Annotated in this window: 33 protein-coding genes, 3 tRNA genes, 3 rRNA genes and 14 pseudogenes (1 of these 53 running past the window's edge); 20 read left to right on the top strand and 33 right to left on the bottom strand. The window is 53.9% G+C overall.

Going from position 1 to position 57,671, the window contains the following annotated elements:
- Window positions 1-402, bottom strand: a pseudogene (locus KQP84_RS03910) (zinc-binding alcohol dehydrogenase family protein) (it extends 626 nt beyond the left edge of the window).
- Between the two features lie 135 nt (window positions 403-537).
- Here KQP84_RS03910 and KQP84_RS03905 point away from each other — a divergent pair.
- Window positions 538-1,439 (top strand): annotated as a pseudogene (locus KQP84_RS03905) (GntR family transcriptional regulator).
- Between the two features lie 183 nt (window positions 1,440-1,622).
- Window positions 1,623-2,975, top strand: a complete 1,353-nt coding sequence (locus KQP84_RS03900; protein WP_215845298.1) for an MFS transporter — start codon at window positions 1,623-1,625, stop codon at window positions 2,973-2,975.
- Between the two features lie 19 nt (window positions 2,976-2,994).
- Here the strand turns inward: KQP84_RS03900 and KQP84_RS25940 are convergent.
- The 4 genes and pseudogenes from KQP84_RS25940 to KQP84_RS03880 form a co-directional block, all read right to left on the bottom strand.
- A pseudogene (locus tag KQP84_RS25940) lies at window positions 2,995-4,385 on the bottom strand (hypothetical protein).
- Window positions 4,378-5,297 (bottom strand): annotated as a pseudogene (locus tag KQP84_RS03890) (alpha/beta fold hydrolase). Before KQP84_RS03890 ends, KQP84_RS25940 begins: the two co-directional pseudogenes overlap by 8 nt.
- 62 nt (window positions 5,298-5,359) lie before the next feature.
- The gene (locus KQP84_RS03885) at window positions 5,360-6,274 is read right to left on the bottom strand and encodes a LysR family transcriptional regulator (protein ID WP_215845297.1); all 915 of its coding nucleotides are present in this window, start codon (window positions 6,272-6,274) and stop codon (window positions 5,360-5,362) included.
- Window positions 6,275-6,276: 2 nt separating this feature from the next.
- Complete coding sequence (locus tag KQP84_RS03880) at window positions 6,277-7,341, bottom strand: dipeptidase (protein WP_215845296.1); 1,065 nt, start codon at window positions 7,339-7,341, stop codon at window positions 6,277-6,279.
- Between the two features lie 186 nt (window positions 7,342-7,527).
- Here KQP84_RS03880 and KQP84_RS03875 point away from each other — a divergent pair, with 186 nt between their 5' ends.
- From KQP84_RS03875 to KQP84_RS03850, 6 genes and pseudogenes are all read left to right on the top strand, one after another.
- Window positions 7,528-9,123, top strand: coding sequence for an ABC transporter substrate-binding protein (locus KQP84_RS03875; RefSeq protein WP_215845295.1), 1,596 nt, complete (start codon window positions 7,528-7,530; stop codon window positions 9,121-9,123).
- A 40-nt stretch (window positions 9,124-9,163) separates the two neighbouring features.
- Window positions 9,164-10,132, top strand: a complete 969-nt coding sequence (locus tag KQP84_RS03870) for an ABC transporter permease (protein ID WP_370661494.1) — start codon at window positions 9,164-9,166, stop codon at window positions 10,130-10,132.
- 19 nt (window positions 10,133-10,151) lie between these two features.
- Window positions 10,152-11,027: an ABC transporter permease gene (locus KQP84_RS03865; protein WP_215848201.1), complete on the top strand. Its 876-nt coding sequence runs from the start codon at window positions 10,152-10,154 to the stop codon at window positions 11,025-11,027.
- Entirely contained in the window at window positions 11,028-11,855 is an 828-nt protein-coding gene (locus KQP84_RS03860) for an ABC transporter ATP-binding protein (RefSeq protein ID WP_215845293.1), read from the top strand.
- A 10-nt stretch (window positions 11,856-11,865) separates the two neighbouring features.
- Window positions 11,866-12,606: an ABC transporter ATP-binding protein gene (locus tag KQP84_RS03855; protein ID WP_215845292.1), complete on the top strand. Its 741-nt coding sequence runs from the start codon at window positions 11,866-11,868 to the stop codon at window positions 12,604-12,606.
- Window positions 12,603-14,128, top strand: a pseudogene (locus KQP84_RS03850) (serine hydrolase domain-containing protein). The gene KQP84_RS03855 and the pseudogene KQP84_RS03850 overlap by 4 nt, the downstream one beginning before the upstream one ends.
- 281 nt (window positions 14,129-14,409) lie before the next feature.
- Here the strand turns inward: KQP84_RS03850 and KQP84_RS03845 are convergent.
- From KQP84_RS03845 to mntP, 11 genes and pseudogenes are all read right to left on the bottom strand, one after another.
- Window positions 14,410-15,246, bottom strand: a complete 837-nt coding sequence (locus tag KQP84_RS03845; protein WP_215845291.1) for a fumarylacetoacetate hydrolase family protein — start codon at window positions 15,244-15,246, stop codon at window positions 14,410-14,412.
- Window positions 15,247-15,404: 158 nt separating this feature from the next.
- Entirely contained in the window at window positions 15,405-16,226 is an 822-nt protein-coding gene (locus tag KQP84_RS03840) for a M55 family metallopeptidase (RefSeq protein ID WP_215845290.1), read from the bottom strand.
- Window positions 16,223-17,283 (bottom strand): annotated as a pseudogene (locus tag KQP84_RS03835) (P1 family peptidase). Before KQP84_RS03835 ends, KQP84_RS03840 begins: the two are co-directional and overlap by 4 nt.
- 2 nt (window positions 17,284-17,285) lie before the next feature.
- Complete coding sequence (locus KQP84_RS03830; protein ID WP_215845289.1) at window positions 17,286-18,167, bottom strand: ABC transporter permease subunit; 882 nt, start codon at window positions 18,165-18,167, stop codon at window positions 17,286-17,288.
- A gap of 9 nt (window positions 18,168-18,176) precedes the next feature.
- Window positions 18,177-19,097, bottom strand: coding sequence for an ABC transporter permease (locus KQP84_RS03825; RefSeq protein ID WP_215845288.1), 921 nt, complete (start codon window positions 19,095-19,097; stop codon window positions 18,177-18,179).
- A gap of 271 nt (window positions 19,098-19,368) precedes the next feature.
- Entirely contained in the window at window positions 19,369-20,910 is a 1,542-nt protein-coding gene (locus KQP84_RS03820) for a glutathione ABC transporter substrate-binding protein (RefSeq protein WP_215845287.1), read from the bottom strand.
- Window positions 20,911-20,932: 22 nt separating this feature from the next.
- Window positions 20,933-22,801: pseudogene (locus KQP84_RS03815) on the bottom strand (ABC transporter ATP-binding protein).
- Between the two features lie 15 nt (window positions 22,802-22,816).
- Window positions 22,817-23,782: an N-acetyl-D-Glu racemase DgcA gene (gene dgcA / locus KQP84_RS03810; protein WP_215845286.1), complete on the bottom strand. Its 966-nt coding sequence runs from the start codon at window positions 23,780-23,782 to the stop codon at window positions 22,817-22,819.
- Between the two features lies 1 nt (window position 23,783).
- Complete coding sequence (gene dgcN / locus KQP84_RS03805; RefSeq protein ID WP_215845285.1) at window positions 23,784-24,791, bottom strand: N-acetyltransferase DgcN; 1,008 nt, start codon at window positions 24,789-24,791, stop codon at window positions 23,784-23,786.
- A 250-nt stretch (window positions 24,792-25,041) separates the two neighbouring features.
- Window positions 25,042-25,119: a stress response protein AzuC gene (gene azuC / locus KQP84_RS26140; protein WP_215848200.1), complete on the bottom strand. Its 78-nt coding sequence runs from the start codon at window positions 25,117-25,119 to the stop codon at window positions 25,042-25,044.
- Window positions 25,120-25,244: 125 nt separating this feature from the next.
- Window positions 25,245-25,816: pseudogene (mntP, locus tag KQP84_RS03795) on the bottom strand (manganese efflux pump MntP).
- Window positions 25,817-26,134: 318 nt separating this feature from the next.
- Between mntP and KQP84_RS03790 the strand changes: the two are divergent.
- The 3 genes and pseudogenes from KQP84_RS03790 (at window position 26,135) to KQP84_RS03780 (ending at window position 31,053) form a co-directional block, all read left to right on the top strand.
- Window positions 26,135-26,377: a DUF1158 domain-containing protein gene (locus tag KQP84_RS03790; protein WP_215845284.1), complete on the top strand. Its 243-nt coding sequence runs from the start codon at window positions 26,135-26,137 to the stop codon at window positions 26,375-26,377.
- 547 nt (window positions 26,378-26,924) lie between these two features.
- Window positions 26,925-28,535: a malate dehydrogenase (quinone) gene (gene mqo, locus KQP84_RS03785; RefSeq protein ID WP_215845283.1), complete on the top strand. Its 1,611-nt coding sequence runs from the start codon at window positions 26,925-26,927 to the stop codon at window positions 28,533-28,535.
- A 134-nt stretch (window positions 28,536-28,669) separates the two neighbouring features.
- Window positions 28,670-31,053 (top strand): annotated as a pseudogene (locus KQP84_RS03780) (phosphoketolase family protein).
- On the opposite strand, the gene KQP84_RS03775 reads toward KQP84_RS03780, so the two are convergent.
- Window positions 31,050-31,634 (bottom strand): LysE family translocator, encoded by a 585-nt coding sequence (locus tag KQP84_RS03775; RefSeq protein ID WP_215845282.1) that lies wholly within the window; start codon window positions 31,632-31,634, stop codon window positions 31,050-31,052. The pseudogene KQP84_RS03780 and the gene KQP84_RS03775 sit on opposite strands and share 4 nt — an antisense overlap.
- Window positions 31,635-31,768: 134 nt before the next feature.
- Here KQP84_RS03775 and KQP84_RS03770 point away from each other — a divergent pair, with 134 nt between their 5' ends.
- Window positions 31,769-33,256, top strand: a complete 1,488-nt coding sequence (locus KQP84_RS03770) for an aminotransferase-like domain-containing protein (protein WP_215845281.1) — start codon at window positions 31,769-31,771, stop codon at window positions 33,254-33,256.
- Here KQP84_RS03770 and KQP84_RS03765 read toward each other — a convergent pair.
- Complete coding sequence (locus KQP84_RS03765) at window positions 33,223-33,846, bottom strand: glutathione S-transferase family protein (protein ID WP_215845280.1); 624 nt, start codon at window positions 33,844-33,846, stop codon at window positions 33,223-33,225. The two genes, KQP84_RS03770 and KQP84_RS03765, sit on opposite strands and share 34 nt — an antisense overlap.
- Window positions 33,847-33,956: 110 nt before the next feature.
- On the opposite strand from KQP84_RS03765, the gene KQP84_RS03760 reads away from it, so the two are divergent.
- Window positions 33,957-34,805, top strand: coding sequence for a PhzF family phenazine biosynthesis protein (locus KQP84_RS03760; RefSeq protein WP_215845279.1), 849 nt, complete (start codon window positions 33,957-33,959; stop codon window positions 34,803-34,805).
- Between the two features lie 48 nt (window positions 34,806-34,853).
- On the opposite strand, the pseudogene KQP84_RS03755 reads toward KQP84_RS03760, so the two are convergent.
- A pseudogene (locus KQP84_RS03755) lies at window positions 34,854-35,611 on the bottom strand (SDR family NAD(P)-dependent oxidoreductase).
- 115 nt (window positions 35,612-35,726) lie between these two features.
- Here KQP84_RS03755 and KQP84_RS03750 point away from each other — a divergent pair.
- The 3 genes and pseudogenes from KQP84_RS03750 to KQP84_RS03740 all read left to right on the top strand — a co-directional run bounded on the left by KQP84_RS03750 (window position 35,727) and on the right by KQP84_RS03740 (window position 39,291).
- Window positions 35,727-36,626, top strand: a complete 900-nt coding sequence (locus tag KQP84_RS03750) for a LysR family transcriptional regulator (RefSeq protein WP_215845278.1) — start codon at window positions 35,727-35,729, stop codon at window positions 36,624-36,626.
- Between the two features lie 44 nt (window positions 36,627-36,670).
- Window positions 36,671-37,684 (top strand): inner membrane protein YhjD, encoded by a 1,014-nt coding sequence (gene yhjD, locus KQP84_RS03745; RefSeq protein WP_215845277.1) that lies wholly within the window; start codon window positions 36,671-36,673, stop codon window positions 37,682-37,684.
- A 277-nt stretch (window positions 37,685-37,961) separates the two neighbouring features.
- A pseudogene (locus KQP84_RS03740) lies at window positions 37,962-39,291 on the top strand (MFS transporter).
- 378 nt (window positions 39,292-39,669) lie between these two features.
- Here the strand turns inward: KQP84_RS03740 and ilvC are convergent.
- Complete coding sequence (ilvC, locus tag KQP84_RS03735; protein WP_215845276.1) at window positions 39,670-41,145, bottom strand: ketol-acid reductoisomerase; 1,476 nt, start codon at window positions 41,143-41,145, stop codon at window positions 39,670-39,672.
- Between the two features lie 163 nt (window positions 41,146-41,308).
- Here ilvC and ilvY point away from each other — a divergent pair.
- Window positions 41,309-42,188 (top strand): annotated as a pseudogene (gene ilvY / locus KQP84_RS03730) (HTH-type transcriptional activator IlvY).
- Here the strand turns inward: ilvY and ilvA are convergent.
- From ilvA to ilvL, 6 genes and pseudogenes are all read right to left on the bottom strand, one after another.
- Complete coding sequence (gene ilvA / locus KQP84_RS03725; protein ID WP_215848199.1) at window positions 42,189-43,748, bottom strand: threonine ammonia-lyase, biosynthetic; 1,560 nt, start codon at window positions 43,746-43,748, stop codon at window positions 42,189-42,191. It lies immediately after the preceding pseudogene.
- Window positions 43,749-45,599 (bottom strand): dihydroxy-acid dehydratase, encoded by a 1,851-nt coding sequence (ilvD, locus tag KQP84_RS03720; RefSeq protein ID WP_215845275.1) that lies wholly within the window; start codon window positions 45,597-45,599, stop codon window positions 43,749-43,751.
- A gap of 62 nt (window positions 45,600-45,661) precedes the next feature.
- Window positions 45,662-46,590 (bottom strand): annotated as a pseudogene (locus KQP84_RS03715) (branched-chain amino acid transaminase).
- 19 nt (window positions 46,591-46,609) lie between these two features.
- Window positions 46,610-46,867 carry an acetolactate synthase 2 small subunit gene (gene ilvM / locus KQP84_RS03710; RefSeq protein ID WP_215845274.1) on the bottom strand — a complete coding sequence of 86 codons (258 nt, stop codon included), beginning with the start codon at window positions 46,865-46,867 and terminating at the stop codon, window positions 46,610-46,612.
- A complete protein-coding gene (ilvG, locus tag KQP84_RS03705; RefSeq protein ID WP_215845273.1) occupies window positions 46,864-48,510 on the bottom strand; it encodes an acetolactate synthase 2 catalytic subunit in 1,647 nt (548 codons plus the stop codon). Before ilvG ends, ilvM begins: the two co-directional genes overlap by 4 nt.
- Before the next feature lie 148 nt (window positions 48,511-48,658).
- Window positions 48,659-48,757, bottom strand: coding sequence for an ilv operon leader peptide (gene ilvL, locus KQP84_RS03700; RefSeq protein ID WP_082097622.1), 99 nt, complete (start codon window positions 48,755-48,757; stop codon window positions 48,659-48,661).
- 297 nt (window positions 48,758-49,054) lie between these two features.
- Here ilvL and KQP84_RS03695 point away from each other — a divergent pair.
- Together KQP84_RS03695 and KQP84_RS26135 are read left to right on the top strand one after the other, a co-directional pair.
- Window positions 49,055-50,193 (top strand): annotated as a pseudogene (locus KQP84_RS03695) (YifB family Mg chelatase-like AAA ATPase); the annotation flags it as partial.
- 66 nt (window positions 50,194-50,259) lie between these two features.
- On the top strand, window positions 50,260-50,607 hold the full coding sequence (locus tag KQP84_RS26135; protein ID WP_370661493.1) for a magnesium chelatase subunit ChlI family protein: 348 nt from the start codon (window positions 50,260-50,262) through the stop codon (window positions 50,605-50,607).
- A 22-nt stretch (window positions 50,608-50,629) separates the two neighbouring features.
- On the opposite strand, the gene KQP84_RS03690 is transcribed toward KQP84_RS26135, so the two are convergent.
- Complete coding sequence (locus KQP84_RS03690) at window positions 50,630-50,968, bottom strand: MaoP family protein (protein ID WP_215845272.1); 339 nt, start codon at window positions 50,966-50,968, stop codon at window positions 50,630-50,632.
- Between the two features lie 121 nt (window positions 50,969-51,089).
- On the opposite strand from KQP84_RS03690, the gene hdfR reads away from it, so the two are divergent.
- Window positions 51,090-51,914, top strand: coding sequence for an HTH-type transcriptional regulator HdfR (gene hdfR / locus KQP84_RS03685; RefSeq protein ID WP_215845271.1), 825 nt, complete (start codon window positions 51,090-51,092; stop codon window positions 51,912-51,914).
- 124 nt (window positions 51,915-52,038) lie between these two features.
- Here the strand turns inward: hdfR and KQP84_RS03680 are convergent.
- The 6 genes from KQP84_RS03680 to KQP84_RS03655 all read right to left on the bottom strand — a co-directional run bounded on the left by KQP84_RS03680 (window position 52,039) and on the right by KQP84_RS03655 (window position 57,335).
- Window positions 52,039-52,114: transfer RNA gene (locus KQP84_RS03680), tRNA-Trp, on the bottom strand.
- An 8-nt stretch (window positions 52,115-52,122) separates the two neighbouring features.
- Window positions 52,123-52,199 (bottom strand) — tRNA-Asp (locus tag KQP84_RS03675).
- A 98-nt stretch (window positions 52,200-52,297) separates the two neighbouring features.
- Window positions 52,298-52,413, bottom strand: a 5S ribosomal RNA gene (rrf, locus tag KQP84_RS03670).
- A gap of 97 nt (window positions 52,414-52,510) precedes the next feature.
- Window positions 52,511-55,414 (bottom strand): 23S ribosomal RNA (locus tag KQP84_RS03665).
- Between the two features lie 214 nt (window positions 55,415-55,628).
- Window positions 55,629-55,703 (bottom strand) — tRNA-Glu (locus tag KQP84_RS03660).
- A gap of 91 nt (window positions 55,704-55,794) precedes the next feature.
- A 16S ribosomal RNA gene (locus KQP84_RS03655) occupies window positions 55,795-57,335 on the bottom strand.
- Together the 16S, 23S and 5S rRNA genes with 3 tRNA genes alongside form the textbook arrangement of a ribosomal RNA operon.
- Window positions 57,336-57,671 lie beyond the last annotated feature (336 nt).

Raw genomic sequence — 57,671 nt, 5'->3', positions numbered from 1 at the left:
CACGGCCAGCAGATTGCTAACCGGCACGTTCAGGTATTCACAAAAACCGCCATCCTGATGAACACCAATCACAGAGATTTTTTCGCAGCAGTTAGTTTTGCCGCTCTGACAAGCATCGCATTGCTGGCAGGAAATATAGGGGATCAGCGCTACGCGTTGGCCCCGTTCAAACCCGCGAGCATCGCTGCCCAACTCCACGACTTCGGCACACAATTCGTGGCCTAACACGCGTGGATAGCTGAAGAAAGGTTGATTGCCTGCCCAGGCATGAATGTCGGTTCCGCAAATACCGGCGGTGAGAATTTTAATTAGCGCTTCGCCCGCCGCTGGCGTCGGCTTGTCACGCGTAGTCCAAACCATTTTGCGCGGTTCAGCGATAACCAGCGTTTTCATTGTCGTCATGATGATTCTCCCGTTGTCTTGCAGGCATTTATGGCGAATCTCAGCGCAACCGCGGATTTAAACAGTGGGAACTGTGAAGCACGACGATTTTTTTGGCTTTGAATGGTTTTTAATGCATAAAAACCCGGAGGCGTCATGAGTCGAAGTCAAAACCTGCGTCAAAACGTGATCAACCAGATGTTGGAAAGCATTGCGCAGCACCACATTCGCTCACCATTGCCGCCGCAGGCTGCGCTGGCGGAAATGTTTAACATCAGTCGCACCACGGTGCGTCACACGTTGCATTATCTGCATCAGCGTGGCGTGCTGGAGAAAGTGGAAGAAACCTACGTTATCGTGCGCGATCCTACTCAAGAAGATGGCTTCAGCGCCCTGACGCCGCCAATTGAACAGCAGGCCAGTCAGTTTGAGCAGGCGTTTTTCAATATGATTAACCAGCGTCAGTTAACGCCTGGCGATGCGTTTAGCGAGTTGCAGTTGGCCCAGCAGGTGAAAGTCAGTCCGGTGGTGGTGCGCGAATTCCTGCTGCGCTTTATGCGTTACGACTTGTTGGAACCGGTTAAGCGTGGCCAATGGCGAATGAAGAAATTCACGCAGGATTATGCTGAGAAGCTGTTCGAACTGCGAGAAATGCTGGAAACCCATGCACTGAGCCGCTTCCTCAATTTACCTGCCGACGATGAACGCTGGATTCAGGCGCGCGATCTGCTGAACCGTCATCGATCAATGCGCGACACCATCGCCAGTAATTATCGTCATTTCGCTGCGCTGGATAAGCAGATGCATTCCCTAATTTTATCCGCTGCCAATAATCCTTTTTTAATCAATCGCTGGAAATTATTTCAGTTATTTTTCATTCGCATTATCAATGGGATGAGAGTGATTTAAAGCAGCGTAATATTGTGGCGCTGGAAGAGCATATGGCGATTCTCACCGCGCTGATTGGCCGACAAGATGTCGATGCGCTGTGCGCATTACACAATCATCTAACGACAGCCAAGACCTCAATGGTGCGATCCATTCGTCAGTACAATTAAGAACCGATTAAAAACCGATTAAAAACCACAAAGCATTAGCTCCCGCACGAATCAGAAACATCTTTGCAACATCGTTGACCCTTTGCTTCTAGTCTCAACTGCAACGTCATGGCGGCCCCTTTTACCGTCACGCGAACACTGACTTTCACCATAACGATAAGTACCCAGTTCCGGGAGGTTGCAATGGACAATACATCGGTTACCGGTCGCGATACCTCGCCCGGCAAGCCCTCGCCAGGTCAGGATTACATCCCGATGCGTAGCGATGTGGTGCGCTCACCGCGCATTCGCAAAATTCAAATTACGGCAATGCTGCTGTTGCTGTTCGCCGCCATCATTAACTATCTCGATCGCAGCTCGCTTTCTGTCGCCAACATGACCATCCGTGAGGAAATGGGCTTGAGCGCCACCGAAATTGGGCTGCTGCTGTCAGCGTTCTCGCTGGCTTACGGTTTGGCACAGCTGCCGTGTGGCGCGTTGCTGGATCGCAAAGGTCCCCGCATCATGTTGGGGTTAGGCATGTTCTTCTGGTCGCTGTTCCAGGCGGCATCAGGACTGGTAAACAACTTCACTCAATTTATTTTGGTGCGTATCGGCCTGGGAATCGGTGAAGCGCCGATGAACCCGTGCGGCGTCAAAGTGATCAACGATTGGTTCAATATCAAAGATCGCGGCATGCCGATGGGCATGTTCAACGCTGCCTCGATGATTGGCCTTTCCGTTGCGCCACCCATTCTGGCAGCAATGATGCTGGTGCTCGGCTGGCGCGGCATGTTTGTCACCATTGGGATTCTGGGCATTTTCCTCGCCATCGGCTGGTATATGATTTATCGCGATCGTGACAACAGCAAGCTGAGTGCAGAAGAGATTAATTATCTGCAAGCGGGCAGCGTGGCGTCGCGTAAAGAACCGATCAGTTTCAAATCCTGGCGTGGTTTGTTCAAGCAACGCACCATGTGGGGCATGATGATTGGCTTCAGCGGCATCAACTACACCGCATGGTTGTATATTGCCTGGCTGCCGGGTTACCTGCAATCCACTTACAACCTTGATCTGAAAAGCACTGGCCTGCTGGCAGCGATTCCGTTCTTGTTTGGTGCGGCAGGCATGTTGCTGAACGGCTATGTGGTTGATGCGCTGGTACGTCGCGGTTACGACGCCGTGAAAACCCGTAAAGTCTGCATTGTGAGCGGCATGGTGTTGTCTGCAGCGTTTACCGCGATTGTGACGCGGGCCACCGATACCACCAGCGCAGTGACGCTGATTGGCATGGCGCTGTTCTGCATCCACTTTGCGGGTACCTCATGCTGGGGCCTGATTCACGCTAACGTGACGGCGCGTATGACCGCATCTGTGGGCAGCATCCAGAACTTCGCCAGTTTTATCTTCGCCTCGTTCGCGCCGGTTATTACCGGTTGGGTACTCGACACCACCAAATCCTTCAGCCTGGCGCTGATGATTTGTGCCTGCGTCACCTTAGTTGGCGCGCTGGCTTATTTGGTGCTGGTACGTAAACCCATTACCGACAACGATTAATCCCCCGCGAAGGCGCTGATCAGTTCAGCGCCTTCAGCGTTACGCCATGCCGTACGCCGTAACGCTGAATCCCTGAAATCACCTTTTCAACACTCAGCGGCGGCGGCGGCGGAAGCAGCGCTGCGCGCTCACGCAAAGCAGAATCGAAGCGTGCCAGCGTGGCAAAATCACGTGGGAAACGCTCCGTATCTACCCCAACAAAAGCGCCTTCATCGCGGGCAAAATTTAATAACTCCTGCCAGCGCGAAATCTCGGCCAACCCAATACTCTCGGTGCCATGTGAAAACAGCATCATGTCGATGTTGCGGAATGGCGGCTGTTTCTCCAGGAATTTTTGCAGCGCGGCCGCTGAAGGCGAGGTACAGAACACCAACCAGAAGGGAATCGCGTGCTGGTGCATGCTGCACCACGGATCCATCAGTAAGAAGCTGTCCACCGTCAGGCGCGTCGGCAAAATTCCGGCGGCCAGATACCAGTCTCGATAGATTTCAGCCACGACAAAACTCAGCGCTTCCGGGTCTTCGTAACGAATTTCCATCAGCTTGAGACCTTGTGATGTCGCCAGATTTTTCAGCGGCGGAATCAGATAACCGTCCAGCCCCCATTCCGCTTCCGGCACATGGTCGGTGGTGCGAGGCGCATCCCATTTTTCGCGATCAATACCGTAACGCGCCAGATACTCAGCCACGCGCGGCCCGCCCTCCAGATACTCTTTTTCGGTTGCTCCCCCAATGCACCAAACTGGAAAAAGGAGCGATCGCTGGTGCGTGTCACCGGCCATTGACGCGTGCAATGATTGATAAACAGTGTTGAGCCGGCGGGCAAACTGCCCATTAAAAATTCGTTAAACGCCAACGGCAACGCGCGCAGCTTCAGTCGGTAATAGCTCATCTGATCGAGCATCAACCGATCCTGATTTGGATCCTGCATGTGGTGCACCGCCAGTTGCGGCCAGGCAGCAAGCAGAGCCGCAGCCACGTGTTTGCCCTGCTCAAAACCGGCCTGCGCATCATCGGGATCGTTGTTGTGTGCTCGCACCGGACAAAGAAAGGTTTGTGGCAACCACGGCACGCCCATTGCCGCCGCGAGATGAATCATTGCGCCATTTGATGAGCCGATAAACGCCGCCGGATAGGATTGCTGCGGATATTCGCTTACCATCCATTCGGCAATACCTTCAATATCCAGTTCGCCAGCCTGGGTCACGCTGATCCCTTCCGCCATGCCGCCAACGGCGTATCCCCATTCTCGCAGCCGCGTCGGCAGTTTATTCAATGACGGCAACAGGCGATCCAGCGTTGGCGACTGGCTGGGGCTGGCAAACGGGCGATCGTGTAGCGCATTGGCTAACGCCACTAACATGGCAGCAGAGGAATCGAAACGGGCGATGCCTTTTGGCGGTTTACTCATGATGATTCTCCTGCTGAATGCGCGCCAGGAACGGACGAATTGCGCGACAGAAACTCCACGGATAAACAAAATGTAGCGTATGGGTGCCGCCGCGCAGCGTAAGGGTTTCACCGTTGGCCAGCAGTGCACCCAGCTCTTCAACCCAGCGTGCGGGCGAGACCGTATCACGCGAGCCGCGCAGTAACAGCGTGGGTGCCGTAATGTAGGTGAGCCTTCGTTCGATATGGTCGCGCATCATGGCGCGCAGGGTGCCAAAGGCGCGCCACAGTCCCGCTTTGGCGTAGTCAACACGCGACAGCTGACTGGGAGAGCGATGTGATTCCAGTCGCCCGTTGTGCCAGTCGCGCCAAATTTGACGGGGCAGGCTTCGGGCGTGACGATCAACCGTTGGGCCTTGCAGCACCAAACCTGCCACGGCTTCAGGATGATTAACCGCTAACGCCGCCAAAATTTGGCAGCCAAACGAGTTACCGATCCAAATCGCGCGCTGGAAATTGTTGTGCTGTAGCCAGAGCCAAAGCGCTTCGGCTAACTCATCCACCGACAAGATGGGCGCTTTCGCCGGTAACGCGCTGGCGCCAAAGCCGGGCAAATCTGGCACTAAAACGTGGTAATCGCGGCTTAATGCTAAAGCCAGATCTTCCATCGACCTGCCCGACAACACCAGACCGTGAATCAGCACCACCGGCAAGCCGTGGGTTTCATTGGGTGTGACCCGCGTAAACATGCGCCAGTCACCAATTTGCTGATAATAACCGGCCAACCCGGCGTGATGGCTACGCGTTGAGACTGGCGGAGTTTGCTTCAGCTGTTGCCATTTTTTGATGCCCCACCACGCGGCGGCGGCCCTAAACCTACACCGGCGACCAGCGCCGCACGCTGCCGCCGTTTACTCTGGATAGTTCGCCCCATCTGCTGCTCCTGTTCAGACGTAGACTTTCAGTGTAGGACGGGATTCAGCGGCAGGCGGTTTATCAGATTAATGGGGCCATAAATTGTATTTCACACTGGCGGGCAATTTCCCACAGCTTGCTGCGGATCACCTGTTTCAGGTGCAGCGTAGATTGTGATTGTGGCTGGTCGCGACGGCTAATCAGCATCACTTCAAACGGCAGCGGTTGTGCGATGGGCAGCAGCTTGAGTTTGTCGGCGTAGCGGCAAGCCGTAAACAGATCAACCACACCTACACCGCCGCCCGCCAGCACCATATCGGCAATGACTGAATAGGTTTTGATCGACAACGATAGTGCCGAATGCAGCTGCTTATCACGCAGGGCGCGATGCAAAACGCGCCCAAGCGGATCCTGATTCTGCATCATCAACAGATTGTTAGCGCACAGCCATTCCAGCGTAACCGGAGCCTGCTGCGGCGAGTCGGCTGGCAACAAGGCTACCATGGATGATTGAAACAGCGGCTCGGCCAGTAAATCAGCATCGACCTGTTGACCAAACACCAGCGCGAAATCGAGTTGATTATCAAGCAGACTGCGACACAGCGTGCCGAAGTGTTCGGTCACTAGCTCAACGTTTACCGCCACCGCCTGTTGTTGATAGGCCACCAGCGCGGGTGCCAATACCATTTGACCAAATGCGTGCGCCGCGCCCACGCGCACCGTTTGCCCTTCGCCACGTCGCAGCTGCTCAGCGAGCAGATTGATCGCCTGCAAGCGATGATAAAGCTCATCAATTTCCGGTAACAGGCGACGCCCTTCAGCAGTGACCACCATGCCCTGCGCACGCCGCTCAAACAGCGTAAAACCGAGCTGCTGTTCGGCGTGATTAAGTACCCGACTCACATTGGGCTGTGACACATTCAGCAGGCGCGCTGCACCGCTGATGGTGCCGGTCTGCACAATCGCCTGAAAGACTTCAATATGCCGCAGCCGCATCGTTATTCGCCCCAGGTCGCTTCGAGCACGCGCAGCCAGTTGCCATGACAAATTTTATTCAGCAAGGCGTGGCTGTACCCGCGCTTCGCCAGCGCCTCGACCAGCAGCGGGAAGCCCGCCACATCTTTCAGCTCATCCGGCATGGTTGCGCCATCCAGATCTGAACCAAAACCCACGCCATCTTCACCGACTTTTTCCAGCAGATATTCAACGTGGCGCACGATCTCATCCACGCCGGTTGCCGCATGACGATCGCCATCGGCACGCAAAAATGGCACAGCAAAGTTAACGCCGACAAAGCCTTTGGTTTCGGCGATTGCCGCAAGTTGGCGATCGGTGAGATTACGCGACTGCGCACTTAACACATGCGCATTGGAATGACTGGCGACCAACGGTGCATCGCTGATTTCAGCGGTATGCCAGAACCCTTTCTCATCCATGTGCGACAGGTCAACAAGGATACGGCGACGATTACAGTCGCGCACCAGCTGTTTACCTGCGGGTGTTAAGCCCTCGCCAAGATCTGGCGACGAGGGATAACGGAACGGCACACCATAACCAAATTGGTTGGTGCGGCTCCAGAGTGGGCCAAGCGTGCGCAAACCGCTGGCGTAGAGCATATCCAGCAGATCACCGTTGGTATCCAGCGCTTCCGCACCTTCAACGTGCATCACCACCGCCAGAACCTGTTGCGCCATACATTCACGAATCTCTCGCACGCTATGGCAGATTTTGATCTTACCGGCTGAAGCCGCCTCAATTCGTAGCAGCAACGCCAGCATAGAAAAAGTGGCATCGCGTGCCGCTGAGACAATTTCCTGAGGAAAATCCAAAGCATCTGGCTCGCTTCTTGCAATAGACGGATGCGTTGGCACCCACGTGGCGAAAATGCCGCCCGCCATATTGCCTTGGCGGATGCGCGGAAAATCCATTTGGCCTGAATCGGTGCCCTGCAAAAAAGCGCGGACCGGATCCGGCTGATGGTGCTCCCACAGCTTGTTTAACACGTCGTTGTGCCCATCAAACACCGGGATGGCAAGCCGTGCAGCGGTAATTTTGTCAGACATATTTATCCATTCCGTTAACGAGAGAGCGCGCACAGCGCAGGCAAACTGACCGCGCGAACGCACCAAAAAGAGGCAAAGGGTTTTCGGCTATAGGCGTTATTAATCCGCTTGCCGCAGAAAGATGTCAAGACAAAAAAAGCACAAATATAAAATAATTCTATTAATAATCAGTTAGTTGGAGATAGCATGGTCACCAGAAGACGTTTTCTCGCAGGATGCAGCGCCGTTCCGTTCGTTTCCTATCTCAGCCTTAATTCCGCCTTTGCCGCTACGCCGCCCAGCATGCTGGTGATGGCGATGCAGCTCGATAATATAACCAGCCTCGATCCGCATGAAAGTTTCGAAGTGACCGGCGGTCAAATCTGCGGCAACCTCTATCAACGTCTGGTGATGGCTGACCCGGTTCAGGCCGATAAAGTGATAGGTCAACTGGCAAAAAGCTGGGACGTCAGCAGTGATAATAGCGTGTTCACTTTTCATCTCGACCCGGCGGCAAAGTTCGCTGACGGAACCGCTTTGACCGCTGAAGATGCGGCTTTCTCACTCCAACGCATCGTCAAGCTGGATAAAAGCCCGGCGTTTATCATCAACCAGTTCGGCTTTACTAAAGAGAACGTTGACCAGATGATCACGGCGACCGATGCGCAGACATTGCAGATGAAGCTTGGTGGCCCAGCATCGGAATCGTTCCTGTTGTATTGCCTGTCCGCAACGGTGGGCAGCATTGTGTCGAAGAAAGCCTGTTTAGCGAATCAGCAAGGCAACGATTTCGGTAACGCCTGGCTGAAACAGCACAGCGCGGGATCGGGCGCTTTTACGCTGCGCGGCTGGAAAGCCAGTGAAAGCGTGATTCTGGAACTGAACCCGGCTTACGCCAGCCAGAGCAAAATCAAACGTGTGATCCTCAAACACATCGCCGATCCCGCTGCGCAGGCGCTGATGCTGAAAAAAGGCGACGTGGATGCAGCGTATGATTTGACCACCGAACAGCTCAAGCCGCTGGTGAATGACACCAGCGTGTCGCTGGTGAAACAGCCGCTCTCCGCCATCATGCTGATGTCTTGCAATACCACCAACGAACTGCTGAAAAAGCCGCAGGTGTGGCAAGCGATCAAGTGGGCGCTGGATTACGACAGCATCCAGAAAAACATTCTGACGCTGACGTATAACGTGCATCAAAGCTTCTTGCCGAGCGGCTTCCCGGCGGCGCTGGATGACACACCGTTCCATAAAGACGTCAGTAAAGCCAAAGCGCTGTTGGCAGAAGCGGGTTATCCAGACGGTTTCGACATCACGCTCGACCACTATTCAATGCAGCCTTACCCAGATATCGCTCAGGCGGTTCAGACTCAGTTAGGCGCGATTGGTATCAAGGTGTCGCTGATCTCTTCAGAAAACCGTCAGGTGCTAACCAAAATGCGCGCCCGCCAACATCAGCTTGCGCTGACATCATGGGGCGCAGATTACTTTGATCCCAACTCCAACACCGAAGCGTTCTGCGTCAATACCGACAACAGCACCAATGCGCGCAACCGCACGCTGGCGTGGCGTTGCGGCTGGTCCGACGATGAATTCAACACGCTCACCGAGCAGGCACTGCATGAAAGTGACCCAGCGAAACGCATTGCGCTCTACCAAAAAATTCAGCAAATGGGCCGGGAAAAAAGCCCGTTCATTTATATGATGCAGCAGATTCAAACCGTGGCCTGCAATAAAAACATCTCTGATGTGCATCTCACGGTGCTGGAACAGTGGTCCTATGCGCAGGTGAAAAAAGCCTGATGGGGGCGTTGAAAAAACCTTCAGCACCTTGGGCAGTTTAGTGCTGACGCTGTTTGGCTTATCCGTGTTGACCTTTTTCATTGGCCGCGTCATGCCCACCGATCCGGTGCTGGCGGCGGTGGGTGATAACGCGCCGCAATCGGTGGTTGAGCGCGTGCGGATGGAAATGGGGCTGGATCAGCCCCTCTACATCCAGTTTGGTCACTACCTGAATCAACTGCTGCACGGAGATTTAGGCAAATCCATTCTCACCTCTAACGCTGTTACCAGCGATATTGCGCGCTTCTTTCCGGCGACGATGGAGCTGGCAACGGCGGCGATCGTGATTGCCGCGCTGGTTGGCATTCCCCTTGGGGTCTGGGCCGCAGTACGCCAGCGTTCGTGGATAGATCAAACCATTCGCGTGATATGCCTTGCTGGCCATTCGCTGCCGGTGTTTGTGCTGGCGCTGCTCAGCCTGCTGGTGTTCTACGCGGTGTTGGGTATCGCGCCTGGCCCGGGACGCCAGGACATTATTTGGCAGGACATGGTGCCGCAGGTCACGGGATTTTTAACCATCGATTCCCTGCTGGCGGGCGAATATGACGCCTTTTGGGATGCGCTGGCGCACATGGCGCAGCCGGTGTTGATCCTGGCATATTTCAGCATGGCGTATATCACCCGCATGACGCGTACCTTCATGCTCAACGCATTAGGCGGCGAATTTGTGATCACTGCCCGCGCCAAAGGATTGTCGTCCCGTCGGGTGATTTGGCGACACGCCTTTCCCACCGTGGCGGTGCAGTTGGTCACGGTGCTGGCGCTTACCTACGCCGGATTACTGGAAGGCGCGGTGGTGACGGAAAACGTCTTCGCCTGGCCTGGTCTCGGCCAATATCTCACTACCTCGCTGATGAACGCTGATATGAATCCAGTGGTCGGTGCCACGCTGCTGGTCGGCGCGGTTTACGTGTTGCTAAATCAGCTAGCTGACCTTCTCTATCGACTTTGGGATCCCCGCGTAAAATGACTTTTTCTCACGAGCCTGGCTGCTCGACGACACGCCCAGCAACCGCCGACAAGCAGTTTGGGGCCGCCGCTACCGCTTGTGGCTCAACCTGCGCAGCAATCCGCTGGCCGTGGCAGGATTGATTGTCATTATGCTTATGCTGCTGCTGGCGCTGTTTGCGCCTCTGCTGAGTGGTTTCGCTCCCAGCGCACAGCATCTGGAGAATCGCCTGGCCGCGCCCTCTTTTACACACTGGCTCGGTACCGATGAACTCGGGCGCGATGTCTGGACGCGCATTATTTATGGCGGCAGAACCACGTTGGGCATGGTGATCGCGGTGGTGCTGCTTACCGCTCCGCTCGGCCTGCTGATTGGATGCATTGCGGGTTATTGCGGCGGCTTTATTGATAAAGCGTTGATGCGCATCACCGACATTTTTCTCGCCTTTCCGCGTTTGATTCTGGCGCTGGCGTTTGTTGCTGCGTTGAAACCGGGCATTGAAAGTGCGGTGCTGGCGATTGCCTTAACTTCGTGGCCGCCTTACGCACGTCTGGCGCGTGCCGAAACGCTGCAATATCGCCACAGCGATTTTATCGCCGCCAACCGCCTGACGGGTGCAACACCGCTGCGCATTATCCTGCGTCACATCATGCCGCTGTGCGTGCCCAGCCTGATTGTGCGCATCACGTTAGACATGAGCTCCATCATCATCACGGCTGCCAGCCTGGGCTTTCTCGGCATGGGCGCGCAACCGCCATCACCCGAATGGGGCACGATGATCGCGACTGCACGCCGCTTCCTGTTCAGCGAATGGTGGGTACCGCTGATGCCGTGTATCGCCATCTTCCTGACATCGCTGGCGTTTAACTTTTTAGGCGACGGTTTACGCGACGTCCTCGATCCCAAGGAGCGCTAAATGCTGGTGGAAATTGAAAACCTGCGCATCGCCTTTCGCAGTCGCAGCGAAACCGTTGAGGCGGTGCGCGGCGTCAGCCTCAGCGTCGGCAAAGAGAAGTTTGCCATCGTCGGTGAAAGCGGTTCCGGCAAGTCGCTTACCGCACGCAGCCTGATGCAGCTGTTGCCCGGCAATGCAGACGTTAGCGCGGATGTGTTGCGCTTTGACGGCATCGATCTGCGCCAGGCGAGTGAGAAAGTGCTGCGCCAGATTCGCGGCAAGCGTGTCGGTTTTATCCTGCAAGATCCGAAATATTCGCTTAATCCCGTGATGACCATCGGTCAGCAGGTGGCAGAAGCCTGGCGTGAGCACAAAGGCGGCAGCAAAAAAGCCGCCATGCAGGCAGCCATTGGTTTGCTGGAGCAGGTCAAAATTCGTGACGCTGAAGCAGTCGCACAGCGGTATGCGCATGAAGTTTCTGGCGGCATGGGCCAGCGCGTCATGATTGCCATGATGCTGGCACCCGATCCTGAATTGCTGATTGCCGATGAACCCACCAGCGCGCTGGATGCCACGGTGCAGGCGGAGATCCTCAAGCTGATTGACGATCTGGTTTCTGCGCGCGGCATGGGATTGATCCTGATCAGCCACGATCTGCCTTTGGTGTCGCACTTCTGCGATCGCGTGTCAGTGATGTACGCCGGCAAGATTGTTGAACAGCTAAAGGCGGGCGAACTGCATCAGGCGCAGCATCCTTATACGCAAGGTTTGCTGGCCTGCCTGCCGTCGCTGCGCCATCCGCGCGCGCGTTTACCGGTATTGCAGCGCGATGCCGCGTGGCGCGATTAAGGGAATTAAGATGATTGAGATTGATGATCTGCGCATCGCTTTTGGTGCGCACGAGGTGGTGAAAGGCGTGAGTTTTCGTGTGGCCAATGGCGAAAGTTTTGGGCTGGTGGGCGAAAGCGGTTCCGGCAAATCCACCCTTTTGCGGGCGTTAGCCGGGCTGAATCACGATTGGCACGGTACGATGCGGTTTGGTGAAATGGCATTGAGCGCAAAACGCGGACGCCATTTCTACCAGCAGGTGCAGATGGTGTTTCAGGATCCCTATGGTTCGCTGCATCCGCGCCAAACCATCGACCGTATCCTGCACGAGCCGCTGCTGGTGCATCGGCTGGATCGCGCTGAACAGCGCATCAGCCAGGCGCTGAGTGAAGTTGGTTTAGCGGCGGCGGTGCGTTTTCGTTTTCCGCATCAGCTTTCTGGCGGTCAGCGCCAGCGCGTGGCGATTGCCCGTGCGCTGATTGCTGAACCTGAAGTCCTGCTGCTGGATGAGCCGACGTCAGCGCTCGATGTTTCGGTGCAGGCGGAAATCCTGAATTTGCTCAGTGATCTACGCAGCGAACGCAAACTCACCTACATTATGGTGACGCACAATCTGGCAGTGGTGGCGCATCTCTGTCAGCGCATTGGCGTGATGCAAAACGGTGAGATGGTGGAGCAGCTGAGCGCGGACGATTTGCGCGCCAGGCGCATTCAGCATCCGCATACTGCGCAGCTTTTTGATCTCAGCATGACGCTTGAGGAACCTGCATGACAGTTAACTGGCAACACGCGGCAGACGTCGCGGAACAGATCACCCAAAGCTGGCAACAGCCGGGCGCACCGGGCGGCGCAATCGTGCTGTTCGACGCCCATCAGATCCACTCAGCGCACAGCGCGGGCCTGGCCGATTTAGCCCAGCAAACGCCGTTCAGCCCCGACAGCGTGGTGCGCTTTGCTTCAATTACCAAACACATTTTCGCAGCACTGGTTACTGGGCCGGGCCGTCACTATTTATCGCTCGACGATAAGCTGGTGCAGCATTTACCCCAGCTGCGCGGCGCGAACGGTCAGATTACTGTGGGCCAGGCACTCGATATGAGCAGCGGTTTACCCGACGTGCGTGAAACGTTATCGCTGCTGGGTTTGTCGGTTTACAACGCGACTTCAGCCGCAGATCTGCTGCACTTTGTAGCGGAAGAAGGCGAGTTAAATTATTCGCCGGGCAGCGAAATTTCTTATACCAATACCGGTTATCGCCTGGTTGAAGAGGCGTTGAAAGCCAAAGGGTGCGCTTTCGCGACCTGCTTCAGCAGTATCTCTGCGAACCACTGGAGATTGATCTCACCGCCGCCGAAACCTGGTTTGATATCGTACCGGGTTTGGTGCCAGGTTACTGGCATGATGGTGAGCGCTGGTTGCTTTCCAGCGCTGGCCTGCATCTTTCGGCATCAGGTTGTATCACCGGTAGCCTGCGTCATTTGACGCGCTGGTTGCAAACCTTGCTGGCAGACAGCGGACCAGGCGCGGGCGTGTTGCAGCGACTCAGTGCGCCACGCACCTTGGCAGATGGCCGCACCAGCGGCTACGGCTTGGGGTTAACCAGCAGCATGATCGGCAGCCAGACGCTGTTTGGTCACGGCGGTTCGCACGCGGGTTATAAAAGTTATTTTCTGCTGCACCCGGAATTGAAAATTGGCGTGGCGTTGGTTGCCAATCGTGAGGACATTACAACCTCTGAAAGCGCGATGCGGGTGATGGCGGCGCTGATTAATCGTTCCCTGCCAGAAAAAGGTCATGACTTAACGCCCGGGCTGTATGTGGCAGAAAATCCGGCTGAAGCCGATTGGCTGGAAATCGCTGGCGTGACCGCGACCTGGCTGGGCGCAGGCGAAACGCTGTGGCGCGGCGATGCGCATGGCGATGCCGTGTCGCTTTCCAGCACTTTCCCGCTGCGTTTACGTCATGAAGGGCAGGCAATTGTCGGTGAAATTGGTCACGCGGCACGCCACTTTGTACCGGTAGAACCGGATGAAGCATCAATTACGGCACTACAAGGCCGCTGGTTTGCGCCAGAACAGCGCGCGGAACTGACTGTGGAAGGCGAGGTGTTGATGATGGGAATCGGGCCCGCCGCAATCCCCGCCACGCTGCAATCGCTGGGGCAGGATCGGGTTCTCGCCACCGGTAAGGATGGTCCGTGGCAGAAGCGCTTTGTGATACAGCGTCAGGGCGAGCGTATTCGACTCCAACTCAGCCGCAGCCGCGTGGTCTATTTTCAGCGCTCACCAACCTGAGCCGCAGCAGCGTCCTCTTTTTAGCCTCAGCGCTCACCAAGGCGAGCTTTAGACTCAGCGCGCTCACCGAGGCGAGCCAAAATAATTCGTGCTGCAGGAAGGCGGCAAACGTGTTAATCCCCGGGAGCTTACATAAGTAAGTGACCGGGGTTAACCCGTGCAGCCAACGCACCTACAGCGCGAAGTATGAAGGCGCTACGTGAGAGCAAGTAAGTGACCGGGGTTAACCCATGCAGCCAACGCACCTACAGCGCGAAGTATGAAGGCGCTAAACGCTATCGCTACGCGATTGCATTAACTAAACGACCAATTTTTTCAATATGTACTTCGATGACATCTCCGCTAAACATAAACAGCGGCGGCGTGCGTTTCTTACCGACACCGCCCGGTGAACCGGTGATGATCACATCGCCAGGTGATAGCGGGCTGAATGCCGAGATATATTCAATAATCTTCGCCACCGGATGCACCATGCTGCTGGTGTTGTCGTTCTGCACTTCCCGATCATTCAGGAAGGTTTTGATTGCCAACTGCTGCGGATCGGGGATTTCATCGGCGGTGGTCATCCACGGCCCGAATCCTCCGGTTTGCGGCCAGTTTTTCCCAGCGGTGAACCAGGTAAACTGCATATCGCGTACTGTCGCATCCATAAAGCAGCTGTAACCGGCGACCACATCTAACGCCTCTGCGGCTTTTACCTGATGCGCAGCTTTACCGATAATCACCGCCAGCTCACCTTCATAATCAAACTCTTGTGTAGTAGCTGGCTTCTGCAAGGATGAATCGTGGCCGGTCAGCGAATCGGCGAAACGAACAAATAAAGTCGGCGCGTCGAGGGTTTCGGCGAACTCTTTACGCTTATCGGCGTAGTTCATGCCTACGCAGAAGACTTTACCCGGGTTTTCAATCACCGGCAGGAAGCGCAGTGCAGAGAACGGATGATCAGCGGGCATGGCACGAAACGCATCGAGATCGGCCAGCGATGAGCGGGTCAGAAAGCTTTTAAGATCGGGACATTCTGCGCCAAAACGCAGGCCGAGATCGATAACGCCATTTTCCAGCACAATACCAAAACTTTTTCTTTCCAGGTCAGGAAGGTAAAAACTGCAAAGCTGCATTACTGCCTCATTTGTTATATACCCATCACTCTTCAATTCGAATGATTTTGGGTATCGCGTGTTGTGAACGCTGTTTTAAAAACGTGTGCTTAATCAATGCCGTGCAGGGTAACAAAAGCGACGCTAAAAATCGTACAGAGTTCTGCTCATCGGATGACCTAATTTTGCGTCGTCGCCAGATAAGAGAATGCGCTTAACAGGCTGATAATTGTCGCCATGCGGTCAGCCTGATAACCCACCGTCACCGCATCAATCCGCTCCACATCCGGTATCAGGCTGAACAAATCGGCTAATACCGGTTTGCTGGCCTGCAAACGCAGCTGATAAGGTGCGGTGAGCAACGTCGTCGATTTCAGGTCCGCCCGTTTAACGGCATGTTCTGCGGCTTCACGAATTGCGGTTCGGGCCATTTCAGGGCTGAGCGATTCAGCGCTGGTTTGTGAAATGGCACGCTTCACCTGGACATACTCCACTGACGGATAATATTCGCCAATCCACTTTTTCAGGCAATCGTCGCCGCTTACCAGCCACAGTGGCGTGCCCTGCTCCGCGCCCGCTGCGGCATAGATGTCGCTTTCACCCATCACCTGGCCGTTGATCTGAATACGCCAAAATGCGCGCCCGTTAATGGTATGCGCCAGCACGCCAAACTCACCCGCCGCGCTGTGATAGCCGATAAACATCATGCCGTCGAAAGCTTGCTGCTCCAGCCCTTCCACCATTGATAAGCCGCGCGGTTTACCCTGCACCAGCCGGGCGCGCGGATCGATATTTTCAGCACGCAGATTGGTCATTTGCGCGTGGCTGTCGGCCACCACCACTTCCGTTGCACCACCAGCAAACGCGCCATCAATGGCGGCATTCACCTCTTGTTCCATCAGGCCACGTGCCAACTGATATTCTGCATGACCTGGAGAGCACTGCTCCGGGCGCATGACGCCAGCGATGCCTTCAATATCGGCAGAGATAAAGATTTTCATTGGTCAGATTCTCCTTGTGCAGCCAGTCGATCCAGCACCTCACGCAAAGCCGGACGATGATGATCGCGAAAACCGGTTACTGCCTCGGCGCTGAGTAACGCATCCAGCACCGCGTGCTCGGTGGCATCTGCGGCGGCGGCCAACAGCGGCTCCAGCGCAGCGTCATCGGGTGGTTGCGGCGTTGCTTGAGTGGAAAACGCGACGGCGATGTCACCGGAACCGTGGCCCCAATAACTGCCAAGTCGGCCCAAACCCGCACCGGCGCGTTTCGCGACGCGCTTAAGCTGACGAGCATCGAGCGGCGCATCGGTTGCCATGATGATGATGATCGAACCGGCATCGCGCTGCGGCGTCAGTTCCGGCAGCAGCGGCGCAATCATCTCGCCCAAGCGAACGCCATCCAGCGTTAACGCGGTTAATGCGCCGAAGTTTGCCAGCACCAAAACACCGAGCGTGGCGTTCAACGTGGGAATGAGCCGCGAGGCGCTGCCGATCCCCCTTTCAGGCTGAAACAGCTCATGCCACGCCCAGCACCCACGCTGCCACACGCAAAATCTGCATCGGCATTGCTAAGCGCAGAGCGCGCCATCTCTTCCGTGATCGCCAGCGCCTGAATATCATTTAGCCAGCCATCATTGCACTCCAGCGCCAGCGGGTTCACGGTGGGTAAACTGCGGCCTAATTCCGGATTAGCAAGAATCGCCTCACGCACCAGCGTGGTATACAGCGTACCCATCGCCAGCGTGTTGCTTAGCAAAATCGGGGTTTGCAGCACGCCCAACTCACTGAGCTGCACTAAGCCAACCGGCTTGGCGAAACCGTTAAATACCGCCGCCGCACAGGGCAGCGGCTGGGTAAAAAGATTATCGCCGGGCGGCACAATTGCCGTGACACCGGTCTGCACTTCGCCTGCTGCTATTGTGTGATGCCCGACGCGTACGCCCGGAACATCGGTGATACGATCAGTTGCACCACATTCGCTGCGCGGTTGACCGAGTTGACGTTCGCTGCGCCAGCGCTGCAACAGCAGGTCACGCTGCATCTGTTGAAAATCCATGATTAGCTCTTCAGTTTTGGATCCAGGGTGTCACGCAGGGCATCGCCCAGCAGGTTAAACGCCAGCACGGTGATAAATATCGCCAGCCCCGGAAAGACGCTGACATGCCACAAGCCCGCCATCATCATGCTGCGGCTCATGGCCAGAATATTGCCCCATTCAGGCACGTCTGGCTCCGGGCCAAGGCCAATGAAACTCAGGCCCGCTGCGGTGAGAATACTGGTACCAATACGCATGGTGAAGTAGACGATTACGCTGGAAAGCGTGCCGGGCAAAATGTGGCGTAGCAGGATAATCCGATCTGGCGCACCGGCGCAGCGCACGGCTTCTACATAGGCCGCCTGTTTCAGCGTCAACGTGGAGGCACGCACGATGCGGGCGAAGACCGGCACACTGAACACCGCTACGGCAATGATCACGTTATTCAAGCCGGGACCAAGAATCGCTACCACCGCAATCGCCAATAGCATGCCGGGAAAAGCGAACAATACGTCAGAAGCGCGCATGATCAGCATATCGACCCAACGTCCGTAATAACCCGCCAGCAGGCCAAGGAAAATCCCCACCAGCATGCCGAGCGTGACAGACACCACGCCGACGTACAGCGAAATGCGCGCACCATAAATAATACGACTTAATACGTCGCGGCCCAGATCATCGGTGCCCATCCAGTGTGTGACAGACGGCGGCGAAGAGAGCGCCATCCAGTCCGGCTCCATGGGATTCCACGGGGCTAGCCAGGGGGCAAAGATCGCCACCAATACCAGCAGCAGCACAAAGCTGCCCGACACCAGCGCCAGCGGATTACGCACTAAAGCGTGCAAAAAATCGCGCCACGGCGAGCGGATAGTGTCAGGCACAACAGCAGAAAGCGTTTCGCTCATCTCTGACTCCTATTTCAAACGGATGGCGGGATTAACCACCGCGTAGAGCAGATCGACCAGCAGGTTGATCGCAATAAATTCAAACACAAACAGCATCACCAGCGCCTGGATCACCGGCTGATCTTGCGATTTGATCGACTCGATCAACAGCCAGCCTAAACCCGGCCAGTTGAAGACACTTTCCACCACAATTGATCCACCCAGCAGAAAACCAAACTGCAGACCCAGCATGGTGATCACCGGGATCAGTGCGTTACGCATCACATGTTTCCAGGTGACCAGCCGCTGGCGCAACCCTTTGGCGCGCGCGGTGCGCACGTAATCTTCCTGCGCCACTTCGAGAAAGGCTGAGCGGGTAAAGCGTGCCATGACCGCCGCTACTGAGGAACCCAACGTGATAGCGGGCAGGATAATATCGGCGGGCTTATTGAAGCCGCTAACGGAGAACAGGCCAAACGGCATGGCAACAAACTGTATCAGCAGCAGGCCAAGCCAAAAGGTAGGCATTGAGATGCCGCCAACCGCCACGCTCATTAAAGTCCAGTCTTGCCATTTTCCGCGACGCAGCGCGGCGATCACCCCCAAAATGAGGCCCAGCACGACTGACCAGGCAAAACCGGCCAGCGCCAACCACATAGTTGGCATAAATCCTTGTTTGATCACCTCTAATACCGGTTGCTGGGTTCGATAGGTGACGCCCAGGTCGCCACGAAAAATGCCGCCAAGCCAATGAATATATTGCTGTGGTAGCGGATCGTTAAGACCAAGGTGCTGACGTGCTGCTTCGACCGCCTCGATGGGCGCATCGGGTCCCGCATAGATACGTGCCGGATCGCCGGGCAACAGCTTGATGAAGCCGAAGACCAGCAGTGAGACCACCAACAGCACCGGGATCATCTCCAGCAGTCGACGAATGATGTATGCGAACATGAGGTTCCTTTTTATTGACTCGGTGCTTATTGTCCAGGGACAGGGCGCGGACCCAAGATTGTGCTCGCTGTCTGCAAGATTGTGCTCGCTGTCCCCCATCCCGGCCTTCCCCGCAAGCGGGGAAGGAGACGCTGCCACATGCAACTTCATTACTCGCATATTGCAGCCTCTTCCTCCCCCACATGTGGGGAGGACCGAGGTGGGGGACAAACGACCCCGGACTAAAGAGCAACGAGATGGGAGGCAAACAACGCCCTACCTCAACAAAGCCTTACTTAAACGCCGCTTGGGTAAACAGCAAATTGCCGTCTGGCAGCATCGAGACGCCGCTCAGCGCTTTGGTCTTGCCAACTAAATTGTCCGGCGTACCTAAGAATGCAATCGGTGCATCTTTCCACAGCAGCGTCTGCGCTTCTGCGTAAGAGGCAGCGCGCTTGGTTGGATCGGCTGTCGCTAAACCGCCTGCAATGGCTTTATCCACCGCGGGATTGCTGTAGTAAGAAACGTTATAGGAAGTCGGTACCCAAGATTCAGTGGCGAACAGCGGACGCAACGCCCAGTCTGCATCACCGGTTGAGGTAGACCAGCCGCCGTAATAGAGATCATATTCAGCCTGCTTAGGATCTTTCACACCCCAAAGTTTGGCGTTGCGGGTGCCGGAATCCATTGGCGTTACCGTTACGCGGATGCCCACGGTTGCCAGTTGGGCCTTCAGGAACTGCGCAGCACGCACGCTGGCTGTGGCATTGGTGCTCCACAATTTTAAGTCCAGCCCGTTCGGGTAGCCCGCCGCTTTCAGCAGCGCCTTGGCTTCGTCAGGCGCATAGCGGTAATTTGGCTCGCCTTGTTTCTGATAAAACTGAACGCCCGCTGGAATCGCCGAGGTCGCTGGCGTTCCCATGCCGGCAAAACCAACTTTCAGCCAGAGATCGCGGTTAATGGCGTAGTTGATCGCCTGACGCACGCGCACATCAGCCAGCGCTTTATGCTGCGTGTTGATCGCCATGTAATAGAGATAAATGCTCGGATCGCGCTGAATCGCCAACTTACTGTCGCTTTGCACGGTGCCAATTAAATCGGACGGCAGCGGGTAAATCGCATCTACCTGGCCTGACTTCAATGCTGCTACGCGTGTAGCATCTTCTGGGCTAGGCGAGAAAATCACGTTGTCGACTTTCGGCCAGCCTTTATTCCAGTAACCCGTATATTTCGCCATGGTGACTGCTTTGCCCGGCTGCCATGCAACGAATTTGAACGGGCCGGTGCCCACAGGATGCAAACGCAGTTGCGACTCTTCTGGGTATTGCTTGAGAATCGCCGGGCTCCACATCACGGCTGATGGATGCGCCAACGTGTTGATGAAGGCACCAAAGGATTCATTCAGATCGATCTGCACCTTATTCGGTGCCAGCACCGTGACGGTGTTAATCATGCGATACAGGCTGTTGCGCTTCAGCCCTTTGCTCTGATCGGCAAGACGATCAAGGTTAGCTTTCACCGCCTCAGCATCAAACGGCGTGCCGTCCTGGAAAGTCACGCCATCGCGCAGCGTAATCGTAAATTGAGTCGCGTCTTCATTGCTGGTGTAAGCGGTGGCGAGCCACGGTGTCAGCGTCATTTTGGCGTCGAACTGGAACAAGCGTTCAAAGATGCCGCTCTGCACCGAATAGCTGATGTTATCGGAGGTATCGTGCGGGTCTAGCCCGGTAATGTCGGCATACATGGAGATGCGCAGATCCTGCGCCTGGGCAACATTCGTCAGACACAATGACAGCCCAAGGGCGAGAGACGTACGACGTAATAACGGCTTCATGGTGGCTCCTGGTATTGATGAATTAACGCGGAAAAGCGCCTTCGGCTACCCAATGATGGGGAGCCACCTGGCGATAACGATTTTTCTCTACCGTCTCGCCAACCTTGCGCAGCGGCGAGGAATTTCGCTGTCATCGAAATGACGCTCAGGACGGTTCAATGGATCGGCAACCGGCACCGAAGCCAGCAGACGTTGGGTATAAGGATGTTGCGGATGGTTGAAAACTGACTGGCGCGGGCCGATCTCGACAATTTGGCCGAGATACATCACCGCCACACGATTGGCAATACGCTCAACCACCGCCATATCATGAGAGATGAAAATCCATGCCACGCCGGTTTGCTGCTGCAAATCCATCATCAAATTGACAACCTGCGCCTGAATCGAGACGTCGAGCGCCGAAACGGCTTCATCAGCAATAATGACTTTGGGTTTGAGCGCCATCGCGCGGGCGATAGCAATACGCTGACGCTGACCGCCAGAAAACTCATGCGGATAGCGCTGCGCATGTTCCGGCAGTAGACCGACACTTTTCAACAGCGCCTCAACCTGCGGCGTGGCCTCTTCCAGCGACTTCACCACGCCATGTAATAGCAGCGGTTCCGCAATGGTAAAACCCACGGTTAACCGAGGATTGAGCGAGGCATAAGGGTCCTGAAAAACCATTTGAATTTCACGGCGCAGCGGTTGGAATTGCGCCTCTTCCAGGTTGGTAATTTCATTGCCCTGAAAGTGAATGCTCTCGGCATCGCTGTGTAATAAACGCATCAGCGCCCGTCCGGTGGTGGACTTTCCACAACCGCTTTCGCCGACAATCGCCAGGGTTTCGCCTGGCCAGAGCGTGAAATCGATCTGCTCTACCGCATGAACCTGATGGGTTAGCGCTGAAAAAATACCGCTGCGTATCGGGAAGTACACTTTCAAACCGCGTACATCGAGCAACGGTTTTTCCTCGTAACGGGCGGTGTGTTGGCTGGATGCGGCGGTGGTTTCTGCGCCAAGTAATGGAAAGCGCTGCGGCCATGGCAGCTCACGCATGTCGCCGAGTTTGGGTACTGCCGCCAGCAATGCCTTGGTGTAGTCATGCTGCGGTGCAGTGAAAACCTCTGCGACCGTGCCCTGCTCAACAACGTTGCCGCGATACATCACCACAACGCGATCGGCAACTTCTGCCACTACGCCCATGTCATGGGTGATGAACAACACCGCCATCTGCTTTTGCTGTTGTAAATCACGCAGGATATGCAGAATGCGCGCCTGCACCGTAACGTCAAGCGCGGTGGTCGGTTCGTCGGCAATTAGCAGTTGCGGATCGCACGCCAGCGCCTGCGCAATCATGACGCGCTGGCGCATACCGCCAGACAGCGAATGGGGATAGCTTTTCATTACGCGATCAACATCGGCGATGCGCACCTGACGTAACAGCTCACGCGCCCGTGCATGGGCCTGCGCTTTATCGCACAGCTGATGGTCGCGCAACGCTTCAGTGAGTTGATCGCCCACCCGCAATACCGGATTGAGTGACGTCATCGGCTCCTGAAAAATCATCGCCATTTCACGACCACGCAGCGTTCGCCGCTGTTCATCGCTCAATTTGCTCAGATCATGCTCTTTTCCGGCACGATCGCGGAAAAAATCGAACCCCGTTCGGTGCGCGCCGAGGCGGCCAGCAATCCCATTATCGCTAGCGAGGTCACGGATTTACCGGAACCACTTTCGCCGACTACAGCAACAATTTCGCCAGGATGAATAGCAAAAGAGATGCCCTTGAGCGCCTGATGAACGCCGCTGCGGCCACGAAAGCTGACGCAAAGATCCTGAATGGCGAGTACCGGCGCGGAACGCGTATCGGCAACGCTGGCGGGGGCAGTTAAAAGGAGGTGTCCGTCATCGTTGCTCCAGAGTGTTACAGCCAGATGCGGCCTTGCGAATAGGTGAGAAACGGCGAACTGTCTGCCGCTAACCAAATGGGACCGTCGAGATCGACATGCTCTGCATCAATCGCCACCGGCAGCGCGGCTTCCATTGCCAGCGACGAACCCAGCATGCAGCCCACCATCACCCGCATTTCCTGCCTTTTCGCCTCGACAACCATCGCCAGCGCTTCGGTCAAACCACCGCACTTATCGAGCTTGATGTTGATCATTTCATAGCGATTGCGCAGACCTTCAATGTCGGCAACGGTGTGACAGCTTTCGTCAGCGCAGAGAGGAATGGAATGGGTGAAACGTTGTAAATCACCATCCTGACCAGCAGGTAACGGCTGCTCAATCATGGCGATGTTGTAGGGCAGCAAGGCGTTGAACAGGCTTTGCAGATCAAGGCCCGCCCAGGCTTCATTGGCATCAATGATCAGCGTCGCATGGGGCGCAACGGCACGGATTGCCGCCACTTTTTCCAGAATCTCATCACGGTTGAGTTTGATTTTCAGCAGCACGGCACCGCGCGATACCGCATCTGCGGCAGCTTCTGCCATGTTTTCGCGTGTATCCAGACTCAACGTTTCAGCGGTCACAACGGAGATCGGCACCTTGCGGGCCGCCTGCTGCCACAGCGTTTGTTTCGCCAGTGCGGCGTCCAGCCGCCACAAAGCGCAGTCCAGCGCGTTACGGGCTGAACCGGCAGCGAGACGGGTTTGCAACGCGTCACGGCTGAGGCCAGCTTCAATATCGGCCTGTAACGCTTCAAGCTGGGCATGCACGCTTTCAGCGGTTTCGCTATAACGCGGCGTTGGCGTACATTCACCGCGCCCGATAAAACCGTTCTGTTCTAACGTGACGCGAATGACCGTTACCGCAGTACGGGTGCCGCGTGAGATGGCAAACGGACGCGCTAAAGGCAGCTCCAGCAGCTGAATCTGCATGCGACGCATCTTAGCCCTGCTCCTTCAGCAACGCTGCGATCGCGTCGATACCAAAGCGCACCGGATCGGTCGCAGGAACACCAAACTCAGCACTGACCTGTGCGCAATAGTCGCGGGCTTCTTGTTCAGGGAAATTAGAGGTGTTGATAGCAAAACCGGCGAGTTGGACGTTGTCACTGGTCACTGCGGCAGCGCGCAGGTTAGCGTCAACGCAATCGGCCAGGCTAACCATCGGTTGATGCGGCAAGTGACGCATATGCGGACGGCCCATTTCATGACACATCACCAGCCAATGTGGCTGTGCGCCATGAATCAGCCCCATGCTGACGCCTGCATAAGAAGGATGGAACAGTGAACCCTGACCTTCGACAATATCCCAGTGATCGTCATCGTTAGCTGGCGAAAGCGCCTCTGCTGCACCTGCGATGAAATCGGCAATCACTGCATCAATCGCAATGCCTTCGCCTGCAACCAGAATGCCGGTTTGCCCGGTAGCGCGGAAATCCGCTTTCATTCCGATCTCGCGCATTGCCGCTTCCAGCGCCAGCGAAGTGTACATTTTGCCGACCGAACAATCCGTACCGACCGTTAAGATGCGTTTACCGCTGCGTTTTTTACCGCTGCCAACATCCAATTTTGGCCGCATATGGCGAATATCGAACAGTTCCACGCCATGCTCTTGTGCTAACGCCACCAGTTCCGGTTCATCAGCCAGGCGATGATGCAAGCCGCTGGCAACGTTCATTCCTGCGGTGATCGCCTCGGTTACGGTTGCTAGCCAATGCGTGGGCAAATATCCGCCTGCGTTAGCGGTACCGAGTACCAGTGTTTTCGCGCCGCGCGCTTTCGCTGTCGCGATGTCGAGTTCTTCCAGGCCAAGGCTGACCGTGCAACCCGGCAAACGGATTTCACCAACGCATTGTTCAGGACGCCATACATGAATGCCGCGCGCTGTTTTGGCTGCCAGCGGATCGGTGACATCACCAAGGAAAAGCAAATAAGGTTGAGGGATCAGCATGATGTTTCTCTTTATTCCGTCAGAGTTTAGGGGCCTGAACGGAATATTTCATGCAGATGACAGCGTGACGAATGCTTGTTTGATGCTGGGGTATAACCTACAGCTATGTGTAGATCGCCTGCTTATGGTTGTAAGTCTGAGGGCGCTTAAAAAGGCGAAAAAGAGGGCGTTACAGCGAAAAGCGAGAGGAAAAAGTGATAATCACCGGTCGATCCCTGACCGCGATTATCGAGGGTTTCTTGCGGGGTGTTTAGTACATTGCACCCGGCGGTACGTGTTTAAACGTTTCAACGTAAGCGCGGAACACGTACTTAATAATGCGTTTCATGTGTCACCTGTTTCAAAATTTGTTGAAGAAATACGCGAAAAGTATAACTTCCGCGCATTTTACAGGCAATAAATTTTGAAGTAGATCACGTTTTTTGGGTTTTTTGCTTTTTACTCAGTCACGGCTTAAGCGAAGTAACCAAGATGTTGGAACAGAATCGTTGAGCCTACTGCAATCAAGACTAAACCCCGAGCACTTCGGCCCATTTGCCCAAGATCGGACCGATAAAACGCCCGACCAGTACGCCGGTGGTGGCCATGACGGTGGTAGCCGCGCCGATGGTTAACGCCGTGGTAATAATATTGACCTGCAAAAAAGCCAAACCAACGCCGACCGCCAGCGCATCCAAACTGGTCGCTACGGCCGTGGTGGCCAGCACCATAAACCCGTGCTGCTGTGGCGCTTCGCAAGGTTCTGCGACATTTTGGCGAAAACCTTCCATCATCATACGGCCACCCAGAAAGGCCAGCAGAATAAAGGCAACCCAATGATCCCACGCCATAATGTAGCGGCTGGCTGCAAGTCCGATTGCCCAGCCAATTAATGGCGTTAAGGCTTCAATCGAACCAAAAATCAGACCGGTACGCAGCGCTTCTTTGAATCCAGGACGATGCAGCGTGGCACCTTTGCCGAGTGCAGCGGCAAAAGCGTCCATGGACATACCTAAGGCAAGAATGAGCGTGGCAATAAAAGTCATGATTTCAGGTATTGCGATGAAAAAAGCCAGAGTTACCGCTGATTTCACCACACATTTTGTTCAGTAATGAAAAAGTGGCCGCAGTCTAGCACGCATTACTAAAGATAAAAAGACAGTAAAATCATGGATTTAAGTATAGCAAAGGCTATAACTTTTAACAGCCGCTATGTTTGACGCTAAGTTGATGGTGTAAAAGCATTTTCTGAGACCTGTCTTAGTGATTTAAGACCGTTTTTGACGCCCGGTTCGGCATTGTGGGATTGAACCGCAACGTGGATTGCCCGAAAATAGCGGGCTAACCCTTTGAGAAAGTCGCTAATGAATAACCCATTCGAAACAGTCATTATCCCAGGCGGTATTTTATTGCTGGGTTTCCTCTCCGCCCTGCTGCTGCCCGCGCCCGCTTTTGGCATCACTTTGGCGCAACGCCTGATGGAGATGTTTCATTTCCAGGATCTCAGCCAGCTTTACACCGTGGTTTTTTGCATTTGGTTTTTGCTGCTGGGAACGGTGGAGTTCTTTGTGATTCGTTTTGTCTGGCGCCGCTGGTTTAGGGTTTAAACCTGAGCTTGAAAGCGGCTCTTTCTCTCCGCTGATATAACAAAGCGCGATGGCTGTTTAGGTTTGCAGCCTGTTTGAATACACACAAATATGTAACATAATTTTTACAGAAAGGTGATTCAGATCACGTAACCAAAAAATCGCATAAATTCTCAACTATTTTTTTATTGTTTATAATCATAAAGTTAATTAATTCCTTAAAAACTCAGCGGTTTCCTCTGCTGTTTTTCGCTTAAACCCACTTGCAACATATTACTCGGTTAACTTACTGAGTTAATGGTAAAAAGACCTTATATCCCGCCGCCTTTGATGATTAATTCTTATGCTGAATCATTTCTGCATTTAAAAAATAAACAAATGTTTAATTCAGATGCGAGAATGTTATATTCCTAAGACAAAGCATAACGTGCAGTTAACCGTTATCACCGCTTTAACCTATACCTGAGTCTTAACCTTAAGAGATAGCGCAACGCGCTCGAACGAAGCGTGTCTATTTCGCCTGCAAACCTGTTGAGCTTCAGGTCAACAGAAGAGGAGATGTCGCCTCATGTGCAATTCAGCTGTAAACCTTGCGCTCGCGATGAGTGCCATTGGCAAGGACACCACCACGCAGGAGCGTAAAGACGTCGATGTTCTGCTTATCGGCGCGGGCGTCATGAGCGCAACCTTAGGCGCATGGCTGCAAGACTTAGAGCCAGACTGGTCAATCGAAATGGTCGAGCGTCTGGACAGCGTGGCTGAAGAGTCGTCGAATGGCTGGAACAATGCGGGCACCGGCCACGCTGCGTTGGCCGAGCTGAACTATACGCCGCAAAAGGCCGACGGCAGTATCGACATCTCTAAAGCGGTGGCGATCAACGAATCCTTCCAGATTTCACGCCAGTTTTGGGCTTATCACGTCCAGAAAGGCAATCTGAAGAACCCTAAAAGCTTTATCCACAGTACGCCGCACATGAGTTTTGTCTGGGGCGAGGATAACGTTTCGTTTCTGCGCAAGCGCTTCAAGGCGTTGCAGAAAAGCACCTTGTTCCGTGGCATGGATTACTCAGAAGATGCTCAGCAGATTGAGGAGTGGATCCCGCTGGTGATGAAAGGCCGCGATCGCAGCCAGAAAGTGGCCGCGACCTGGACCGAAATGGGTACCGACGTTAACTTCGGCGAAGTCACGCGTCAGCTGATTGCAGCGCTGGAGAAAAAGCCTCATTTCCGTCTGCGCCTGCATCAGGAAGTGCGTGATATCAGCCGCCTCGATGATGGTCGCTGGCAGGTTACGCTGCACTGTCTGGCAAGCGGTACGCAGCGCACGCTGACGGCGAAAACGGTGTTTATCGGTGCAGGTGGTGCGGCGCTGCCGCTGCTGCAAAAAGCCGGCATCCCGGAAGCCAGCGGCTATGCAGGTTTTCCGGTCGGCGGTTCTTTCCTGGTCACCGAAAACCCAGAAGTTGTGAAACAGCACATGGCGAAGGTCTATGGCAAAGCCAGCGTTGGCGCACCGCCGATGTCTGTGCCACACGTTGATACTCGCGTGTTGGATGGTAAGCAAGTGTTGCTGTTCGGGCCGTTTGCGACCTTCTCTACCAAGTTTTTGAAGCAAGGTTCACTGCTGGATATGTTCGCTTCCATGAACAGTTCGAACCTGCTGCCGATGATGCATGTGGGTTTGAAAAGTTTTGACCTGGTGAAATACCTGATGGATCAGGTACTGCAAAGCGATCGCGATCGAATGGATGCGCTGCGCGCGTACGTTCCGCAAGCTAAGCAGGAGGACTGGCGTCTGGTGACAGCGGGCCAACGTGTGCAAATCATCAAGAAAGATGAGAAAGAAGGCGGCGTGCTGCGCCTTGGCACCGAAGTAGTGGCATCGGAAGATGGCTCGATTTCTGCCCTGCTTGGCGCATCACCAGGTGCATCAACCGCCGCACCGATCATGCTGGAGTTGATGCAAAAAGTGTATCCCGAGCAGATGGCATCGCCGGAATGGCAGAACAAAATCCGCACTGTGATCCCATCCTGGGGCCGCAAACTGAATGGTGATGTGGCGCTGACAGAACGCGTACTGGCTGATACCAGCCGCATTTTGCAGCTTGAATACGTCGCGGTCACGCCCATGGCTGCCAACGACGAAGGCCGCGAAACCGCGCACGTTGTGGGAAAGTAACCGGCTGAGCTTTCTTCAAAGGCCTCGCATTGCGAGGCCTTTTTGTTTGCCGCTGGCCTGGTCGACTCACTGATTCTCTATTAGGGTTAGTGGTGTGCTGCACACCATTTGCCACTGAATCAGGAGGAAATGATATGTCCCAACCGACCGCCGCCGCTGAACTCACCTTGCTGGATCGCTATTGGCGCGCTGCCAATTACCTTTCTGTTGGACAGATTTACCTGATGGCAAACCCGCTACTGCGTGAGCCGCTGAAACCGGAACACATCAAGCCCCGCCTGCTTGGGCATTGGGGTACTACACCCGGTCTGAATTTTATCTATGCCCATCTCAATCGCATCATCCGCCAGCAGGATCTCAACCTGATTTATATCTGTGGGCCAGGACATGGTGGCCCCGGAATGGTGGCGAATACCTGGTTAGAGGGCAGCTACAGCGAAATTTATCCGCACATTAGTCAGGATGCGGAAGGTATGCAGCGGCTATTTAAGCAATTTTCTTTTCCCGGTGGGATTCCAAGCCATGCCGCGCCGGAAACGCCGGGTTCGATAAACGAAGGGGTGAGCTGGGCTATTCGCTTTCTCACGCGTTCGGCGCGGCTTTTGATAACCCCGATTTAGTGGTGCCTTGTGTGATTGGCGATGGCGAAGCGGAAACCGGGCCGCTGGCGTCAAGCTGGCACGGCATCAAATTCCTTAATCCTGAACGTGACGGCGCGGTGCTACCGATCCTGCATCTCAACGGCTACAAAATTGCTAACCCAACGATTCTTGGGCGCGCCAGCGATGACGATTTGCATCAGTTGTTCAGCGGTTATGGCTACGAACCGCTGTTTGTGTCGGGTCATGAACCTGAAAAAATGCATGTGCAGATGGCTGATGCCCTGGATAACGCCTTTGCGAAAATCGCCACTTACCAGCGTGAAGCACGCGAAGGCCATGCCACAGAAGGTATTCCGCGCTGGCCAATGATTATTCTGCGCAGCCCTAAAGGCTGGACTGGCCCGCAAACCGTTGATGGCAAAAAAGTAGAAGATTTCTGGCGTGCCCATCAGGTGCCGGTTTCAGGCTGTCGTGAAAATGATGATCACCGCAAAATTCTTGAAGAGTGGATGCGCAGCTATCAGCCAGAAGATCTGTTTGATGAAAACGGTACGCTGAAAGCTGAATTACAGGCGCTGGCACCGCAGGGCGATAAACGCATGGGCGCTTCACCCTTTGCTAATGGCGGCTTACTGCGACGCGAACTGAATGTGCCAGGTATTCGCGAATTTGCTTTTGATACGCAAAAACCCGGCTCACAACAGGCGCAAGCTACCGAGCATCTGGGTCGTTATTTAAGCGCCATCTTTCAGCGAAATAAAGATAATTTCCGTCTGTTTGGCCCAGATGAAACTGCGTCAAATCGCCTGACGCCCGTGTTTGATGTCACCAGTAAAACGTGGCTTGAGGCCGTTAAGCCTTATGACGAACAGCTGGCCCGCGATGGTCGGGTAATGGAAATTCTCAGTGAACATCAGTGTCAGGGTTGGCTGGAAGGTTATTTACTTACGGGCCGCCACGGCTTGTTCAACTGTTATGAAGCGTTTATTCATATCGTCGACTCTATGTTTAATCAGCACGCTAAATGGCTGAAAGTGACGCGCAAGCTGGGCTGGCGTAAACCGATCTCCTCGCTGAATTATCTGCTTTCCTCTCACGTGTGGCGGCAGGACCATAATGGCTACAGTCATCAGGACCCAGGCTTTATCGATCATGTTGCCAACAAGAAAGCTGACATTGTGCGCATCTATTTGCCGCCAGATGCCAACACACTGCTGTGGGTTGGCGATCACTGTTTACGCACCTGGGATCGTATCAACGTGATTGTGGCAGGCAAGCAGCCCGCGGCGCAGTGGCTGGATATGGACAGTGCGATTGCGCACTGCGAAGCGGGCATGGGCGAATGGCGCTGGGCAGGCACCACACCAGAAGGCGAATCGCCCGATGTTGTCATGGCCTGCGCTGGCGATGTGCCGACGCTGGAAACCCTGGCTGCGGTCGATTTACTGCGCGGCTATTTGCCTGATTTGCGTATTCGCGTGGTAAACGTGGTGGATCTTCTTGCACTGCAAACGCAAGATCAGCATCCGCACGGCAAATCCGAAGCAGATTTTGATGCGCTGTTTACGCAAGATAAACCGGTGATTTTTGCGTTCCACGGTTATCCGAGCCTGATTCATCGCCTGACCTATCAGCGTAACAACGACCGCAACTTCCATGTACGCGGTTTTAATGAAGAAGGCACTACCACCACGCCATTTGATATGACAGTGCTTAATGAACTCGATCGTTATCATCTGGCGCAGGAGGCGATTCTGCGCGTGCCGGGCCTTGCCGATAAACACCCCGAGCTGTTGGATGACCTGCAGGAACGCATTGCGGAGCACCATCGTTACGTACGGGAATATGGCGAAGATATCCCTGAAGTGCGCGACTGGTTGTGGCCATCACAGGACGCGCCGGGCGCACCCGATTAAGCAGCGAGTGCATCCACCAGCATCCACGCTGTCGTTGCAACCAGCGACAGCGCCATCAAACTGTTAAACAGGCGGCGCTTCCACTCAATTTGCAGGTGGCTGCGCAGCCGATCACCCAATGCCGCCCAGACTAAAATGCACGGCAAATTAAGCAGCATAAAACCGATCATTACCGTCAGTACGCCGCTGCTGGTGCTGTAAAGCAGCGCGACGTTACTCGCCATTAGCCAGGCTTTAGGGTTAATTGCCTGAAAACAGGCACCGCCTAACAGCGACATCGGCTGCGGCTTAGCCCGCAATTCCGGCGCGCCTGCCCGAAACAGCTTCCACGATAGCCACAGTAAATAGGCACATCCCACCAGCGTTAGCGGCAGGCGAATCGTCGCCATCCAGTGCAGCAAGAGTTCCAGTGCCATGCCCGCAATCGCCGTTTGCACCGCACAACCAATCATAATGCCAAACACCATGGGCAAGGTACGCCGCATACCAAAATTGACACCTGATGTTGCAAGCAACAGGTTATTGGGGCCAGGCGTAATGGACATAACGGTGACATAACTGAAAAAAGAGGGATCGAGCATGATGGCTTTCCGGGTAGTGAACAGAGCTTCATGCTACGGCGATAAAAACAATGGTAACAGAGACACAAAATTACTATTGTGATGGTTACAGTTAAGATTATTTAAAATTGTACCCCTTAATTTTGGAGACTTCTGTGTCCCTTGCGCCATCAACCGATCAACGCCTTTATCAGCAGCTAGCAGATAACTTTGCTGAGGCGATCCATCAAGGTACGCTGAAGCCTGGCAAACGCCTTCCCGCTATTCGTCGGGTAGCCCAATCGCAGCAGGTTAGCGTTAATACAGTGCTCAATGCCTGGCAACTGTTGGAAGATCGCGGCTTAATCGAGGCGCGTCCCCAATCAGGTTATTATGTCCGAAGCGTTTTACCGGCGGTGACGCGCGACGCGCCCCATAAAGCGCGCGTCAGAGATCCCAGCAGTGAAAAACTGGACCTTATCGATAAAGTATTTGCTGCGCAAAATCACCCTGATTACATCAATATTTCGCTGGCTTGCCCGCAAGATAGCGAGCTGTTTCCCTCGGCGCGTATTGGCCGCATTACCGCTTCATTATTACGTCGAAATCCCAACATGATTGGGCGCTATGCGCTTCCGCCTGGTAGTGAGCGCTTACGGGAGGAGATTGCGCGGCGCGCTTTGCATGCCGGGCAATCTTTGACTTCTGATGAGATCACGCTGACGCACGGTTGCATGGAGGCGTTGCAGCTGGCCTTACGTGCGGTAACTCAACCGGGCGACTGTATTGGGCTGGAGTCACCGACTTACTTTTTCCTGTTTCCGCTGCTGGCGTCGCTGGGCCTGAAGGCGCTGGAGATTCCTACCGATCCGCAGCAAGGCTTATCGCTGGATGCGCTGGAAATGCTGCTGCAGGAGAAGCGTATCCAGGCGCTGATTACCATGCCGAGTGCGCAGAATCCGCTGGGTTACTGCATGTCGCTGGAGAATAAGAAGCGACTTGCGAAGTTAGTGAATACTTACCAGATTCCCATGCTGGAAGATGGCCTGTATGACGAATTGCAGTTTGACTGGCCGCTCTCACCTGCCGTGAAAGCCTTTGATCAGCAGGGTTGGGTGCTTTACTGCACCAGCTTTACCAAAACCGTGGCACCCGATTTTCGCATTGGTTGGATTGCTGCCGGGCGCTTTCATGATGCGGTGGCGCGACTCAAAGCGGTTTCTTCTATGGCTGAGTCGGCGCTGCTGTCTGAAACCCTGGCGGAATTTTTAGCTAACGGCGGTTACGATCATCATCTTCGTACGTTACGCCGTCGTTATGCCGCGAATCTGGATGAAGCGCGAGGATTGATTGCGCGTTACTTCCCGCAAGGCACGCGCGCGACGTTGCCGCGCGGTGGTTTTGTATTTTGGGTCGAATTGCCGGGTGGAGTGAATACTACCGAAATGTTTGATCGCCTGCTGCGTGAGCAAATTTGCGTCACGCCCGGCGCGCTCTACTCTTTGAGTGAACGCTATAACCATGCGTTGCGCCTCTCCTGTTGTTACCCGTTTGATGACCGCTATACCTGGGCTATCAAGCGGGCTGGCGCGGTGGCTTGCGAACTGGCGGGTTTGCCGCCAGGTCAGGATCAAGGCGTACCGTTACGGCCCCAAACGGTGTAGCCGTGGCGTTCGGTCAGCCGTTCGTAATAGGTGCGCACCGCCGGATAATCGGGATGATCCAATGGGGTTTCAAACCAGCGGTTCACCGCCAGGCCAACCGGAATATCAGCCAGCGTAAAGTTACGCCCTGCGACGTAGCGCCCGGTTTTTTGTAGCTGCTGATCAAGAATATTCATGGTGTGCGACCAGCCTTTACACGCGGCTGCCAGCAAGCGTGGATCCTGATGGGCAGGCGAATTGCGCACCAGCGACATAAACGCGTAGCGCCAGGACGTATTAAGCTCGGTGGATTGCCAATCCATCCACTGATCGACAGGCGCACGCGCCTGCGGTTGTGTCGGATAAAGCCACTCGCCGCTGTAAGCGTTGACCAGGTAGCGCAGGATGGCGTTGGATTCCCACAGCACGAAGTCATCATCTTTGAGTACCGGAATCAGTGCATTGGGATTGAGCGCCATGAACTCGGGCGAGTGCAGCGATTTGTTGCTGTCGCCCCACTCTTCGCGTTCGTAATCAAGATCCAATTCTTCACACAGCCATAAAACTTTGCGCACGTTGATTGAGGAAGCGCGTCCAAGAATTTTCAACATAACCAGCTCCACCAGCGAAATCTTTAACTTATTCATAACGCTGTTAACAGTGATAAGCAATCACCAGACAGAAAAAGCCTTTTGCAAACCCTAATCAGCAAGGAGAGACAATGAAGGTCGCGTTTAAGCAAGTAGATGTGTTTACTTCGTCAGCATTTAACGGTAATCCGCTGGCTGTGATCATGGATGCACAGGGATTGAGTGATGAACAGCTGGCCGCGATTGCGCGCTGGACGAATTTGTCAGAAACCACCTTTGTGCTGCCACCACAAGATGCGCAGGCGGATTATCGCGTGCGCATTTTTACCGTTGAAGGCGAGCTGCCGTTTGCTGGACATCCCACGCTGGGCACCGCTCATGCGCTGCTTGAAGCGGGTTGGCCGACTAAAACGCCAGGAGAGATTGTACAGGAGTGCGGGGTGGGTAACGTCACGGTGAAAATCGATGCCGGCGGTGCGCTGGCCTTTGCGGCACCGGCTGCAACCTTAACGCCCTATAACGATGCCTTGATGAGCAGTGCCTTAAACAGCGACGCGTTCGATCATACGCACAGCGCCACGGTGGCAGACATGGGAATTCGCTGGTTGTTGATTCCGATGATCAGCGCCGACGCGGTGTTGGCAATCCAACCTGACGTCAGCGATATGCAGCGCTTGAAGAAACATGCTGGCGTAAATGGCGTGATGGTGTTTGGTCGCCTGCCAGAAGGCGAAGCGGAGCAGTATGAAGTACGCGGATTACTGGTAGAAAACGGCAGCCTGACAGAAGATCCGATCACCGGCAGCGCTAACGCCTGCCTGGCGCGTTACTTTGCCGCGCAAGGCCAAATCAGCGCGTATCGTGTACGTCAGGGCACCGCCATTCAGCGTGCAGGCCGTGTGCAAGTCGATTTCGACGGCGAAAATATTTGGATTGGTGGTAACACCGTTACGGTTATCGACGGCACGATTCAGTTATAAAAGCGGTCAGCGGTAAAAGAAACGGGCGACATCGTGTCGCCCGCACGCTTAAATCGACTGCCCGCCTGATGCTTCAATGCGTTGACCGGTGATCCAGCCGGTTTCGTCACTCAGCAAGGCGGTGATGGCATTGCCAATATCGTCTGGTAAGCCCACGCGTCCCAACGCCGTTAGTGAAGCGATGTGCTTGTTCATTTCTGGGTTGTCACGCACCCGACCGCCACCAAAATCGGTTTCTATCGCGCCTGGCGCCAAAATGTTGACGCGGATACCGCGCTCACCTAACTCTTTCGCCTGATAACGCGTTAAGACTTCCATCGCTGCTTTGATCGAGCCGTAGGTGCCAGAACCTGGCAGGATGATGCGTGTCAGTCCGCTGGAGATATTCAGGATGCGTCCGCCATCGGCAATCACGGGCAACAGTTTCTGCGTCAGGAAAAAGGGCCTTTGAAATGGACATTGATCAGACTATCAAATTCCTCTTCGGTGGTTTCCGCGAAAGGTTTGTAATGACCGATGCCAGCATTGTTCACTAAATAATCAAAGCTTTCTCGCTGCCAGAGATTTTGCAGCGCGTTTTTTACTGCGGTCACGAAGCCGTCAAATTGTTGAGTATCGCCGACATCCAGTGCCAGCGCGACTGCACGGCCACCGAGCGCTTCAATCTCCTTAACAACCGCCTGCGCCTCTTCTGCCTGACTACGGTAGGTCAAAATGATATCGGTCTGCCTGGCTGCTAGTTTTAGGGCTGCATTCTTGCCTAAACCACGACTTCCGCCAGTAATTAACGCTATTTTATGACTCATACTTCGCTCCTGTTGCAAAATTGAACACGCGTTAAGGATATTCGCTAATAATTGATCCATAAACGCAGTTCAATACGCATCACTGTTTCACTTAAAACAACAATCGGTGAACAACATGGATAAAATTCACGCAATGCAGGTGTTCGTCCGGGTTGCCGAAATGGGCAGTTTTACCCGAGCTGCAGAAAGTTTAGGTCTTCCTAAGGGCAGCGTGTCGCGGCAGTTACAGGCGCTGGAAAATCAGATGGGAACGCGGCTATTGCATCGCACCACGCGTCGCGTGCAACTGACTCAAGATGGGCTGGTTTATTACGATCGCTGCTTGGACATGCTGTCGATCTTGGATGATATGGACAGCCTGTTTCAACACGATCCCGCCACCCTAAGCGGCAAGCTGCGCGTGGATATGTCGGTGGCGATGGCAACCGGTTTTGTCCTGCCGCGCTTGCCGGAATTTTTGCAGCACTATCCCGGTATCGAATTAGAACTCAGCAGCAGCGATCGCCAGGTTGATGTGGTTCGGGAAGGGTTTGATTGCGTGATTCGCGTTGGCGAACTGAAAGATTCAGGCTTGATTGCCCGTAAGATCGGCAGCTACAGCTTGATCAACTGCGCAAGTCCTGGCTACCTTTCGCGCTTTGGTATGCCGATTCGCCTGGAAGAATTATCGCAACATGCGATGGTGCATTACACCCAACAGCTCGGCCAACCTTCACCCGGTTTTGAGTATTTCGATGGCAAACTGACGCATTTCGTCAAGACTGGCGGCGTGGTGACGGTGAACAGCACCGAAACGTATCGCGCTGCCTGCCTGGCGGGTTTGGGCATTATTCAGGTGCCGGCGATTGGCATTCAAAAACTGCTGGAGTCGGGTGAGCTGGTTGAAGTACTGCACCATTTTCCGGCGAAACCGATGCCTATCCATCTGCTCTACCCACATCGGCGCAACGTAGCACGGCGTGTGCGGGTATTTATGGAGTGGCTGAGCCAGGTCTTGCAGGAGTACGTTACCTGACAAGCTATAATTTATTTTTATTAATAACAGGATGATGAGCGTCTATGACAGACAACCAGGAAAAACCACACGATACGCAGCCTGATAAGCCGCTGATCGATATCAAGACCGGCAATAAATCTGTCGATAAATCCATTGTTCGCGTGTCGCGTTTTGCCGCCTGGTTTCAGGCTATTCCCGCGGTTGCGCATTTCATTCGTGCGCTTGATCGCTTTAACGATCGTCTCGGCAGCCAGTTTGGTGCCGCCATTACCTATTTTTCTTTTTTATCGTTGATCCCGATTTTGATGGTCTCCTTTGCCGCGGTGGGTTTTGTGTTGGCATCCAATCAGGATCTGTTGACCGATGTGATCAACAAGATCGTGAGCAGCATCAGCGATCCCACGTTGGCAACCACGCTAAAGAACACGGTGAATACGGCGGTTCAACAGCGTGCGACGGTGGGAATCACCGGTTTACTGCTGGCGCTCTATTCAGGATTGAACTGGATGGGCAATCTGCGTGAAGCGATTCGCGCGCAGTCGCGTGACGTTTGGGAACGCAAGCCCGACGATAAAGAGAAGATTTGGAAACGCTACCTCCGCGATCTTTTGTCGTTGATCGGTTTAATGCTGGCGTTGGTTATCACCCTATCGCTGACCTCTGTTGCCGGTTCTGCGCAGGAAACCATTGTGCGTGCGTTAGGGCTGGATGGCATTGAATGGCTGCGCCCCGCGCTGACTATCATCGCGACGTCGATTTCCGTCTTAGCCAACTATCTGCTGTTTCTGTGGATTTTCTGGATTCTGCCGCGCCACAAGCCACGTAAAAAAGCGCTGTTTCGCGGTACGCTGCTGGCGGCGATTGGCTTTGAGGTGATTAAATTTGTGATGACGCTAACGCTGCCCAAGCTGGCTAGTTCACCTTCTGGCGCCGCCTTTGGCTCGGTGCTGGGCTTAATGGCCTTTTTCTATTTCTTCGCGCGTTTGACGCTGTTTTGTGCGGCCTGGATCGCTACGGCTAAGTACAAAGATGACCCGCGCATCTCGGAAACGGTTAAAGATTCACGTAACCGTTGATGACAAAGCGTTAACAACAGCGGAAAATCTTTCCCCTCGCCTATTTTTCATGCAAATAGCAGGATGAATAGCTGAGGGGTCTCTTTTATTAAGCCATTTTGTAGAGTATCCCGCCAAAATTCCGCCACTTCACCCTGACATAACCCGACATTAGTTAAGAGACAGAAATTATCCACTTTTTGGCCGCTAAAGCCTGTTGTGTCGCGGTTTTTCGTCATTGAATGACGTCATACAGGTGCGTAAGATTCTTGGTCTCATTTACAAATAAGATACAGTTATGCAAGCCTCCATCTCAGAAAAAATCGACAAGCAATATGATCCAACGCCGGTCAATTCGCGTAGCAAAGTGGTTATTGCATCGCTGGTCGGTACAGCCATTGAATTCTTCGATTTCTATATTTATGCCACTGCCGCCGTGATTGTTTTTCCGCACATCTTTTTCCCACAAGGTGATGCCACCGTCGCGACGCTACAATCGCTGGCGACTTTTGCCATCGCCTTCGTGGCGCGTCCAATTGGCTCCGCGCTATTTGGCCACTTTGGTGATCGCATTGGCCGTAAAGCCACGCTGGTCGCTTCACTGCTGACCATGGGCATTTCTACCGTGGTGATTGGCCTGCTGCCAGGTTATGAAACCATTGGTGTGATGGCACCGCTGCTGCTGGCACTGGCGCGATTTGGGCAGGGTTTGGGATTAGGCGGCGAATGGGGCGGCGCGGCGCTGCTGGCAACCGAAAACGCACCGGCTAAGAAGCGTGCGCTGTACGGTTCATTCCCGCAGCTGGGCGCACCGATCGGCTTCTTTTTGCCAACGGAACGTTCCTGCTGCTCTCCTGGCTGCTTACCGATCAGCAGTTCATGGATTGGGGCTGGCGCGTGCCGTTTATCCTTTCCGCCGTGCTGGTGTTAATTGGTTTGTATGTGCGCGTTTCGCTGCATGAAAGCCCGGTGTTTGCCAAGGTGCAAAAAGAGAAGAAACAGGTGCGTGTACCGATTGTGGCGCTGCTAAGCAAGCATATGACCGCGACGATCCTTGGCACCTTTATCATGCTCGCGACTTATACGCTGTTTTACATCATGACCGTTTACTCCATGAGTTACGGCACCGCAGCGGCCCCTGCTGGTCTTGGGTTCTCGCGGAACAGTTTCCTGTGGATGCTGATGGTGGCCGTGATTGGCTTTGGCATCATGGTGCCGATTGCCGGTATCCTGGCTGACCGCTTTGGTCGTCGTAAAACCATGATCACCATTACCCTGCTGATTATCGTTTTTCGTTTATGTTCCCGATGCTATTGGGTTCAGGATCGCAAGCGCTGGTCATGGTCTTCTTGCTGCTCGGCCTGAGCATCATGGGTTTAACCTTCGGCCCAATGGGTGCGCTGCTGCCAGAGCTGTTCCCGACAGAAGTGCGTTATACCGGCGCGTCGTTCTCCTATAACCTCTCATCGATTCTTGGCGCGTCCGTTGCGCCTTATATCGCAACCTGGTTGAACACCCACTATGGTTTGCAGGCGGTAGGGTTCTATCTGGCCTCAATGGCGGTGCTGACACTGATTGCGTTGATTGCCTGTAAAGAGACGCGCAACCAAACGCTGTATGAGGCGTAATTGCTAAGACTTCGGCTTCAGTAGTGATGAGAAACCCGGCTCAGGCCGGGTTTTTTATTGGGGTTGGGTTGGGCTGGGTACTTGATGGTGCACGCTGTCCCCCATCCCGGTTACTCCTGAGTAAGGTGTCGTTTGTCCCCCACCTCGGTCCTCCCCCATAAATGGGGGAGGAAGATGCTGCTATCTGTTATTTATGAAGCTACATGCGGCAGCGTCTCCTTCCCCGCTTCGCGGGGAAGGCCGGGATGGGGGGCAGCGCGCACCGACAAACGACACCTTATCTAGCCTGCCCGGAATGGGGCAGCGTGTACCAAATTCAGCCCATAAAAAAACCCCGGCAAGCCGGGGTTTCTCTGCTGAAAATCGTGTTACCGAGGATTAACCAGCGACAGCGATACGCTTCATATCAGTCATGTAGCCACGCAGTTTACGGCCTACGGTTTCGATTGCATGCTGACGAACCGCTTCGTTGACATCACGCAGCTGTGCGTTATCAACCTGAGTCCCTTCAACCGCTTTGCCCAGATCGCCCGGCTGCAGAGTGGTCATGAACTCTTTCAGCAGCGGAACAGCCGCGAAGGAGAACAGATAGTTACCGTACTCGGCGGTGTCAGAGATAACCACGTTCATCTCATACAGACGCTTACGTGCAATGGTGTTAGCAATCAGTGGCAGCTCATGCAGTGATTCATAATAAGCTGACTCTTCAATGATGCCTGCATCAACCATGGTTTCGAAAGCCAGCTCAACGCCTGCTTTCACCATGGCAACCATCACAACGCCTTTGTCGTAGTATTCTTGCTCTTCGATTTTACCTTCGTACTGAGACGCGGTTTCAAACGCAGTTTGGCCGGTCTCTTCACGCCAGGTCAGCAGATTTTTGTCATCATTCGCCCAGTCAGCCATCATGCCAGAAGAGAATTCGCCGGAGATGATGTCGTCCATGTGCTTCTGGAACAGGGGAGCCATGATGGTTTTTAACTGTTCAGACAGCGCATAAGCGCGCAGTTTCGCCGGGTTAGAGAGGCGATCCATCATCAAGGTAATACCACCAAATTTCAGCGATTCGGTGATGGTTTCCCAGCCGAACTGAATCAGTTTTTCAGCATAGGTCGGATCGGCACCTTCAGCCACCAGCTTGTCGAAGCACAGCAGTGAACCCGCCTGCAACATGCCACACAGAATGGTTTGCTCGCCCATCAGGTCAGATTTTACTTCAGCCACGAAAGAGGATTCCAACACACCAGCGCGATCGCCGCCGGTTGCTGCAGCCCAGGCTTTAGCGATGGTCATGCCTTCGCCTTTTGGATCGTTTTCTGGATGAACCGCGATCAGCGTAGGTACGCCGAAACCACGTTTATATTCTTCACGCACTTCGGTGCCCGGACATTTCGGTGCAACCATCACCACGGTGATGTCTTTACGGATAGTTTCACCGACTTCAACGATGTTAAAGCCGTGCGAGTAACCCAGCGCAGCGCCATCTTTCATCAGCGGCTGAACAGCCTGAACGACCGCTGAGTGCTGCTTGTCTGGCGTCAGGTTAACCACTAAATCAGCTTGTGGAATCAACTCTTCGTAAGTGCCTACTTTGAAACCGTTATCGGTCGCTTTGCGCCACGATGCACGTTTCTCAGCGATGGCTTCCGCGCGCAGAGCGTAGGAAACGTCCAGACCGGAATCGCGCATGTTAAGACCCTGATTCAGGCCTTGAGCACCACAGCCAACGATGACGACTTTTTTGCCTTTCAGAAAGCTAGCGCCGTCCGCGAATTCATCGCGCGCCATGAAACGACATTTACCTAACTGCGCTAACTGATTGCGCAGGTTCAATGTGTTGAAATAGTTGGCCATGAGTACTCCAGTGAGGTTGTGTTTACTGTTTTTGTTTGGATACGACAGCTGATTGCAGCGCCGCGAATGACCCCATCATATGACAGGAAATCTGTTGCTTAAATTGATATATTAACAACGTTACATTGCAATATTTGCAATACCACTTTGAGACGATGCGCATATGGACTTACGAGATCTAAAATTGTTTCTTCATCTGGCTGAAAGCTGTCACTTTGGCCGTACCGCGCGCGCTATGCACGTCAGCCCTTCGACGCTGTCGCGTCAGATACAGCGCCTGGAGGAAGATGTGGGCCACGCGCTTTTTTACGTGATAACCGCACGGTGACGCTGACTGAAGCAGGTGAGCGCTTGCGCCAGTTCGCGCAACAAACGCTGTTGCAGTATCAACAGCTGCGTCACGTGATGGATCTGAATGGCCCGTCGCTGAGTGGTGAACTCCGTCTTTTCTGCTCGGTAACGGCCGCCTACAGCCATCTCCCGCCGATTCTTGACCGCTTTCGCGCTGAACATCCACAAGTTGAAATCAAGCTCAACACCGGCGATGCCGCCGATGCGGTGGAAAAAGTGCACTCCGGCGATGCCGATCTGGCGATTGCCGGACGGCCTGAAACGCTGCCCGCCAGCATTGATTTTATGCCATTGGGGCTGATCCCGCTGGTGCTGATCGCGCCAGCGCTGCCCTGCACGGTGCGAGCACAAGCCACGCAGCCGACGCCAGACTGGTCACAAATTCCCTTTATCCTGCCGGAACAAGGGCCTGCACGCCGCCGCATCGATTTATGGTTTCGGCGTCACCGCATTCCCAATCCGTTGATTTATGCCACGGTTTCCGGGCATGAAGCGATTGTGTCAATGGTCGCGCTAGGGTGTGGCATTGCCTTGCTGCCTGATGTGGTACTGGAAAACAGCCCAGAACCGGTGCGTAATCGCGTATTGATGCTAGAAAATGTGGAATCGGTCGCGCCATTCGAGCTTGGTGTCTGCGTACAAAAAAGCGGCTCGGGGAGCCGCTTATTAGTGCTTTCTGGAGCCAGCTGTAGTCACCGAAATTTACTGCCCCGCGAGGAAAAGCGGAACGCCGGGTTCTGGGTTTCATCATGAAAGTCGTAACCCAGATCGGCGAGGTGCTCTTCAAAGCGGGGTTCGATATCGCCCAGTTCAAAGCCCGCCAGCACGCGACCATAGTCGGTGCCGTGGCTGCGGTAGTGAAACAGCGAAATATTCCAGTGGGTACCGAGCGTTTGCAGAAATTTCAGCAAGGCGCCCGGCGCTTCTGGAAACTCAAAACTGAATAAGCGTTCACGCAGCGGCTTGGATGGACGTCCTCCCACCATGTAACGCACATGCAGCTTCGCCATTTCATCGTCTGACAAATCCACTACCTGATAACCACTTTCGGTCAGATGCGTGATGATTTCACTGCGCTCTTCCAGGCCACGCGTTAAGCGCACACCCACAAAAATGCAGGCTTTGTCAGCATCAGCATAGCGATAGTTGAACTCAGTAATGGAACGTCCACCTAGCGTCTGACAGAACTTCAGGAAACTGCCCTGCTGTTCGGGAATGGTGACTGCCAGCAGCGCTTCACGCTGTTCGCCTAACTCGCAACGCTCGGAGACATAACGTAACCCGTGAAAGTTGACGTTAGCGCCTGATAACACGTGCGCCAGACGTTCGCCTTTGATGTCATGTTGCTGGATGTACTTTTTCATGCCCGCCAGCGCCAGCGCGCCAGAAGGTTCAGCCACGGCACGCACATCTTCGAACAGATCCTTCATCGCGGCGCAGATAGCATCGCTGTCAACGGTGATGATGTCGTCGAGGTATTCCTGGCAGAGACGGAAAGTTTCAGTGCCGATGCGCTTTACCGCCACGCCTTCAGCAAATAAACCCACACGCGGCAGATCAACCGGGTGGCCCGCTTCCAGCGCTGCTTTCAGGCAAGCTGAATCTTCTGATTCCACCGCAATCACTTTGATTTGTGGCATTAGCTGTTTGATCAGTACCGCCACGCCCGCCGCCAAACCGCCGCCGCCAACCGGCACAAAAACGCGGTCGAGATGCGCATCCTGTTGCAGCAGCTCCAACGCCAGCGTGCCTTGCCCGGCGATCACTGCGGGGTGATCAAAAGGCGGAACGAAGGTGTAGCCCCGCTGCTCTGACAATTCAATGGCCTTGGCTTTCGCCTCGTCAAAGTTGGCGCCAAACAGATAAGCCTCTCCGCCAAATGCGCGCACCGCATCAACCTTGATATCGGCTGTCGCCAGCGGCATCACAATCAGTGATTTGATACCTAACTTACTGGCGGAGAGCGCCACGCCCTGTGCATGGTTTCCGGCCGAAGCCGTTACCACACCGCGCGCTTTCTGCTCTTCATTCAGACCGGCAATCATCGCGTAGGCGCCACGCAGTTTGAAACTGTGCACCGGTTGACGATCTTCGCGCTTCACCAGAATGGTGTTACCGAGACGCGATGAAATTTTTTCCATTTTTTGTAGCGGCGTTACCTGTGCAACTTCATACACCGGTGAACGCAGCACCGCGCGCAAGTACTCTGCGCCACATGGCGCATCGGGTAGCGGTTGAGACTCAGCCATCAGTTAGCCTCCCAGCTTACTCTTGTCACGTACCGCGCCTTTGTCTGCGCTGGTTGCAAGCAAAGCATAGGCACGCAGCGCAAAGGAGACTTCACGTTCACGGTTGACTGGCGTATAAGCCTCAGCACCGCGCGCTTCTTGCTCTTCACGACGCGCATGCAGTTCGTTATCCGGTACCGCCAGCTTGATGCCACGGTTCGGGATATCGATCTCAATGATATCGCCCTCTTTCACCAGCGCGATAGTGCCGCCGCTGGCGGCTTCTGGCGATGCATGACCAATCGACAGACCTGAAGTCCCGCCTGAGAAACGGCCATCGGTGATCAGTGCACAGCTTTTGCCCAGCCCCATGGATTTCAGGTAAGTGGTCGGATAGAGCATTTCTTGCATGCCTGGTCCGCCTTTCGGCCCTTCGTAACGGATGACAACCACATCGCCCGCAACGACTTTGCCACCCAGAATGGCGGCTACCGCATCATCCTGGCTTTCGTAAACTTTCGCCGGGCCACTGAAGGTCAGGCTTTCTTCGTCCACGCCCGCAGTTTTGACGATACAACCATCTTCTGCAATGTTGCCGTACAGTACCGCCAAGCCGCCTTCCTGTGAGTACGCATGCTCGCGGGTACGAATACACCCCTCGGCACGATCGTCATCCAACGTGTCCCAACGGCAATTCTGTGAGAATGCCTGGGTGGTACGAATACCGGCTGGACCTGCGCGGAACATGTCCTTCACCGCCTGGTCTTTTGTCAGCATGACGTCGTACTGATCTAACGTCTCACGCATTGTCTGTTGGAGGATGTTGCGAGTGCTGGAGTCGAGCAAGCCAGCACGATCCAACTCACCCAGAATCCCGATTACGCCACCTGCACGGTGAACATCTTCCATGTGGTATTTCGGCGTACTCGGCGCCACTTTACACAGTTGCGGCACTTTGCGTGACAAGCGGTCAATATCGGAAATATTGAAATCGATTCCCCCTTCCTGCGCCGCCGCTATCAGATGCAGAACAGTGTTAGTGGAACCGCCCATGGCAATGTCCAGCGTCATGGCGTTCTCAAACGCTGCCTTGGTGGCGATATTGCGCGGCAGCATGTTGACGTCATCCTGCTCGTAATAGCGTTTGGTCAGGCTCACGATGCGCTTACCGGCGTTGATGAAGAGATCTTTGCGGTCTGCGTGAGTTGCCAGCAAAGAACCATTGCCCGGCTGCGAAAGACCCAGCGCTTCGGTCAGACAGTTCATTGAGTTTGCAGTGAACATGCCGGAGCACGAGCCGCAGGTTGGACACGCAGAGCGTTCGATCTGCTCGCTGTCGGCATCGCTGACGTTTGGGTTGGCACCCTGAATCATCGCATCAACCAGATCCAGCTTGATGATTTTGTCTGAAAGCTTGGTTTTACCGGCTTCCATTGGACCGCCGGAAACAAAGATCACCGGGATGTTCAGACGCATTGACGCCATTAACATGCCGGGGGTGATTTTGTCGCAGTTAGAGATACAGACCATGGCATCGGCGCAGTGTGCGTTGACCATATATTCAACCGAGTCTGCAATGAGCTCGCGTGAAGGCAGTGAATACAGCATGCCGCCATGCCCCATGGCAATACCGTCATCGACCGCGATGGTGTTGAACTCTTTGGCTACACCGCCCGCCGCTTCAATCTGCTCGGCGACCAGTTTGCCGAGGTCACGCAGATGAACGTGGCCAGGTACGAATTGGGTGAATGAGTTGACCACGGCAATAATCGGCTTGCCGAAATCGTCGTCGGTCATTCCTGTCGCGCGCCACAAGGCACGGGCACCTGCCATATTACGGCCATGGGTGGTAGTGGCGGAACGGTACTTAGGCATGCTCTATTTACTCCAAAATGAATAAGGTCGCGGACGTCGACTGACGCCCGCGCACTATCTAATTATGAGTTAACCGGATCTAACCAGCCCCATTTGTCTTCAGTCTCGCCAGTGAACAGGCCAAAGAATGCCTGCTGGATGCGTGCAGTCACCGGACCACGCTTGCCTTCACCGACCTGGATGCCGTCGACGCTGCGAACCGGGGTGATTTCTGCTGCGGTGCCTGACATAAAGATTTCGTCAGCCAGATACAACGATTCACGCGACAGCGTTTGCTCACGCACTTCAATACCCATGTCGATGGCCAGTTTGATGATGGCGTCACGCGTGATGCCCGGCAGTGCAGAAGAAGTGAACGGCGGTGTGAACAGAATGCCATCTTTCACTTCGAATAAGTTTTCACCCGCACCTTCTGAAATATAGCCATTGGTGTCGAGGGCAATACCTTCCTGATAACCGTGACGGCGCGCTTCGCTACCGACCAACAGTGAAGAAAGATAGTTACCACCCGCTTTAGCGGCGGTTGGCAGCGTGTTTGGCGCAACGCGATTCCAGGAAGAGACCATCGCATCAATGCCGTTCTCCAGCGCTTCAGCGCCCAGATAAGCCCCCACGGGAATGCAGCAATAATCACATCAGTGCTGAAGCCATCTGGCGGGTTCACGCCCAAACCGACGTCACCCACGAATGCCAGCGGACGGATATAGGCGCTTTTCAATTTGTTAACGCGGATAACTTCGCGGCAGGCTTCCATCAACTCGTCAACATTCGGTTTGATTGGAAAACGGTAAATTTTGGCGGAATCGTGCAGACGTTGCATGTGCTCGCGATGGCGGAACACAACCGGTCCGATGTGAGAGTCGTAGCAACGTACGCCTTCAAAAACTGAAGTGCCGTAATGCAACGCGTGAGACATGACGCTAACCTTGGCATCTTCCCACTTAACCATCTCCCCATTGAACCAAATAAAGTCTGCTTTCTTCGTGCTCATTTTTTTATTCCTTTCGCGACTATGCGCGGATTTGTTGTGTTGTCTGTTGTTGAATCTGGACGCACGCGACATCCATCAATTTGCTTAACTGAGAAGACAGTAAATCGACTGAGCGCTGGCTGGCAACGGTCATTTCAATATTAATGTTTTCGGCATTGGCCACTGACGCCATGTTCATGGAACACACCTGGAAACCTCGGTGACGAACTACGCGTAAAATGCGCTCCAATATTTCAGGGCGGAAGCGTGCTTCGATAGACAATTGATGCTGGATCATGCGGTTTTCTCCATCATGTTTGCGTTGCTGGCACCCGGTGGTACCAATGGCCAGACGTTTTCATGCTCATCAATCGCAACATGCAGGAAGTAAGGACCTTCGCTGTTCAGCAGAGCATCAAGTGCGGCGTCGACCTGTTCTTTACGGGTAATACGCTGGCCTGGGATATTAAAGGCGCTCGCCAGTGTAAGAAAATCGGGGTTATCGGACAGATTCGTTTCACTGTAGCGACCATCAAAAAACAGCTGTTGCCACTGGCGAACCATGCCTAAACGTTGGTTATCCAACAACACGATTTTTACCGGCAGCTTGCCGCGTTTGATGGTGCCCAGCTCCTGAATATTCATCATGATGGAGCCATCGCCAGAGACACAGATCACCGTATCTTGCGGACGTGCGACTTGCGCGCCAATGGCGGCTGGCAGCCCAAAACCCATCGTGCCTAGTCCGCTGGACGTAATGAAATTTTCAGGGGCGCTAAAAGACATATGTTGCGCCGACCACATCTGATGCTGTCCGACATCTGTGGTGACTACAGCGTTGGTTGGCTTACGATCGGACAACTGCTTTAACAACAGCGGAGCGTAAATTGCATCACCGGGATGATCGTAACGCCATTCGTGCATTGCCTTGAGGCTTTTTACCTCTTCACGCCATGCATCAATTTGCAGCGGCTGGCTCAGGGCAGGCAACACATGATTCAGGTCAGCTTGCAGAGAAACATGGGCACGGCGCAGTTTATTGAATTCAGCAGGATCAACATCCAAGTGAATCACGCTAGCAAGCGGCGCAAAGGTATCCAGCTTGCCGGTTACGCGATCATCAAAGCGCGCACCTACCGCAATCAGCAAATCACAAGACTGAACAGCCAAGTTAGCGGCTTTGGTTCCATGCATGCCCAGCATACCGAGGTAAACCTCGCTTTCTGCATCTACGCTGCCCAACCCTTTTAATGTGGCAACGGCTGGTATACCAGTTTCTTGTGCCAGCGCACGCAGCGCCGGAACTGCCTGCGCCATGCCAACACCGCCGCCGATATACAGCATCGGTTTCTGTGCCTGCGCCATCATCGCACGCGCTTCAAGGATGGCGTCGTGCGGCAGCGCCAACACTTCTTCAACAGGCAGCAGATGCGGCACGGGTTCACCTTTCGCAATTTGGATATCTTTAGGAATATCAACCAAAACCGGGCCAGGACGGCCAGATTGAGCAATGGCAAACGCTTCAGCCATCACGGAAGGCAGATCATCAAGCGACTCAACCAAAAAGCTGTGTTTGGTGCAGGCCAGGGAAAGGCCTAACACATCAATTTCCTGAAAGGCATCGGTTCCGATGAACGCGGATGAAACCTGCCCGGTGATCGCAACTACAGGAACGGAATCCATCATGGCGTCAGCAAGGCCAGTGATCAGGTTGGTCGCACCCGGACCAGAGGTTGCAATGCAAACACCCGTTTTACCGGTAGAACGCGCATATCCGATTGCAGCCATCACAGCGCCCTGCTCATGCCGGCACAATAGGTGTTCCACGCCGCCGTCATAGAGCGCATCGTATACCGGCATGATTGCGCCGCCGGGATAACCAAATACGGTATCAACGCCCTGCGCGCGTATAGCCTGAACCACCCACTGTGCACCTGTCATCGCTATTCTCCTGTATCCTGAGGGGAACAACAGAATTTTATGCTACTGTTCATTGTTTGTTCCTTGATGATTTGCTGATATTTAGCCTGGCCGAAAAAAACCCCCGGACCTTTCGGTGCGGGGGTTTTTCGAGTTTCAGGCTTGATTTTTAAGCCTTTCTTTCTCCAAGCGTTGCCCCGCACGGTAGGTTAATAATCACCACCACGCTAATCACGACTAGGCTAATCACTTGTAGAAGGGCTTTCATTTTTTGTTCAATTCTTTTACGTGTTCGAAGTAATGCCTACAGAGTTATCATAGTTAGCAGGGTGATGACAATAATTTTCATCAGTTATTTTCATAATTTTGATTTGAGTTATTCGTTATCAAATTGTAATTAAAAGGATATTTGCTGAATGATAAATATTCATCACTTTCCTAACGTTATAATTGATTGGTGCTTTTGCGGGCAGTGTCTCGCTTAGCCGTAATCTCAAGCAAGTGACATAAATTTGCTGTGCAGCATCTCGCGCGTCCACCTTTATCCTTTCGTAATCTCTCCCTTATGTCGTCAGAATCGCTGCAACAAGGAGCGGTTATGTCATTGTCTAAAGTACTTACGCGTGCTGCATTGGGTGTGGAAGCACCATTAGTGACCATTGAAGTGCATATCAGTAATGGTTTGCCTGCATTGACATTAGTTGGCTTACCCGAGACGACGGTAAAAGAAGCCCGGGAGCGGGTTCGTAGCGCCATCATCAACAGCGGTTTTAACTTTCCAGCTAAACGTATCACCATCAATCTGGGCCCAGCCGATTTACCGAAAGAAGGCGGACGCTATGACCTCCCGATGGCAATCGCCATTCTCGTGGCTTCTGAACAGCTTCCTGCCGAGAAATTGACTCAGCATGAGTTTCTGGGAGAGTTAGCTCTTGATGGCGCGCTCTGTCGCGTTCAGGGCGCGATTCCGGCAGCAATGGCGGCGCTTGAAGCGGGTCGTCAACTCATACTCGCTGTGGAGAATCAGGCAGATGTAGGTCTTATCCGCTTGGGTACATCACTGGTTAGCCCGCATCTACTCGATGTCTGCGCTTTTTTGCATAATCAGTGTGAACTAACCGTAGCCGAACCGCAGGATGAAACACCCGAGCATTTTAGCGAAGATTTAAGTGACATCATTGGGCAGGAACAAGGCCGAAGAGCCTTAGAGATTACCGCTGCAGGCGGACATAATTTGATGTTAATTGGCCCGCCCGGTACGGGAAAGACCATGTTGGCCACGCGATTGCCAGGTATTATGCCACCGCTGAGCGATCAGGAAGCACTGGAGTGTGCCGCTATCGCCAGCCTGGCCAACAGCGGTGATCTTCATCAGCAATGGCGTAAAAGGCCATTCAGGTCCCCTCATCATAGCGCTTCGTTGTATGCGTTGATTGGGGGCGGTTCGCTACCTCGTCCAGGCGAAATTTCATTAGCGCACAATGGGGTGCTTTTTTGGATGAACTTCCTGAGTTTGAACGAAAAGTTTTAGACTCATTACGCGAACCGATAGAATCTGGCGAAATCGCCATATCTCGAGCCCGAGCGAAAGTGACCTATCCTGCTCGCTTTCAGCTTATCGCAGCGCTGAATCCTAGCCCAACTGGCCATTACCAAGGCCAACATAATCGCTGCACACCTCAGCAAGTTTTACGGTATCTCAGTAAGCTTTCTGGGCCCTTTCTTGATCGTTTTGATCTCTCGCTTGAAGTCCCTTTATTGCCAAGCGGGATGCTAAGCCAGCAACGTCACGCGGGTGAAACATCTGCAAAAGTACGTGAGCGCGTTTTGTCAGCTCGAGCTGTACAGATTGCGCGTGCAGGAAAAATTAACGCTCATATGAGCAATGCGGATATACAGTGTTGGTGTGACATTCGGAAAGAGGATGCAGAGTGGCTTGAATCTGTACTGAATAAACTGGGCTTATCAGTACGAGCATGGCAACGGCTTTTAAAAGTGGCGCGTACAGTGGCGGATCTGGCAGGAGAAAAGGATATTAACCGAAGCCATTTGCAGGAAGCGCTGAGCTATCGCAGTATTGACAGGTTAATGATTTATCTTCATAAAAGCCTGCAATAAAAAAGGGGCTTTCGCCCCTTTTTTAATCTTCACTGTCGCTGTAATCTTCGACGGTATCCATTTGAGGCTTACCACCCGACAAGGTGTGAAAACGCTTAGGACGCTTGATACGTGCGGTATATTTTGTCCATACACGTTCCGCTTCCGTTTGCGGCTCACGCACACCACGACATACTTCAATAAATAAACGTTCTTCTTCCGTTATCGGTTCACGCTTTGACAAATCAAGTTCGTTAAAAGCGAATCCGTGGCGCTCAAGAAGCTGTGCTTCTTTAATAGTAAAGTCACCGTGACGCGAAAAACCGCGAGGGTAATGTTTGTTATCAAAGAACCGATTTTCTGTTGAGAAGCTTTCCGCCATGTTACACGCTCCTGATTCTCGTATGGCCGTGCTATTTATGGCGCGGAGTATTAGATAGGCTTGACAGAGTGTAAAACAAAACATTTAAATCTATACGACAAACATTTTTTGGGAGAACGCTGTGGATACGGAATTACTGAAAACTTTCCTGGAAGTGAGTAGAACTCGCCATTTCGGGCGCGCTGCAGAAGCACTTTACTTAACGCAATCTGCTGTCAGTTTTCGCATCCGTCAGTTGGAAAATCAGCTTGGTGTAAATCTTTTTACTCGTCACCGCAATAACATACGACTGACTTCAGCTGGCGAACGGTTATTGCCCTATGCCGAGAGTTTGATGAGTACATGGCTCATGGCTAAGAAAGAAGTCTCGCATACTCAGCAGCATCATGAGCTCTCAATTGGGGCCAGCGCCTCGTTATGGGAGGCTTACTTGACGCCCTGGCTGCAGACGCTTTATGAGAATCGTGAAAGTCTTCACCTTGAGGCGCGTGTGGCGCAACGTCATCTTCTGGTTAAGCAACTACATGAGCGTCAACTCGACCTGCTGGTCACCACTGAAGCACCGAAAATGGATGAGCTGACGAGCCAACAGATAGGTCATATCTCATTAGCACTATTCCGTGCGCGTAAAACAGAGAAGCGTGAGAAATACGATTACATTAAGTTGGAATGGGGTGCGGATTTTCATCAGCATGAAAGTTATCTTTCAGGAGGAGATGACGTACCCGTTTTGACTACTACTTCTGCGCACGTCACGCGTGAACTGTTACATACCACCGGCGCCTGTGCGTTTTTGCCTGATTACTGGCACAGCCTTTATAGTGATCTGATGGTTATTCCCGACACACCGATTGCTGTTCGCCCGCTTTATGCGGTGTGGCTGCAAAACAGTGATCAGCAGGCACATATCAAACAGCTCTTAAAATTCCCGGTAATGGTACGCTGACAGATCTTTAGCCTAACAAAGCACTAATTAAGCCCGTTATAAAGTTAACTGGCTTAATTTTTGTTCTTGTCGCTATTTTGGAGGCAAAAAAAACCTTTGCCTAAGCAAAGGTTTTTTCTATTTCTGGCAGGGGCGGAGGGACTCGAACCCCCAACACCCGGTTTTGGAGACCGGTGCTCTACCAATTGAACTACGCCCCTAAATAGGGTGGCGGAACGGACGGGGCTCGAACCCGCGACCCCCTGCGTGACAGGCAGGTATTCTAACCAACTGAACTACCGCTCCACCGATTCTGTACTGCCGCCCGCGCTGCAGGCTGCAGGTGTTTCGCCCCCGCCGCGTCACCCGCGGGGTCACGACCAGCGTGCTGGTCTTAAATTGATGCCTGGCAGTTCCCTACTCTCGCATGGGGAGACCCCACACTACCATCGGCGCTACGGCGTTTCACTTCTGAGTTCGGCATGGGGTCAGGTGGGACCACCGCGCTACAGCCGCCAGGCAAATTCTGTTGTCCCGCGCCGCTTCTGCCGCGCAGGGTTATCCGTCGAACAAGCTGAAAATCTCTGTCTCTACAACCAAAACGCCTCTGGCGTTGTAAGGTTAAGCCTCACGGGTCATTAGTACCGGTTAGCTCAACGCATCGCTGCGCTTACACACCCGGCCTATCAACGTCGTAGTCTTCAACGTCCCTTCAGGACCCTCAAGGGGTCAGGGAAAACTCATCTCGGGGCAAGTTTCGTGCTTAGATGCTTTCAGCACTTATCTTTTCCGCACTTAGCTACCGGGCAGTGCCACTGGCGTGACAACCCGAACACCAGCGGTGCGTTCACTCCGGTCCTCTCGTACTAGGAGCAACCCCCTCAGTTTTCCAGCGCCCACGGCAGATAGGGACCGAACTGTCTCACGACGTTCTAAACCCAGCTCGCGTACCACTTTAAACGGCGAACAGCCGTACCCTTGGGACCTACTTCAGCCCCAGGATGTGATGAGCCGACATCGAGGTGCCAAACACCGCCGTCGATATGAACTCTTGGGCGGTATCAGCCTGTTATCCCCGGAGTACCTTTTATCCGTTGAGCGATGGCCCTTCCATTCAGAACCACCGGATCACTATGACCTGCTTTCGCACCTGCTCGAGCCGTCACTCTCGCAGTCAAGCCAGCTTATGCCATTGCACTAACCTCACGATGTCCGACCGTGATTAGCTGACCTTCGTGCTCCTCCGTTACTCTTTAGGAGGAGACCGCCCCAGTCAAACTACCCACCAGACACTGTCCGCAGCCCGGATTACGGGCCTACGTTAGAACATCAAGCATTAAAGGGTGGTATTTCAAGGTTGGCTCCACGCGGACTGGCGTCCACGCTTCAAAGCCTCCCACCTATCCTACACATCAAGGCTCAAGGTTCAGTGTCAAGCTGTAGTAAAGGTTCACGGGGTCTTTCCGTCTTGCCGCGGGTACACTGCATCTTCACAGCGAGTTCAATTTCACTGAGTCTCGGGTGGAGACAGCCTGGCCATCATTACGCCATTCGTGCAGGTCGGAACTTACCCGACAAGGAATTTCGCTACCTTAGGACCGTTATAGTTACGGCCGCCGTTTACCGGGGCTTCGATCAAGAGCTTCTCCTTGCGGATAACCCCATCAATTAACCTTCCGGCACCGGGCAGGCGTCACACCGTATACGTCCACTTTCGTGTTTGCACAGTGCTGTGTTTTTAATAAACAGTTGCAGCCAGCTGGTATCTTCGACTGGCTTCAGCTCCGGGAGCAAGTCCCTTCACCTACGCGCCAGCGTGCCTTCTCCCGAAGTTACGGCACCATTTTGCCTAGTTCCTTCACCCGAGTTCTCTCAAGCGCCTTGGTATTCTCTACCTGACCACCTGTGTCGGTTTGGGGTACGATTTTGTGTTACCTGATGCTTAGAGGCTTTTCCTGGAAGCAGGGTATCAGTTACTTCAGCACCGTAGTGCCTCGTCATCACGCCTCAGCCTTGAGGCCGTCCGGATTTACCTGGACTGCCAGCCTACACGCTTAAACCGGGACAACCGTCGCCCGGCTAACCTAACCTTCTCCGTCCCCCCTTCGCAGTAACACCAAGTACAGGAATATTAACCTGTTTCCCATCGACTACGCCTTTCGGCCTCGCCTTAGGGGTCGACTCACCCTGCTCCGATTAACGTTGAACAGGAACCCTTGGTCTTCCGGCGAGCGGGCTTTTCACCCGCTTTATCGTTACTTATGTCAGCATTCGCACTTCTGATACCTCCAGCAGACCTCACAGTCCACCTTCGACGGCTTACAGAACGCTCCCCTACCCAACAGCGCTTGCGCGCCGCTGCCGCAGCTTCGGTGCATGGTTTAGCCCCGTTACATCTTCCGCGCAGGCCGACTCGACCAGTGAGCTATTACGCTTTCTTTAAATGATGGCTGCTTCTAAGCCAACATCCTGGCTGTCTGTGCCTTCCCACATCGTTTCCCACTTAACCATGACTTTGGGACCTTAGCTGGCGGTCTGGGTTGTTTCCCTCTTCACGACGGACGTTAGCACCCGCCGTGTGTCTCCCGTGATAACATTCTCCGGTATTCGTAGTTTGCATCGGGTTGGTAAGCCGGGATGGCCCCCTAGCCGAAACAGTGCTCTACCCCCGGAGATGAGTTCACGAGGCGCTACCTAAATAGCTTTCGGGGAGAACCAGCTATCTCCCGGTTTGATTGGCCTTTCACCCCCAGCCACAAGTCATCCGCTAATTTTTCAACATTAGTCGGTTCGGTCCTCCAGTTAGTGTTACCCAACCTTCAACCTGCCCATGGCTAGATCACCGGGTTTCGGGTCTATACCCTGCAACTTAACGCCCAGTTAAGACTCGGTTTCCCTGCGGCTCCCCTATACGGTTAACCTTGCTACAGAATATAAGTCGCTGACCCATTATACAAAAGGTACGCAGTCACCCCATAAAGAGGCTCCCACTGCTTGTACGTACACGGTTTCAGGTTCTGTTTCACTCCCTCGCCGGGGTTCTTTTCGCCTTTCCCTCACGGTACTGGTTCACTATCGGTCAGTCAGGAGTATTTAGCCTTGGAGGATGGTCCCCCCATATTCAGACAGGATACCACGTGTCCCGCCTTACTCATCGAGCTCACAGCTTGTGCACTTTTGTGTACGGGACTATCACCCTGTACCGTCGGACTTTCCAGACCGTTCCACTAATGCACAAGCTGATTCAGGCTCTGGGCTGCTCCCCGTTCGCTCGCCGCTACTGGGGGAATCTCGGTTGATTTCTTTTCCTCTGGGTACTTAGATGTTTCAGTTCCCCAGGTTCGCCTCGCAACACTATGTATTCATGTTGCGATGATGCACTGAGTGCACCGGGTTTCCCCATTCGGACATCGACGGCTGTAGCGGTTCATATCACCTTACCGTCGCTTTACGCAGATTAGCACGTCCTTCATCGCCTCTGACTGCCAGGGCATCCACCGTGTACGCTTAGTCGCTTAACCTCACAACCCACAGGCGTTTTGCAACGCTGCGTGCTGTAAGCATTTGAGAGACTCGAACGCGTCGCCTGTGCACCCCTTATTACGGAGGGATGCGGCGCGCGTCGTTTCAATTTTCAGCTTGTTCCGGATTGTTAAAGAGCAATATCTCAAACACGGCTGAAAAGCCGGCTTTGAGATATTTTGTGGAGACACCTTTCACCTGTCACCAAGCAAGTGGCGTCCCCTAGGGGATTCGAACCCCTGTTACCGCCGTGAAAGGGCAGTGTCCTAACCGCTAGACGAAGGGGACACAAAGGTGTGTCACGACTTCGCAGCCGTCTTGCTCATTACTTTTCTATCAGACAATCTGTGTGAGCACTTCGCGGGAAGGTATCTTCAGGTAAGGAGGTGATCCAACCGCAGGTTCCCCTACGGTTACCTTGTTACGACTTCACCCCAGTCATGAATCACAAAGTGGTAAGCGCCCTCCCGAAGGTTAAGCTACCTACTTCTTTTGCAACCCACTCCCATGGTGTGACGGGCGGTGTGTACAAGGCCCGGGAACGTATTCACCGTGGCATTCTGATCCACGATTACTAGCGATTCCGACTTCACGGAGTCGAGTTGCAGACTCCGATCCGGACTACGACGCACTTTGTGAGGTCCGCTTGCTCTCGCGAGGTCGCTTCTCTTTGTATGCGCCATTGTAGCACGTGTGTAGCCCTACTCGTAAGGGCCATGATGACTTGACGTCATCCCCACCTTCCTCCGGTTTATCACCGGCAGTCTCCTTTGAGTTCCCGACCGAATCGCTGGCAACAAAGGATAAGGGTTGCGCTCGTTGCGGGACTTAACCCAACATTTCACAACACGAGCTGACGACAGCCATGCAGCACCTGTCTCAGAGTTCCCGAAGGCACCAAAGCATCTCTGCTAAGTTCTCTGGATGTCAAGAGTAGGTAAGGTTCTTCGCGTTGCATCGAATTAAACCACATGCTCCACCGCTTGTGCGGGCCCCCGTCAATTCATTTGAGTTTTAACCTTGCGGCCGTACTCCCCAGGCGGTCGACTTAACGCGTTAGCTCCGGAAGCCACGCCTCAAGGGCACAACCTCCAAGTCGACATCGTTTACGGCGTGGACTACCAGGGTATCTAATCCTGTTTGCTCCCCACGCTTTCGCACCTGAGCGTCAGTCTTCGTCCAGGGGGCCGCCTTCGCCACCGGTATTCCTCCAGATCTCTACGCATTTCACCGCTACACCTGGAATTCTACCCCCTCTACGAGACTCAAGCCTGCCAGTTTCAAATGCAGTTCCCGGGTTGAGCCCGGGGATTTCACATCTGACTTAACAGACCGCCTGCGTGCGCTTTACGCCCAGTAATTCCGATTAACGCTTGCACCCTCCGTATTACCGCGGCTGCTGGCACGGAGTTAGCCGGTGCTTCTTCTGCGGGTAACGTCAATCGACGCGGTTATTAACCGCATCGCCTTCCTCCCCGCTGAAAGTACTTTACAACCCGAAGGCCTTCTTCATACACGCGGCATGGCTGCATCAGGCTTGCGCCCATTGTGCAATATTCCCCACTGCTGCCTCCCGTAGGAGTCTGGACCGTGTCTCAGTTCCAGTGTGGCTGGTCATCCTCTCAGACCAGCTAGGGATCGTCGCCTAGGTGGGCCATTACCCCGCCTACTAGCTAATCCCATCTGGGCACATCCGATGGTGTGAGGCCCGAAGGTCCCCCACTTTGGTCTTGCGACGTTATGCGGTATTAGCTACCGTTTCCAGTAGTTATCCCCCTCCATCGGGCAGTTTCCCAGACATTACTCACCCGTCCGCCACTCGTCACCCAGAGAGCAAGCTCTCCTGTGCTACCGTCCGACTTGCATGTGTTAGGCCTGCCGCCAGCGTTCAATCTGAGCCATGATCAAACTCTTCAATTTAAGTTTGATTTGCTTAAACAAGTTAAGCGGTGCTCATCTGTAAAACGTCATAATGAATTTCATTATGTGTTCACTCGTGAGGCTTGATATTTTTTACGTCCTAAGACGCTGATATCCATCCTGCGAGTGCCCACACAGATTGTCTGATAAATTGTTAAAGAGCAGTGCGAACAGCGGCTTAGCCGGTCTGTCGCGAGGGGCGTATAATACGCTTTCCTCCTCAGAGTCAACCTCTTTTTCAGAAGCTTTTCTCCGGCGACCCAGTTTCCTGTGTCTCCTGAACCGCCATCCCGTTGCCGGTTTGCCGTGTCAGTGGAGGCGCATTATAGGGAGTTC

Origin of the sequence: Candidatus Pantoea bituminis, from assembly GCF_018842675.1 — a bacterium.
Taxonomy (GTDB): Bacteria; Pseudomonadota; Gammaproteobacteria; order Enterobacterales; family Enterobacteriaceae; genus Pantoea; species Pantoea phytostimulans.
This window is presented reverse-complemented; position numbering and strand designations above follow the sequence as displayed.

Excerpts from the sequence above, each read along its gene's own strand:
- KQP84_RS03845 (WP_215845291.1), bottom strand. The coding sequence starts at position 15,246 with ATGCAGCTTTGCAGTTTTTACCTTCCTGACCTGGAAAGAAAAAGTTTT.
- KQP84_RS03880 (WP_215845296.1), bottom strand. The coding sequence starts at position 7,341 with ATGTCTGACAAAATTACCGCTGCACGGCTTGCCATCCCGGTGTTTGAT.
- KQP84_RS03765 (WP_215845280.1), bottom strand. The coding sequence starts at position 33,846 with ATGTTGAAAATTCTTGGACGCGCTTCCTCAATCAACGTGCGCAAAGTT.
- ilvC (WP_215845276.1), bottom strand. The coding sequence starts at position 41,145 with ATGGCCAACTATTTCAACACATTGAACCTGCGCAATCAGTTAGCGCAG.
- KQP84_RS03830 (WP_215845289.1), bottom strand. The coding sequence starts at position 18,167 with ATGAGCGAAACGCTTTCTGCTGTTGTGCCTGACACTATCCGCTCGCCG.
- azuC (WP_215848200.1), bottom strand. The coding sequence starts at position 25,119 with ATGAAACGCATTATTAAGTACGTGTTCCGCGCTTACGTTGAAACGTTT.
- KQP84_RS26135 (WP_370661493.1), top strand. The coding sequence starts at position 50,260 with ATGCTAAGCCAGCAACGTCACGCGGGTGAAACATCTGCAAAAGTACGT.
- ilvM (WP_215845274.1), bottom strand. The coding sequence starts at position 46,867 with ATGATCCAGCATCAATTGTCTATCGAAGCACGCTTCCGCCCTGAAATA.
- KQP84_RS03900 (WP_215845298.1), top strand. The coding sequence starts at position 1,623 with ATGGACAATACATCGGTTACCGGTCGCGATACCTCGCCCGGCAAGCCC.
- KQP84_RS03750 (WP_215845278.1), top strand. The coding sequence starts at position 35,727 with ATGGATAAAATTCACGCAATGCAGGTGTTCGTCCGGGTTGCCGAAATG.
- ilvL (WP_082097622.1), bottom strand. The coding sequence starts at position 48,757 with ATGAAAGCCCTTCTACAAGTGATTAGCCTAGTCGTGATTAGCGTGGTG.
- KQP84_RS03825 (WP_215845288.1), bottom strand. The coding sequence starts at position 19,097 with ATGTTCGCATACATCATTCGTCGACTGCTGGAGATGATCCCGGTGCTG.
- KQP84_RS03775 (WP_215845282.1), bottom strand. The coding sequence starts at position 31,634 with ATGCTCGATCCCTCTTTTTTCAGTTATGTCACCGTTATGTCCATTACG.
- dgcN (WP_215845285.1), bottom strand. The coding sequence starts at position 24,791 with ATGCTGATCCCTCAACCTTATTTGCTTTTCCTTGGTGATGTCACCGAT.
- dgcA (WP_215845286.1), bottom strand. The coding sequence starts at position 23,782 with ATGCGTCGCATGCAGATTCAGCTGCTGGAGCTGCCTTTAGCGCGTCCG.
- KQP84_RS03875 (WP_215845295.1), top strand. The coding sequence starts at position 7,528 with ATGGTCACCAGAAGACGTTTTCTCGCAGGATGCAGCGCCGTTCCGTTC.
- mqo (WP_215845283.1), top strand. The coding sequence starts at position 26,925 with ATGTGCAATTCAGCTGTAAACCTTGCGCTCGCGATGAGTGCCATTGGC.
- KQP84_RS03860 (WP_215845293.1), top strand. The coding sequence starts at position 11,028 with ATGCTGGTGGAAATTGAAAACCTGCGCATCGCCTTTCGCAGTCGCAGC.
- KQP84_RS03760 (WP_215845279.1), top strand. The coding sequence starts at position 33,957 with ATGAAGGTCGCGTTTAAGCAAGTAGATGTGTTTACTTCGTCAGCATTT.
- ilvG (WP_215845273.1), bottom strand. The coding sequence starts at position 48,510 with ATGACAGGTGCACAGTGGGTGGTTCAGGCTATACGCGCGCAGGGCGTT.
- KQP84_RS03885 (WP_215845297.1), bottom strand. The coding sequence starts at position 6,274 with ATGCGGCTGCGGCATATTGAAGTCTTTCAGGCGATTGTGCAGACCGGC.
- ilvD (WP_215845275.1), bottom strand. The coding sequence starts at position 45,599 with ATGCCTAAGTACCGTTCCGCCACTACCACCCATGGCCGTAATATGGCA.
- KQP84_RS03690 (WP_215845272.1), bottom strand. The coding sequence starts at position 50,968 with ATGGCGGAAAGCTTCTCAACAGAAAATCGGTTCTTTGATAACAAACAT.
- KQP84_RS03790 (WP_215845284.1), top strand. The coding sequence starts at position 26,135 with ATGAATAACCCATTCGAAACAGTCATTATCCCAGGCGGTATTTTATTG.
- KQP84_RS03820 (WP_215845287.1), bottom strand. The coding sequence starts at position 20,910 with ATGAAGCCGTTATTACGTCGTACGTCTCTCGCCCTTGGGCTGTCATTG.
- yhjD (WP_215845277.1), top strand. The coding sequence starts at position 36,671 with ATGACAGACAACCAGGAAAAACCACACGATACGCAGCCTGATAAGCCG.
- KQP84_RS03855 (WP_215845292.1), top strand. The coding sequence starts at position 11,866 with ATGATTGAGATTGATGATCTGCGCATCGCTTTTGGTGCGCACGAGGTG.
- KQP84_RS03840 (WP_215845290.1), bottom strand. The coding sequence starts at position 16,226 with ATGAAAATCTTTATCTCTGCCGATATTGAAGGCATCGCTGGCGTCATG.